Source organism: Streptomyces sp. NPDC001515 (assembly GCF_053597115.1).
In genome coordinates, this window is the sequence record NZ_JBSFHN010000009.1 from 130038 (window position 1) to 187384 (window position 57347).

47 protein-coding genes, 1 pseudogene and 1 CRISPR repeat array (1 of these 49 only partly in view) are annotated in these 57347 nt (G+C 72.9%); of the genes and pseudogenes, 20 read left to right on the forward strand and 28 right to left on the reverse strand.

The features are described from left to right. Positions 1-272 precede the first annotated feature (272 nt). The 7 genes from ACWCXC_RS12580 to ACWCXC_RS12610 all read right to left on the reverse strand — a co-directional run bounded on the left by ACWCXC_RS12580 (position 273) and on the right by ACWCXC_RS12610 (position 8315). Positions 273-1256, reverse strand: a complete 984-nt coding sequence (locus ACWCXC_RS12580; RefSeq protein WP_450680658.1) for an ABC transporter substrate-binding protein — start codon at positions 1254-1256, stop codon at positions 273-275. A 155-nt stretch (positions 1257-1411) separates the two neighbouring features. Beyond that, positions 1412-1771, reverse strand: a complete 360-nt coding sequence (locus ACWCXC_RS12585; protein ID WP_450680593.1) for a hypothetical protein — start codon at positions 1769-1771, stop codon at positions 1412-1414. Continuing rightward, the gene (locus ACWCXC_RS12590; RefSeq protein WP_450680592.1) at positions 1768-2406 is read right to left on the reverse strand and encodes a GNAT family N-acetyltransferase; all 639 of its coding nucleotides are present in this window, start codon (positions 2404-2406) and stop codon (positions 1768-1770) included. The genes ACWCXC_RS12585 and ACWCXC_RS12590 overlap by 4 nt, the downstream gene beginning before the upstream one ends. An 82-nt stretch (positions 2407-2488) precedes the next feature. Continuing rightward, the gene (locus tag ACWCXC_RS12595) at positions 2489-3655 is read right to left on the reverse strand and encodes an acyl-CoA dehydrogenase family protein (protein WP_450888511.1); all 1167 of its coding nucleotides are present in this window, start codon (positions 3653-3655) and stop codon (positions 2489-2491) included. A 7-nt stretch (positions 3656-3662) separates the two neighbouring features. Further along, on the reverse strand, positions 3663-4622 hold the full coding sequence (locus ACWCXC_RS12600) for a hydroxymethylglutaryl-CoA lyase (RefSeq protein ID WP_450680590.1): 960 nt from the start codon (positions 4620-4622) through the stop codon (positions 3663-3665). Then, entirely contained in the window at positions 4619-6694 is a 2076-nt protein-coding gene (locus tag ACWCXC_RS12605) for an ATP-binding protein (RefSeq protein ID WP_450888624.1), read from the reverse strand. The genes ACWCXC_RS12600 and ACWCXC_RS12605 overlap by 4 nt, the downstream gene beginning before the upstream one ends. 13 nt (positions 6695-6707) lie before the next feature. Beyond that, a complete protein-coding gene (locus ACWCXC_RS12610; RefSeq protein ID WP_450680589.1) occupies positions 6708-8315 on the reverse strand; it encodes a carboxyl transferase domain-containing protein in 1608 nt (535 codons plus the stop codon). Between the two features lie 131 nt (positions 8316-8446). Here ACWCXC_RS12610 and ACWCXC_RS12615 point away from each other — a divergent pair, with 131 nt between their 5' ends. After that, entirely contained in the window at positions 8447-9106 is a 660-nt protein-coding gene (locus tag ACWCXC_RS12615; protein WP_450680588.1) for an SACE_7040 family transcriptional regulator, read from the forward strand. Positions 9107-9169: 63 nt separating this feature from the next. Here the strand turns inward: ACWCXC_RS12615 and ACWCXC_RS12620 are convergent, their stop codons facing one another. Further along, on the reverse strand, positions 9170-12130 hold the full coding sequence (locus ACWCXC_RS12620) for an acyltransferase family protein (protein WP_450888514.1): 2961 nt from the start codon (positions 12128-12130) through the stop codon (positions 9170-9172). Between the two features lie 15 nt (positions 12131-12145). After that, positions 12146-13819: a glycosyltransferase family 2 protein gene (locus ACWCXC_RS12625; protein WP_450888516.1), complete on the reverse strand. Its 1674-nt coding sequence runs from the start codon at positions 13817-13819 to the stop codon at positions 12146-12148. A gap of 246 nt (positions 13820-14065) precedes the next feature. On the opposite strand from ACWCXC_RS12625, the gene ACWCXC_RS12630 reads away from it, so the two are divergent. Next, the gene (locus ACWCXC_RS12630; RefSeq protein WP_450680585.1) at positions 14066-14845 is read left to right on the forward strand and encodes a phosphatase; all 780 of its coding nucleotides are present in this window, start codon (positions 14066-14068) and stop codon (positions 14843-14845) included. A 23-nt stretch (positions 14846-14868) separates the two neighbouring features. Here the strand turns inward: ACWCXC_RS12630 and ACWCXC_RS12635 are convergent, their stop codons facing one another. From ACWCXC_RS12635 to ACWCXC_RS12650, 4 genes are all read right to left on the reverse strand, one after another. After that, positions 14869-15885, reverse strand: a complete 1017-nt coding sequence (locus ACWCXC_RS12635) for a cation diffusion facilitator family transporter (RefSeq protein WP_450888518.1) — start codon at positions 15883-15885, stop codon at positions 14869-14871. 38 nt (positions 15886-15923) lie between these two features. Continuing rightward, entirely contained in the window at positions 15924-16811 is an 888-nt protein-coding gene (tesB, locus tag ACWCXC_RS12640; RefSeq protein ID WP_450888520.1) for an acyl-CoA thioesterase II, read from the reverse strand. A 19-nt stretch (positions 16812-16830) separates the two neighbouring features. Continuing rightward, positions 16831-17988, reverse strand: a complete 1158-nt coding sequence (locus ACWCXC_RS12645) for an acyl-CoA dehydrogenase family protein (protein WP_450680582.1) — start codon at positions 17986-17988, stop codon at positions 16831-16833. Positions 17989-18383: 395 nt separating this feature from the next. Further along, positions 18384-20003 carry a PucR family transcriptional regulator ligand-binding domain-containing protein gene (locus tag ACWCXC_RS12650; protein WP_450888522.1) on the reverse strand — a complete coding sequence of 540 codons (1620 nt, stop codon included), beginning with the start codon at positions 20001-20003 and terminating at the stop codon, positions 18384-18386. Between the two features lie 111 nt (positions 20004-20114). Between ACWCXC_RS12650 and ACWCXC_RS12655 the strand changes: the two genes are divergently transcribed. From ACWCXC_RS12655 to ACWCXC_RS12690, 8 genes are all read left to right on the forward strand, one after another. Then, the gene (locus tag ACWCXC_RS12655) at positions 20115-20456 is read left to right on the forward strand and encodes a DUF5713 family protein (protein WP_450680580.1); all 342 of its coding nucleotides are present in this window, start codon (positions 20115-20117) and stop codon (positions 20454-20456) included. A 211-nt stretch (positions 20457-20667) separates the two neighbouring features. Continuing rightward, on the forward strand, positions 20668-21636 hold the full coding sequence (gene speB, locus ACWCXC_RS12660; RefSeq protein WP_450680579.1) for an agmatinase: 969 nt from the start codon (positions 20668-20670) through the stop codon (positions 21634-21636). After that, entirely contained in the window at positions 21633-23315 is a 1683-nt protein-coding gene (locus ACWCXC_RS12665) for a thiamine pyrophosphate-binding protein (protein ID WP_450888525.1), read from the forward strand. Before speB ends, ACWCXC_RS12665 begins: the two co-directional genes overlap by 4 nt. A 94-nt stretch (positions 23316-23409) precedes the next feature. Continuing rightward, a complete protein-coding gene (locus tag ACWCXC_RS12670) occupies positions 23410-24405 on the forward strand; it encodes a serine hydrolase (protein WP_450888527.1) in 996 nt (331 codons plus the stop codon). 118 nt (positions 24406-24523) lie between these two features. After that, positions 24524-28306, forward strand: coding sequence for an ABC transporter ATP-binding protein (locus tag ACWCXC_RS12675; protein WP_450888529.1), 3783 nt, complete (start codon positions 24524-24526; stop codon positions 28304-28306). A gap of 135 nt (positions 28307-28441) precedes the next feature. Continuing rightward, a complete protein-coding gene (locus tag ACWCXC_RS12680) occupies positions 28442-28861 on the forward strand; it encodes a hypothetical protein (RefSeq protein WP_450680575.1) in 420 nt (139 codons plus the stop codon). Positions 28862-28960: 99 nt separating this feature from the next. Further along, positions 28961-30436, forward strand: coding sequence for a S28 family serine protease (locus ACWCXC_RS12685; RefSeq protein ID WP_450888532.1), 1476 nt, complete (start codon positions 28961-28963; stop codon positions 30434-30436). Between the two features lie 172 nt (positions 30437-30608). Beyond that, the gene (locus ACWCXC_RS12690; protein ID WP_450888534.1) at positions 30609-31625 is read left to right on the forward strand and encodes an AraC family transcriptional regulator; all 1017 of its coding nucleotides are present in this window, start codon (positions 30609-30611) and stop codon (positions 31623-31625) included. Positions 31626-31957: 332 nt separating this feature from the next. Here the strand turns inward: ACWCXC_RS12690 and ACWCXC_RS12695 are convergent, their stop codons facing one another. Continuing rightward, the gene (locus tag ACWCXC_RS12695; RefSeq protein ID WP_450888536.1) at positions 31958-33808 is read right to left on the reverse strand and encodes a glycoside hydrolase family 3 protein; all 1851 of its coding nucleotides are present in this window, start codon (positions 33806-33808) and stop codon (positions 31958-31960) included. Between the two features lie 170 nt (positions 33809-33978). On the opposite strand from ACWCXC_RS12695, the gene ACWCXC_RS12700 reads away from it, so the two are divergent. After that, entirely contained in the window at positions 33979-34293 is a 315-nt protein-coding gene (locus ACWCXC_RS12700) for a hypothetical protein (protein ID WP_450888538.1), read from the forward strand. 62 nt (positions 34294-34355) lie between these two features. On the opposite strand, the gene ACWCXC_RS12705 is transcribed toward ACWCXC_RS12700, so the two are convergent. Continuing rightward, positions 34356-35279, reverse strand: coding sequence for a LysR family transcriptional regulator (locus tag ACWCXC_RS12705; protein ID WP_450680656.1), 924 nt, complete (start codon positions 35277-35279; stop codon positions 34356-34358). A 147-nt stretch (positions 35280-35426) separates the two neighbouring features. Between ACWCXC_RS12705 and ACWCXC_RS12710 the strand changes: the two genes are divergently transcribed. Next, complete coding sequence (locus ACWCXC_RS12710) at positions 35427-36362, forward strand: EamA family transporter (protein ID WP_450888540.1); 936 nt, start codon at positions 35427-35429, stop codon at positions 36360-36362. A gap of 119 nt (positions 36363-36481) precedes the next feature. Here ACWCXC_RS12710 and ACWCXC_RS12715 read toward each other — a convergent pair whose 3' ends face one another. Both ACWCXC_RS12715 and ACWCXC_RS12720 read right to left on the reverse strand, forming a co-directional pair. After that, positions 36482-37270 carry a sugar phosphate isomerase/epimerase family protein gene (locus ACWCXC_RS12715; protein ID WP_450888542.1) on the reverse strand — a complete coding sequence of 263 codons (789 nt, stop codon included), beginning with the start codon at positions 37268-37270 and terminating at the stop codon, positions 36482-36484. Between the two features lie 100 nt (positions 37271-37370). Further along, positions 37371-38543 carry a LacI family DNA-binding transcriptional regulator gene (locus ACWCXC_RS12720; RefSeq protein ID WP_450680567.1) on the reverse strand — a complete coding sequence of 391 codons (1173 nt, stop codon included), beginning with the start codon at positions 38541-38543 and terminating at the stop codon, positions 37371-37373. A gap of 133 nt (positions 38544-38676) precedes the next feature. Here ACWCXC_RS12720 and ACWCXC_RS12725 point away from each other — a divergent pair, with 133 nt between their 5' ends. From ACWCXC_RS12725 to ACWCXC_RS12735, 3 genes are read left to right on the forward strand one after another with little or no spacing between them, the layout of a single operon-like run. Continuing rightward, positions 38677-39828 (forward strand): Gfo/Idh/MocA family protein, encoded by a 1152-nt coding sequence (locus ACWCXC_RS12725; RefSeq protein ID WP_450680566.1) that lies wholly within the window; start codon positions 38677-38679, stop codon positions 39826-39828. A 37-nt stretch (positions 39829-39865) separates the two neighbouring features. Next, positions 39866-41011: a dihydrodipicolinate synthase family protein gene (locus ACWCXC_RS12730; protein ID WP_450888545.1), complete on the forward strand. Its 1146-nt coding sequence runs from the start codon at positions 39866-39868 to the stop codon at positions 41009-41011. Beyond that, a complete protein-coding gene (locus ACWCXC_RS12735; protein ID WP_450680564.1) occupies positions 41008-41835 on the forward strand; it encodes a sugar phosphate isomerase/epimerase family protein in 828 nt (275 codons plus the stop codon). Before ACWCXC_RS12730 ends, ACWCXC_RS12735 begins: the two co-directional genes overlap by 4 nt. A 203-nt stretch (positions 41836-42038) precedes the next feature. Here the strand turns inward: ACWCXC_RS12735 and ACWCXC_RS12740 are convergent, their stop codons facing one another. Then, positions 42039-42608: a hypothetical protein gene (locus tag ACWCXC_RS12740; protein ID WP_450680563.1), complete on the reverse strand. Its 570-nt coding sequence runs from the start codon at positions 42606-42608 to the stop codon at positions 42039-42041. 316 nt (positions 42609-42924) lie between these two features. Between ACWCXC_RS12740 and ACWCXC_RS12745 the strand changes: the two genes are divergently transcribed. Then, on the forward strand, positions 42925-44874 hold the full coding sequence (locus tag ACWCXC_RS12745; protein ID WP_450888548.1) for a serine/threonine-protein kinase: 1950 nt from the start codon (positions 42925-42927) through the stop codon (positions 44872-44874). Here ACWCXC_RS12745 and ACWCXC_RS12750 read toward each other — a convergent pair. Together ACWCXC_RS12750 and ACWCXC_RS12755 are read right to left on the reverse strand one after the other, a co-directional pair. Further along, positions 44859-45086, reverse strand: a complete 228-nt coding sequence (locus ACWCXC_RS12750) for a DUF397 domain-containing protein (protein ID WP_450888550.1) — start codon at positions 45084-45086, stop codon at positions 44859-44861. The genes ACWCXC_RS12745 and ACWCXC_RS12750 overlap by 16 nt on opposite strands. Beyond that, on the reverse strand, positions 45044-45898 hold the full coding sequence (locus ACWCXC_RS12755) for a helix-turn-helix domain-containing protein (RefSeq protein ID WP_450888552.1): 855 nt from the start codon (positions 45896-45898) through the stop codon (positions 45044-45046). Before ACWCXC_RS12755 ends, ACWCXC_RS12750 begins: the two co-directional genes overlap by 43 nt. Before the next feature lie 153 nt (positions 45899-46051). Between ACWCXC_RS12755 and ACWCXC_RS12760 the strand changes: the two genes are divergently transcribed. Then, entirely contained in the window at positions 46052-46378 is a 327-nt protein-coding gene (locus ACWCXC_RS12760) for a hypothetical protein (protein ID WP_450888554.1), read from the forward strand. Here ACWCXC_RS12760 and ACWCXC_RS12765 read toward each other — a convergent pair. Further along, positions 46364-46723, reverse strand: coding sequence for a winged helix-turn-helix transcriptional regulator (locus tag ACWCXC_RS12765; RefSeq protein WP_450888626.1), 360 nt, complete (start codon positions 46721-46723; stop codon positions 46364-46366). The genes ACWCXC_RS12760 and ACWCXC_RS12765 overlap by 15 nt on opposite strands. 146 nt (positions 46724-46869) lie before the next feature. On the opposite strand from ACWCXC_RS12765, the gene ACWCXC_RS12770 reads away from it, so the two are divergent. Next, positions 46870-47514: an NAD(P)-dependent oxidoreductase gene (locus tag ACWCXC_RS12770; RefSeq protein WP_450680557.1), complete on the forward strand. Its 645-nt coding sequence runs from the start codon at positions 46870-46872 to the stop codon at positions 47512-47514. A gap of 56 nt (positions 47515-47570) precedes the next feature. Here the strand turns inward: ACWCXC_RS12770 and ACWCXC_RS12775 are convergent. The 3 genes and pseudogenes from ACWCXC_RS12775 to ACWCXC_RS12785 form a co-directional block, all read right to left on the reverse strand. Then, positions 47571-47771: pseudogene (locus ACWCXC_RS12775) on the reverse strand (type II toxin-antitoxin system Phd/YefM family antitoxin); the annotation flags it as partial. A gap of 12 nt (positions 47772-47783) precedes the next feature. Beyond that, complete coding sequence (locus ACWCXC_RS12780) at positions 47784-48254, reverse strand: hypothetical protein (RefSeq protein ID WP_450888556.1); 471 nt, start codon at positions 48252-48254, stop codon at positions 47784-47786. Next, positions 48251-48550 (reverse strand): hypothetical protein, encoded by a 300-nt coding sequence (locus tag ACWCXC_RS12785; RefSeq protein WP_450888558.1) that lies wholly within the window; start codon positions 48548-48550, stop codon positions 48251-48253. The genes ACWCXC_RS12780 and ACWCXC_RS12785 overlap by 4 nt, the downstream gene beginning before the upstream one ends. A 107-nt stretch (positions 48551-48657) precedes the next feature. Between ACWCXC_RS12785 and recD2 the strand changes: the two genes are divergently transcribed. Beyond that, positions 48658-51012 carry an SF1B family DNA helicase RecD2 gene (recD2, locus tag ACWCXC_RS12790; RefSeq protein WP_450888560.1) on the forward strand — a complete coding sequence of 785 codons (2355 nt, stop codon included), beginning with the start codon at positions 48658-48660 and terminating at the stop codon, positions 51010-51012. 129 nt (positions 51013-51141) lie between these two features. Continuing rightward, positions 51142-52440 (forward strand): citrate synthase, encoded by a 1299-nt coding sequence (locus tag ACWCXC_RS12795; protein WP_383640265.1) that lies wholly within the window; start codon positions 51142-51144, stop codon positions 52438-52440. Positions 52441-52993: 553 nt separating this feature from the next. Here ACWCXC_RS12795 and ACWCXC_RS12800 read toward each other — a convergent pair. The 4 genes from ACWCXC_RS12800 to cas1e form a co-directional block, all read right to left on the reverse strand. Then, the gene (locus ACWCXC_RS12800; protein ID WP_450888628.1) at positions 52994-55351 is read right to left on the reverse strand and encodes a heavy metal translocating P-type ATPase; all 2358 of its coding nucleotides are present in this window, start codon (positions 55349-55351) and stop codon (positions 52994-52996) included. Positions 55352-55632: 281 nt separating this feature from the next. Beyond that, entirely contained in the window at positions 55633-55941 is a 309-nt protein-coding gene (locus ACWCXC_RS12805; RefSeq protein ID WP_450680553.1) for a heavy-metal-associated domain-containing protein, read from the reverse strand. 484 nt (positions 55942-56425) lie between these two features. Beyond that, positions 56426-56820: direct repeats of the CRISPR family, unit length 29 nt; unit sequence GGGACCACCCCCGCGTGCGCGGGGACCAC. Between the two features lie 101 nt (positions 56821-56921). Continuing rightward, a complete protein-coding gene (gene cas2e / locus ACWCXC_RS12810) occupies positions 56922-57296 on the reverse strand; it encodes a type I-E CRISPR-associated endoribonuclease Cas2e (RefSeq protein ID WP_450888562.1) in 375 nt (124 codons plus the stop codon). Then, positions 57293-57347: the final stretch of a type I-E CRISPR-associated endonuclease Cas1e gene (cas1e, locus tag ACWCXC_RS12815; RefSeq protein ID WP_450888564.1), read on the reverse strand. It continues 911 nt past the right edge of the window; 55 of the gene's 966 nt are visible here — the last part of the coding sequence; the start codon falls outside the window, past its right edge; the stop codon is at positions 57293-57295. Before cas1e ends, cas2e begins: the two co-directional genes overlap by 4 nt.

The window sequence follows — 57347 nt, forward strand, 5'->3', positions numbered from 1 at the left end:
GGGGCGGGGGGGGCCCAGCTCCGCGGTAGCCCCCTGCGGGTGGGGGGCGGGGGGGCTCGGCGGGTCCCCGGCCGCCCCTCGGGCTGTCCGGACCCCGACGCGTCATCCCGCGCGGAGGTGCGTCGGGCGGCCATGTTCACGGGGCCCGGACGCGGCCGGTCCGGGGTGCCCGGCGGCCGGTTCCGTCGCCGGGCCGGCCGTCGCGCACCCCGGACATCAACCGGAGGGTATGGTTCCGGACTTCGGTGTGCGGAGACCGGGGCGCCGGCGGCTCAGGCGACCTTCTTGGCGTCCTCGATGGCCTTGGCCAGGTCCTCCAGGATCGGCGCGCACTTGTCGTAGCTGTAGATCGGCTCGGTGGTACGGGGCACGACCTGGCCGGCCTTGACGGCGGGCAGCTGGGCCCAGGTCGGCTTGGATGTCAGGGCCGAGGGCTGGAGGGCCGAGGAGCGGTTGTCCATCATGATCACGTCGGCCTGGTACGTGTCGACGTTCTCCCAGCTCAGCTCCTCGAAGAAACCGGCCGCGTTCACCTTGGGCTCGACGAACTTCACGCCCAGCTCCTGGAAGTACAGGGTGTCGGCGGAGGTCTTGGCGAGCGAGACGTAGAACAGGTCCTGGCTGGCCGAGCCGATCATGACCCGGATCTCCGGCCTGGCCTTCGCGGCGGCGCGCAGCCGGGCCGCGGCCTTCTCGAAGCGGGCCTTGGCCTCGGTGACCGCCGTGGCCTTCACGTCCGCGCCGAGCGAGGCGGCCAGGTCCTCGTGGCGCTGGATCGCCTGGGGGATCGTGGTCTGCGCGGCCCACAGGGCGACGCTCGGGGCGAGCTTGAGGATCTTGTCCTTGGACGCGTCCGGCACGTACCAGAGCGCGTCCTTCTCCCACATCGCCGTGACGAGGAGGTCCGGGCCGAGGGCGGCGTACTTCTCGACGTTGAACTCGCCCCAGACGTTGCCGAGGATCTCGACCTCGTTCACGTCGAGGTCGCCGGCCTGGACGTCGGCCTTGCCGTCCTTGGTCTTCGTCGGCCCGAACACGGCCTTGACCTCGACGCCGTAGTCGTGGAGGGCGGCGGCCACTCCGGTGAAGGCGACGATGTTCTTCGGGACGGACGCCGCCTCGGCGGTCTGCCCGCGGTCGTCCCGGAAGCTCCAGGGCCCGGCACCGGCGCTCTTCGACCCCCCGGACCCGGAGTCCTTCGCGTCGCCGTCACCGCAGGCCGCGAGCACGGCGCCCAGACCGACGGCGCCGCCCATGGCCAGCAGGCCGCGACGGGTGGGACGGGAGACTCGGGAAGTGCGCATGACGGAGTCCGCTTTCGTACGAGCCGGAGGGCCGGCCGTTGACACGTTTGAGGGAAGGTTAGCCTAACCTCATAACCGCTCCGTGTCGGGTGCCCCGGCCGGCCTCGTCACCAGACGATGACGCCCCCGCCCACGTCCAGCGCCCGCTCGGCCGCCGCCCTGATGTTGGCCAGCCGCTCGGCCACGTAGTCCTCGTGATACCCGGCGTGCGCGGCCAGCGCCGCCGTGTGCGGACGCAGCAGCTCGCACTCCGCCAGGAACTCCTCGACCTCCTCCGGCTCCACGCACAGATTCGTCTCCGCCAGCCGCGGCAGGAACCGCGCCCCGAGCGCCCGCGCCGGCTCCGCCCCCCAGAGCGTGGTGCGGCTGTTCTCGAACCCGGCGAGCGTGAGCCCGTGTTCGGGATCCTCCAGGAAATGGTCCTTGCCGCTGCGGCCGCGTACGTAGGTGTGGACGAGGAGGCTCATCCGAACAGCTCCCGGCACTCGTCGAGCCCTTCGACCGACACCTCGACCGCACGAGCCTCCTCCCAGCGCGCCCGGTCCAGTCGCAGCCGCTGGAGCGTGACGCGTCCGCCCCGCAGCGAGGCGGTCTCCAGCCCGTCGGGGACGTAGCCGAGGCGACGCGAGACGCCCAGCGAGCGGGGGTTGTCCGTCATCGCGGCGGAGACCGCCGAGTCCGCGCCCAGTCCGGCGAAGGCGAGGTGGAGGGCGGCGGCCCGCATCTCGGTGCCGATGCCCCGCCCCTGGTGGGCGAGGCCCAGCCAGGACCCGGTGCTCACCTCGCGGACCGTCCCGAAGTCCCGGGCCGTCACATCCTGCCGCCCCACCACCCGGCCCTCGTGCAGCACCGCGAGGCTCAGGGTCCAGTCGGCCTCCTGCCATCCGGCGATCGTCCCCAGCACGTGCTGGAACACCGCCCGCCGCCGCGCCTCGGGCGTCCCGTCCGTCCAGGGCACGGTGAACGGCATGACGTCCGGGGCGTGCACCCCGTCCGCCGCGACGGAGGCCAGATCGCTCAGCAACGCGTCGTCGGGGAGCCGCAGTTCGAGGCGGGGCGTGCGGATGCGGAGCCCGTACAGGGGCCAGGCGGGAGGCGTCATGGACCGACTCTGCCGAGGCGGGGCGGGGGTGTCGAACGAATTGCGGGCGCCGGGCGGCCCGTAGCCCGCCCGGCCCCGGGGATCAGGCCGGCAGGCCCAGTTCGCGGGCGATCAGCATGCGCTGGACCTCGCTGGTGCCCTCGCCGATTTCGAGGATCTTGGAGTCGCGCCACATGCGGGCGACCGGGTACTCGTTCATGAAGCCGTAGCCGCCGTGGATCTGGGTGGCGTCGCGGGCGTTGTCGACGGCGACGGTGGAGGAGTAGAGCTTGGCGATGGCGGCCTCCTTCTTGAAGGGCTCGTCCGCGAGGAGGCGGGAGGCGGCGTCGCGCCAGCCGATGCGGGCCATGTGGGCGCGCGTCTCCATGTCGGCGATCTTGAACTGGATGGCCTGGTTGGTGCCGATGGGGCGGCCGAAGGCGTGGCGTTCGGCGGCGTACTTGACGGACTCGTCCACGCAGCCCTGCGCCAGGCCCGTCGAGAGCGCCGCGATGGCGATGCGGCCCTCGTCGAGGATGCGGAGGAACTGGGCGTAGCCCCGGCCCTCCTCGCCCAGGAGGTTCTCCAGGGGGACGCGGACGTCGCTGAAGGAGAGCTCGCGGGTGTCGGAGGCGTTCCAGCCGACCTTGGAGTACGGGGCGGCGACGGTGAAGCCGGGGGTGCCGGAGGGGACGATGATGGAGGAGATGAGCGGGGCGCCGTTCTCCTTGCGGCCGGTGACCGCCGTGACCGTGACCAGCTCGGTGATGTCGGTGCCGGAGTTGGTGATGAAGCACTTGGAGCCGTTGATGACCCACTCGCCGGCGGCCTCGTCGCGCACGGCCGTGGTCCGGGTGCCGCCCGCGTCGGAGCCGCCGTCCGGTTCGGTCAGGCCGAACGCGCCCAGTGCCTCGCCCGAGCAGAGCTTCGGCAGCCACCGCCGCTTCTGCTCCTCCGTGCCGAAGCGGAACACCGGCATCGCGCCGAGCGAGACCCCGGCCTCCAGGGTGATCGCCACCGAGGAGTCGACCCGGGCCAGCTCCTCCAGGGCGATGCCGAGGGCGAGGTAGTCGCCGCCCATCCCGCCGTACTCCTCCGGGAACGGCAGCCCGAACAGGCCCATGCGTCCCATCTCCCGCACGATCTCGTACGGGAACTCATGGCGCTCGTAGAAGTCGCCGATCTTCGGCGCGACGACGTCGTGGGCGAACTCCTCGACGGTGCGTCGCAGTTCCTCGTGCTCGGCGGTCAGCCGGTGGTCCAGGGACATCGGTGGATCACTGCTCCTCGTGGGACAGGGCGCGGACGGTGCGGGACGGGCTGGGTCGGCCCAGGTGGCCGGCGAGCCACACGCTGGTGGCGGTGAGCTCGCCGAGATCGACGCCGGTCTCGATGCCGAGGCCGTCGAGCATCCAGACCAGGTCCTCGGTGGCGAGGTTTCCGGTCGCGCTCTTCGCGTACGGGCAGCCGCCGAGGCCGCCCGCGGAGGCGTCCACGGTGGACACCCCGTGCCGGAGCGCGGCGAGGGTGTTGGACAGGGCCTGGCCGTACGTGTCGTGGAAGTGCACCGCGAGGACGTCGGTGGGCACCCCCGCCGCGTTCAGCGCGGACAGCAGGGCGCGGACGTGCCCGGGGGTGGCCACGCCGATCGTGTCGCCCAGCGACAGCTCGTCACAGCCCAGGTCGCGCAGGGACCTGGCGACCCGGACGACCTGGGGGACCGGGACCGGGCCCTCCCACGGGTCGCCGAAGCACATCGAGAGGTATCCGCGCACCCGCACCCCGTCCGCCTTGGCCCGGTCCACGACCGGCTCGAACATGGCCAGGGACTCGTCGACCGTGCGGTTCAGATTGCGGGAGGCGAAGGTCTCCGTCGCGGAGCCGAACACGGCTATCGACCGGGCACCGAGGGCCAGCGCCCGGTCGAGCCCGCGCTCGTTGGGCACCAGGACCGGAAGTTCCACGTCGCCCACGTCCGCGATGTCCCCGAGCATGGGGAACAGCCGCTCGGCGTCCGCCAGTTGGGGCACCCACTTCGGGTGGACGAAGCTCGTCGCCTCGATCGTGGTCAGTCCGGCGACCGCGAGACGGCGGATGAACTCCGCCTTCACCTCGGTCGGCACGACCGCCTTCTCGTTCTGGAGCCCGTCGCGGGCGCCGACCTCGTGGATCCGGACCCGGGCGGGCAGGCCCGGCTCCGCCACGGTCATGGGCAGGGTGCGGCCGGTGTCCGTCATGCGTCCTCCCCGGCGGCGGCCGGGACCACGACCGCCAGTACCTGGTCCATGGCCACCGTGGTCCCGGCGGTCACATCGAGTTCGGTGACGGTGCCGGCGTGCGGCGCGGAGATGACGTGCTCCATCTTCATCGCCTCCACCACCAGCAGGCTCTGCCCGGCCGCGACCTCGTCCCCGACGGCCACCTTCACCACCGTCACCGTCCCGGGCATGGGCGCGGCGAGCGTGTCGGCGCCGGAGCGGGCGGCACCGGTCAGCGAGGCCTCCACCGGATCGTGGTCCCGTACGTGCCAGGTGTCGCCGTCCCGGCCCAGCCAGTGGCCCTCCGGGGACTGCGCGTACGCGAACACATGGGTGACCCCGGCCAGTTCCAGCGTGATGCGGCCGCCGTCGACGGACAGGGTCCTGGCCGTCTCCGCGCCCCCGGGCAGCGGCCCCAGCGGGCCGCAGGAGCCCGAGGCCGGGGCCGGCGGGGCGGCGCCCTCGCCGACATGGCCGAAGGTCAGCTCCGCGCCCGCCCCGCACGGCCGCAGCCCCACCTGGACGGGGTCGTGGCCCGGGATGTGGAAGGAGCGCACCGTGCGCGCCGGGACACCGCCCATCCGCCAGCCGTCACCGGCCGAGAAGGGGTCGGCCCAGACGCCCGGGGCCGGGGTCCGGCCGGGGTGCTGCCGCAGCAGCGCCGCCGCCGCGTACACCTCCTCCGGTACGCCGTCCGGGACCAGGCCGTCCACCTCGCGCTCCACCAGGCCGGTGTCCAGCTCGCCCGCCGCCACGGCCGGGTGGCCCAGCAGCCGGCGCAGGAAACCCGCGTTGGTGGGGACGCCGAGGACGACGGTGTCCGCGAGGGCCGTCCGCAGCCGGCGCAGCGCCGTGGCCCGGTCGGGGCCGTACGCGATCACCTTGGACAGCATCGGGTCGTAGAGGCTGCCGACCTCGCCGCCCTCACCGAGCCCGGAGTCCGTGCGCACCCCGTCGCCCTGCGGTTCGCGCAGCGCGAGGACCGTGCCGCCGGAGGGCAGGAAGCCGCGGGCCGGGTCCTCGGCGCAGATCCGCGCCTCGACGGCGTGACCGGTGAGGGTGATGTCGCTCTGGGCGTACGGCAGCGGCTCGCCCGACGCGACCCGCAGTTGCCACTCCACCAGGTCCAGGCCGGTGATCAGCTCGGTCACCGGGTGCTCGACCTGGAGGCGGGTGTTCATCTCCATGAAGTAGTACGAGGACGGGTCGTTGCCCGGGACGATGAACTCCACCGTGCCCGCGCCGACATAGCCGCAGGAGCGGGCCGCCTGGACGGCCGCCTCGCCCATCGCCGCCCGGGTCTCCTCGTCCAGCAGGACGGACGGCGCCTCCTCGATGATCTTCTGGTGGCGGCGCTGGAGCGAGCATTCGCGCTCGCCCAGGTGCACCACGGTGCCGTGGCCGTCGGCCAGGACCTGGATCTCGATGTGGCGCGGCCGGTCGATCCACCGCTCCACGAGCAGGGTGTCGTCGCCGAAGGAGGCCCGCGCCTCGCGCCGGGCCGCCGCGATCTCGTCCGCGAGCAGCGCCGCGTCCCGGACCAGGCGCATGCCCTTGCCGCCTCCGCCCGCCGAGGGCTTCAGCAGCACCGGGACGCCGATCTCCCTTGCTGCGGCGGCCAGTTGGGCGTCGGTCAGCCCGCCGCCGGTGGAGCCCGGCACCACCGGGACACCGGCCGAGGCCACCGTCTCCTTGGCCCGGATCTTGTCGCCCATCAGCGCGATGGCGTCGGCGGGCGGGCCGATGAAGGCCAGGCCCGCCTCCGCGCACGCCCGCGCGAACGCCGCGTTCTCCGCGAGGAAGCCGTAGCCCGGGTGGACCGCCTGCGCGCCGGTGCGCAGCGCCGCCTCCAGCAGCCGCTCCACGCTCAGATAGCTCTCGGCGGCCGGCGCGGGGCCGATCCGGACCGCCGTGTCGGCCTCCCGTACGTGCCGGGCGTCGGCGTCGGCGTCGCTGAAGACGGCGACCGAGCGCACCCCCAGCGTGCGCAGCGTCCGGATCACCCGGACCGCGATCTCGCCCCGGTTGGCGACGAGCACCGTGTCGAACATCGTCATCTCTGCCTCACATCCGGAAGACGCCGAAGCCGGCGTCGCCCAAGGGCGCGTTGGCGCACGCGGTCAGGGCGAGCCCCAGCACCTGCCGGGTCTCCAGCGGGTCGATCACCCCGTCGTCCCAGAGCCGGGCCGTGGCGTAGTACGCGTTGCCCTGGGTCTCGTACTGCTCGCGGATCGGGGCCTTGAAGGCCTCCTCGTCCTCGGCGCTCCAGTCGTCGCCGAGCTGGTCGCGCTTGACGGTGGCGAGGACGGAGGCGGCCTGCTCGCCGCCCATGACGGAGATCTTCGCGTTGGGCCACATCCACAGGAAGCGGGGGCTGTAGGCCCGGCCGCACATCGAGTAGTTGCCCGCCCCGTAGGAGCCGCCGACCACCACGGTCAGCTTCGGGACCCGGGCGCAGGCGACGGCGGTGACCATCTTGGCGCCGTGCTTGGCGATGCCGCCGGCCTCGTAGTCCCGGCCGACCATGAAGCCGGAGATGTTCTGGAGGAAGACCAGCGGAATGCCGCGCTGGTCGCACAGCTCGATGAAGTGCGCGCCCTTCTGGGCGGACTCGGAGAACAGGATGCCGTTGTTGGCGACGATGCCGACCGGGTGGCCGTGGATGTGCGCGAAGCCGGTGACCAGCGTCGTCCCGTACTCCGCCTTGAACTCGGCGAACCGCGAGCCGTCCACCACCCGGGCGATCACCTCGCGCACGTCGTAGGGCGTGCGCGAGTCGACGGGCACCGCCCCGTACAGCCCGGCGGGGTCCACCTTCGGCTCGTCCACCGGGCGCACGGACCACGGCAGCGCGCCCCGCTCCGGGAGCGTGGAGACGATGGTCCGCACGATGCGCAGCGCGTGCGCGTCGTCCTCCGCGAGGTGGTCGGTGACGCCCGACGTACGGGAGTGGACCTCGCCGCCGCCCAGCTCCTCGGCGGTGACGACCTCGCCCGTGGCGGCCTTCACCAGCGGCGGGCCGCCGAGGAAGATCGTGCCCTGGTTGCGGACGATGACGGCCTCGTCGCTCATGGCGGGCACGTACGCCCCGCCGGCCGTGCAGGACCCCAGCACCGCCGCGATCTGCGGGATGCCGGCCCCCGACATCCGGGCCTGGTTGTAGAAGATCCGCCCGAAGTGCTCGCGGTCGGGGAACACCTCGTCCTGCATCGGCAGGAAGGCGCCGCCCGAGTCCACCAGGTACAGACAGGGGAGCCGGTTCTCCAGCGCCACCTCCTGGGCCCGCAGGTGCTTCTTCACGGTCATCGGGTAGTACGTGCCGCCCTTGACGGTCGCGTCGTTGGCGACGATCACGCACTCCCGGCCGCTGACCCGGCCGATCCCGGCGATCACCCCGGCGGCCGGTGCCGCGCCCCCGTACAGTCCCTCGGCGGCCAGCGGGGCCAGCTCCAGGAAGGGGGAGCCCGGGTCGAGCAGGGTGTCCACCCGCTCCCGGGGCAGCAGCTTGCCGCGCGCCACATGCCGGGCGCGGGCCCTCTCACCCCCGCCGAGCCTGGCCGTGGCGAGCCGCCTGCGCAGCTCGTCGGCGAGCGCGTGGTGTCCCGCCTCGTTGGCCTGCCAGGCCTCCGAGGCGGGATCCGCCGCACTCGCCAGCACCGGTGCCTGCTGCATCCTGTCGAGCCCCCTTGCCCGTACCGCGATGTGACCGGCCCCGGCCGCGAGCGGCGGCCGAGGCTGTTAGTGAGCGTTAACGTCGTTCTCAGGTTAACGACCGCTAACGCGCCTGTCTAGAATGACTCGTCATGAGCACCCATGCCGCCGCCCGCGTCGCGGCCCCCACCCGCCGCGAGCAGATCCTCAGGGAAGCGGCCCGCCTCTTCGCCGAGCGGGGCTTCCACGGAGTCGGCGTCGACGAGATAGGCGCCGCCGTCGGCATCAGCGGCCCCGGCCTCTACCGGCACTTCCCCGGCAAGGACGCGATGCTCGCCGAACTGCTCGTCGGCATCAGCGAGCGGCTGCTGGCCGGCGGACGGCTCCGGGTCTCCGAGGACGCCTCGGGCGACAGGTCCCCCGAGGCGCTGCTGGACGCGCTCATCGAGGGCCACATCGACTTCGCCCTCGACGACCGCCCCCTGATCACCCTGCACGACCGCGAGCTGGACCGCCTGCGGGACACCGACCGCAAGCGGGTCCGCCGGCTCCAGCGCGAGTACGTCGAGGTGTGGGTGGCCGCCGTCCGCGACCTCTACCCGGACCTCGCGGAGAACGAGGCGCGCGCGGCCGTCCACGCCGTGTTCGGCCTGCTCAACTCGACCCCGCACCTCGGACGCCCCGGCGCCCTGCCCGGCCGCGCCGCCACCGCCGCCCTGCTGCACCGCCTGGCCCGGGGCGCCTTCGCCGCGGCGGCGGAGCCGGGGACGCGACAGGACCCGTCCGGCGCAACGGAGCCGGACGGGTCCTGAGGGACTGCGGGCGGCGGCCTCCGGGAGGACACCGCGACCACGGGTCCGGGACACCCCCCGGTGTCAGCGGCCGGCGGCCTCCCGTGTGGACACCGCGACCCGGTCCACCCGCATCGCGTGCCCGCCCTCCGTGGCCGGTCCCGGGCCCGCGCCGTCGGCGGCCGGCAGCGCGCCGCCGATCGCCACGTTCAGGATCAGGAACTGCCCGCGCTTCAGCGCCCGGTCCCAGGTCGCCGCGTCCATGGCGGACGCCTTCACCCGGTGGTACACCCGCCCGTCCAGATACCAGCGCAGCTCCTCGGCGCCGGGCGCGGTGTCCAGCTCTACGGCGTACGTGTGGAACGCGCCCCGGCAGCCCGGGCACGCCTGCCGGGGCGAGGAGAGCCCCATCGGCTCCCGGCAGGGGCCGCCGTCGGACGTACCGCAGTGCAGGGTGCCGAAGACGGCGTCCCGGCCGTTGACCGACTCCATGACGTCGATCTCGCCGGTGCCGGGCCAGCCGGTGTAGCCGTCGCGCAGGCCGGCGCCCAGCGTCCAGAAGGCCGGCCAGTAGCCGCCGGCCGCCGCGCCCGTCACGTCCGGCAGGGCGATCGACGCCTCGATCCGCAGCACACCGCCGGGCGGGGGAGCGAAGTCGGAACGCCTCGACTCGATCCGGCCCGAATACCACCGTCCGTCACGGAGCGTCGGCACGATCTCCAGCGCTCCCCGGCCGTCCAGCCGGACGTTCTCCGTCGAGTCCGTCATCGTCTCGATCTCCCCGGTGCCCCACTGGGCGGCCGGGCAGCCGGGATAGCAGGTGCCCCGGTCGTACAGCCAGCGGGAGGCGGCGGGGCGGGCGCCCGCCGGGCCGTCGAACTCCTCGCGCAGCAGCTCCGTCCAGCCGCCCCGGCCCGGAGCGCCGGGCCCCGCGAGCAGCCGTTCGATCCTCGGGGCGAGGACCACGGCCGCCACATCGGTGAGATGGGCGTCGTCCCGGTAGAGCAGGATCCGGTCCAGGACCGCCGGGCAGACCGGCCCGGTGGCCGGGCAGAGCACCGCGTTCACCCCGACGGCCCGCACCCCCGGCAGTGTGCCGGCCGCCGCCCTTTCCGCCAGCGGATCGGCCCACCGGGCCTTCGCGCGGTCGAAGGCGCAGGCCCCCGGATCGTCGAGATGGCCCGAGACGCACGCGGGGACGTCCGTGCCCGGCACCGGGGTGTCCTCGATGTACACGATCGGCACCCCGAGCGCCCGCAGCGGCTTCAGCGTCTTCTCCCACGCCGTGAGCAGCAGGCGCCGGTCGTCCGTGTAGCGGTTGAGCGAGGAGATCACGATCATGCGGGGCTTCGGACCCTTGGCCAGCCGGGCCAGGCTGTCCGCCCGCCAGGTGTCGCACTCGTGGTACGTACGACCCAACTGCGGGTTCACCACGGTCAGCTCGGGCAGCGGGCAGCCCTGCTTGACCAGCTCCTGGAGCGCCCAGCCGCGCTTCGCCGCGAAGCTGAGGACGGGGGAGAACCACTGGCCGGCGTGCGAGTCGCCGAGCAGGACGATCCGGTCGGGGCTGTCCACCGCGCCGAACAGGCAGGGCGGGCTGCTCGTCACCGGCGGCGCCACCTCGCACGCCCCGTCCGGCGGGAAGCTCTTCCGCGCCTGGACCGGGCTCGGCACCACCGGGGAGTCCTTCGGCGGGGGCCCGGTCAGCAGCGAGGGCCCCTCGGCCGCGCCGAGCGGGAGCCCCTTCACGTCGACCGGCGCGGACGGGCCCAGCAGCCGCAGGGTCGTCGTGCCCACGACGAGCGCGAGAACCACCGGCACGACGACCGCGAACACGCCCAGCGACAGCCCCCTGCGCGGGAGTTCGGTGACCGTGCGGCTGTAGCGCAGGGGGCGTTCCACCCAGCGCATGGTCGCCAGCGCGGGCAGCACCGAGGCCAGGGTCAGGGCCACCCTGGCCGGCCACTCCAGGGTGCCGAAGCGGGCCTCGGCGAGCACGAGGACCGGCCAGTGCCAGAGGTACAGCGTGTAGGAGAGCCGGCCGACCGCGCGGGGCGCGCGCAGTCCCAGCACCCGCCCGACCCCGTAGCGGGCCTGTTCACGCGGGTGTCGGCCGGGTATCCCGGCCAGCACGACCGCGGCCGTGGCCAGGGTCGGGACGAGTGCCGCGCAGCCGGGGTACGGCGTGCCGGAGTCGTACCGCAGCACACACCACACCAGGGCCGCCGCGCCCGCCCAGCCGCCCAGCAGCCGCAGGGCCCGGGGCCCGCGCAGCAGATGCCACGGGAGCAGCGCCAGCAGCGCGCCGACGCCGAACTGCCAGACGCGCGACGGGGTTCCGAGGTACGCCAGGGAGACGGAGTCGTCCGTCCAGCGCAGCGAGAGGGCGAAGGAGGCGAGCGTCAGCACGGCGGTGACGGCGACGGCCACCGGTCGCAGGGCGCGTCCCCGGCGCGCGGCGCGGGCGGCGAGGACCGCGAGCGCGGCGAGCAGCGGGGCCCAGACGAGGTAGAACTGCTCCTCCACGGCCAGCGACCAGAAGTGCAGCAGCGGGCTCTCGTCCTGCCCGGCGGCCAGATAGTCCGTCCGCTGCTGTACGAAGCGCCAGTTGGCGACCGAGAGCGCCGCCGCGACGACGTCGTTCTCCAGCGCGGTGCGGCGCAGCGGTACGGTCAGCCAGGCCCCGGCCGCCGCGACGGCGACCAGCACCACGGAGGCCGAGGGCAGCAGCCGGCGGGCCCGGCGGGAGAAGAACTCGCCGAGCCGGATCCGGCCGGTGGTGACGGCCTCACGGACCAGCAGACCGGTGATCAGATAGCCGGAGACGACCAGGAAGACGTCCACGCCGACGAAGCCGCCGGCCAGGCCCGGTACGGAGGCGTGGAAGGCGAGGACCGCGAGGACGGCGAAGGCGCGCAGTCCCTCGATGTCGGGGCGGAAGGCGGACCTGCGGGTACCCGTGGCACCGGGTCCGGGTCCGCCGGAGGGCGGTCGGACGGCGGTGCTGCCTGCGGTCGGGCGACCGGAGGGGGCGAGGGTGGGCATGAGAACGGTGACCTTTCAGCTCAGCCAGGGCAGCATGGGGTCGACCCAGCCGGAAGCGAGCAGTGCGGTGAGGACGAGCGTGGCCGTCACGGCCAGGATTTCGGGCCAGCGCCGGGGCAGCACCGAGGGGCGCCGGGCGGGGCGGACCCGTGCGGGCCGGCCGGCGGACGCGGGGCGCAGCCCGGCCACCAGGTCCCGGATCAGCGGGACGTTGATCTGGAGCTGGACGAGCAGATAGAGGCCGAGTCCCCAGGTGGGCTCCCAGCCGCCGCGGGCCACCGCCAGGGCGAGGCCGGCTGCGGCGGCCCCCGTGGAGCAGACCAGCCAGACGAGCGAGACGAGGACCACCCGGTGCGCCATCGTGCCCGGCTTCCCGCCGGCCGCCCCAGTGGGCACCCAGGCCGCGCTGCGCCCGCGCAGGGTGTGCAGGAAGGCGGCCCCGGCGGCCACGCTCGTCAGGACGTTGGCCCGGATCACCTCGATCCGCCAGCGGGTGCGGCTGATGCGCGGCAGCAGCACGTGCCAGAGCCAGAGCGGCGCGAGCAGCGGCAGGACGTGCCAGGGCCGGATGTCGTCCGGGTACCAGAACATCATCACCAGCGGCGGCAGCGGGGCCGCGAAGGTGTTCACCACCGTCGTGAGGTAGCCGACGATGCCCTCGTAGAAGCAGAGCCGCATCCGCCAGGGAGCGCCCATCCGCTTCAGGACGGGCGTACCCATCAGATGGAGGTTGCCCATCGCCCAGCGGTACTGCTGGTTGAGGTACGAGGCGAGGTTGTCCGGCGAGGTGCCCTTGGCCACCAGCACCGGGACGTACAGGGTGCGGAACCCCTTCTCGTACAGGGCGAGCCCGGTGTACAGGTCCTCGCTGTGGTCGAGCCGGGCGAAGCCGCCGGCCAGATCGACCGCGCTGCGGCGGTAGACCGCGTTGCTGCCGCAGCAGATGGCGGCGTCGCTGGCGTCCCGGGACGGCTGGATCCAGCGGAAGAACCACTCCTGGGCCGATCCGGCGGCGCGCTGGATCCAGCTCATCGTCTCGTCGGTGTCGAAGCACTGCGGGCTCTGCACGATGCCGACGCCCGGGTCGGCCAGATACGGCACGAGATGGCGCAGGAAGTCGGGCCGGGGCGCGAAGTCGGCGTCCAGGATGGCGATGTGCTCGGCGCTGCTCAGGGTGAGCGCGTGGTTGAGGTTGCCCGCCTTCTTGAGGTGCCCCCGGTCGGGCCGGACGACGTAGCGGTAGCCGAACGTGCCCGCCAGCGCGGCCACTTCGGCGCGGTCGGCGTCGTCGAGCACCCAGACGGTCAGCTCGCCGGGCCAGTCCAGCCGGGCGACGGCGCGGTAGGCGTTCTCCAGGACGGCGAGCGGTTCGCCGCAGGTCGGCAGGTAGAGGTCGACGGAGGGCGGGTCGGTCGGATTCCAGGCGTGCACGAGGACTTCGTGCGAGCGCCGGGTCAGCCGGCGCTGGCGCAGGCTGTTCACCGAGGAGAGCGCGAGGGCGAGGACGTTCACCGAGAGCACCAGGAGGAAGGCCCAGAGGGCCGGGGTGCGCAGGGCGAAGGTGAGCATCGTCGCGGCGGTGAGGACGAACGCGAGGGAGGAGCTGATCAGGACCCAGCGGCGCTGCGGTCCGAAGTACCAGTACAGCTCCCGGTCGGACGGAGGTTGCGGCAGGTGATGAACGGTCATATAGCCCCCCACGGCTGTGCATGTCCCGGTATCGGGCGGCCCAGCCTAGTGCCAAAGGTATAGACCACTTGTTGCGACGCGGTGAACAGGACACGAGTTGGCGTGAAGTCGGTGGTCTGGACCTATTGCATGCGGCCGGTCGGGGTGGAACGAGAAGTTCCAGGTCACGGCCGGGTGAACGGTCCCGCAATATCCGGAGAGTCATTCGACCGGCACACCGCGCACACTCCACGGCACAATGGGCGCATGCCGATACCCAGCCGCGCCGCCCTCGTCGAACACCTGGTCCGCACCCGTATCGCCGGGGACGTCGCGACCCCGCGCGACAACAACCTCTCCCACTACCGCAGGCTCGCCAACGGCGACCGCCACTACTGGCTGGGTCTGGAGCTGGGCGACCGCTGGCGCGACGAGCAGGACGTGCTGGCCGTGATGGCCGAGCGGTGCGGTGTCAGCGACGACCCCGAGCACCGCTTCGGGCAGGACACCATCGACCCCGAGCTGACCGTGGACGCGCTGGAGCGGGCGGCGGCCCGGCTGCGGAAGGCCGCCGACGGCGGCGAACGGGTGCTCTTCGCCACCGGGCACCCGGGCGGCCTGCTGGACGTCCACCGGCAGACGGCGGCGGCGCTGCGGGCGGCCGGCTGCGAGATCGTCCGGATCCCCTCCGGGCTGATGGCGGACGAGGGCATGGTCTTCCAGTTCGCCGACGTCGCCGTGCAGGAACGGGGCGCCACCCTCTGGCACACCCACTCCCCGGCCCCGATGGCCGCGATCCTGGACGGCCTGGAGCGCGAGGGCCGCCCCGCCCCCGACCTGGTCGTCGCCGATCACGGCTGGGCCGGCTGCGCGGCCCAGCGGGGGCTGGACGCCATCGGCTACGCGGACTGCAACGACCCCGCGCTCTTCCTCGGCGAGGCCGAGGGCACCCTCCAGGTCGCCGTCCCGCTCGACGACCACGTACTGGACCCGCGCTTCTACGACCCCATGACGGACTACCTGCTGGGCGCCGCCGGACTGCTCTGAGCGGGCGGGCCGTCCGGGCGGGCTCAGGCCCCGGGCGGCCCGTCCCCGCCCGCCGCACGGGCCCGGCGCCGCTGCTCCAGACCCGGGGTCGGGTCCAAGTACACCCGCCGGACCGACGGATACCGCTCCCGCAGCTGCTCCTCCGCCTCCTCGCAGGCCCACTCGACCTGCTCGGCGCTGGCCACGTCCCGGAAGTCGATCTTCGCGGCGATCAGGACCTCGTCCGGTCCCTGGATGAGCGTGGTCAGCTCCAGTACGTCGATGATGTGCGGGACGGACAGCAGCTCCTCACGGATCCCGGCGCGCATCGACGCCGTCACCGGGCGGCCGATCAGCAACTGGGCGTTGGACCGGCCGAGCACCCAGGCGACGTGGACGAGCAGCAGCCCGATGAGGACGGAGGCGATGCCGTCCCAGACGCCGGAGCCGGTCAGCTGCCCGCCGAGCAGCCCGCCCGCCGCCAGCGCCAGTCCGACCAGGGCCGCCGAGTCCTCCATCACCACGGCCTTGACGGCGGTGTCCGGGGTCAGCCGGAAGTAGCGCCGGGCCGGGGTGTGCAGCCGGACCGCCTCCCGGCGCACCTGGCGCAGCCCGGTGCGCAGCGAGAAGCCCTCCAGCAGGAAGGCGACGGCGAGCACGACGTACGAGACGAGCGGATCGCCCAGCTCCTCGCCGGAGACCAGGGTGTGGACGCCGTCGTAGACGGAGAAGACCGCGCCGCCGACGAAGGTGGCGACGGAGGCGAGCATCGCCCAGATGTAGCGCTCAGGGCCGTAGCCGAGGGGGTGGTCCTCGTCGGCGGGTTTCGCACCGCGCTTCAGCGCGGTGAGGAGCAGGATCTCGGTGACCGTGTCGGCGACCGAGTGGGCCGCCTCGGCGAGCATCGCGCTCGATCCGCTGATCAGCCCGGCGACCGCCTTCGCCACGGCGATCCCGAGGTTGGCGGCCGCCGCGACGAGGACGGTGAACGTCGATTCCCCGCCGCCGCCCGGGGCCCTGGGCCCGGTATCCGTTTCCCCTCCGGGGCGTGCGTCGCTCATGGAGGGGAGTCTGCCCGAATCGGGCGGGTACGGCCCGTTCAGTCCGTCCGGGGGACGCGGACCACGCCCTCCTGGATGACGGTGATCGCCAGCCGGCCGTCCCGGGTCCAGATCCGGGCCTGGCCGAGACCGCGCCCGCCGGAGGCGGACGGCGACTCCTGGTCGTACAGCAGCCACTCGTCCGCGCGGAAGGGCCGGTGGAACCACATCGCGTGGTCCAGGCTCGCGCCCACCACGTCGCCCACCGCCCAGCCGCCGCGCCCGTGGGCGAGCAGCACCGAGTCGAGCAGGGTCATGTCGGAGACGTACGTCGCCATGCAGACGTGCAGCAGCGGGTCGTCCGCCAGCTTGCCGTTGGTGCGGAACCACACCTGCGAGCGCGGCTCGCGCACCTCGCCGACGGTGCCGAACGGCGGGGCGTCCCCATAGCGCAGATCGACGGCGGCCCGCGCCTCGATCAGCTTGTCGACGACCTCGGGGCCGCTGAACCGGTCGGCGTAGCGCGGCAGCAGCTCGGCGGCCGTGGGCAGCGTCTCCGGATCGGGGGCGGGCGGCATGTCCGCCTGGTGCTCCAGGCCGTCCTCGTACGTCTGGAAGGACGCGGAGAGGTGGAAGATCGGCTGGCCGTGCTGGACGGCGACGACCCGGCGGGTGGTGAAGGAGCGGCCGTCGCGGATCCGGTCGACGCTGTAGACGATCGGCGCCCCGGGGTCGCCCATCCGCAGGAAGTAGGAGTGCAGGGAGTGGGCGGTGCGGTCCCCGGGGACGGTGCGGCCCGCGGCGACGAGCGCCTGGGCCGCGACCTGTCCGCCGAAGACCCGGGGCACGATCGCCGAACGGCTGGCGCCCCGGAAGATGTCCTGCTCGATCCGCTCCAGATCGAGGAGATCCAGCAGATCGAGCAGGGGGTCGGGTGCTGAGCTCATGGAGGAGAACGTAGCCGCTCTACAGGCCCATGGACTTGGCGATGATCGACTTCATGACCTCGCTGGTGCCGCCGTAGATGCGGTTGACCCGGTTGTCCGCGTACAGGCGGGCGATCGGGTACTCGTTCATGAAGCCGTAGCCGCCGTGCAGCTGGAGGCAGCGGTCGATGACGCGGTGCGCGACCTCGGTGCAGAACAGCTTCGCGGAGGCGGCCTCGGCGGCGGTCAGCTCACCGGCGTCCAGTGCCTCCAGCGCGCGGTCGGCGACGGCCTGGGCCGCGTCCACCTCGGCCTGGCAGGCGGCCAGCTCGAACTTGGTGTTCTGGAAGGAGGCGACGGTCTTGCCGAAGACCGTGCGGTCCTGCACGTACTCCTTGGCGAAGCGGACGGCGGCCGCGGCCTGGGCGTACGCGCCGAAGGCGATGCCCCAGCGCTCGGAGGCCAGGTTGGTGCCGAGGTAGCCGAAGCCCTTGTTCTCCTCGCCCAGCAGGTCCTCGGCCGGGACCTTGACGTCCACGAAGGCCAGCTCGGCGGTGTCGGAGACCTTCAGACCCAGCTTGTCGAGCTTGCGGCCGACCGAGTAGCCCTCGGACTTGGTGTCCACGGCGAACAGCGAGATGCCGAAGCGGCGGTCGTCCTCGCGGGGCGCGGAGGTGCGGGCGCAGACGATGACCCGGTCGGCGTGCACACCGCCGGTGATGAAGGTCTTGGCGCCGTTGAGGACGTAGTGCGTGCCGTCCTCGGAGAGCTTGGCGGTGGTCTTCATGCCCGCGACGTCGGAGCCGGTGCCCGGCTCGGTCATCGCGAGGGCCCACATCTCCTCGCCGGTGGCGAACTTGGGGAGCCAGCGCTTCTTCTGCTCCTCGGTGGCGAGCATCTTGATGTACGGCAGGCCCAGCAGCGTGTGCACGCCGGAGCCGCCGAAGGACACGCCCGCGCGGGCGGTCTCCTCGTAGATGATCGCCTCGTACTTGTGCGAGTCGATGCCCGCGCCGTCGTACTCCTCGTCGACGTTGATGCCGAAGACGCCCAGCTCGCCCAGTTTCAGATAGAAGTCGCGCGGGGCCTGGCCGGCCGCGAACCAGTCGTCGTAGACCGGGACGACCTCGGCCGCGATGAAGGCGCGGATGGTCTCCCGGAACGCCTCGTGGTCCTCGTTGAATACCGTACGGCGCACGGGGTGCCTCCCTGGTCGGCTTCGCTGGGCTCGGCTAAGCGCTTGCTCAGCCTTGGTGAGAAGTTACCCGGGGGTCACCGGGGCTGTCCAGGGTGATGCTCGGCACGTGGCGGGGTGCCGTGATGCCCCCTACGCCAATAGCGCGGCACCGGCGAAGGGCACAAGAGCGCCTCTTCGGCCGCTCCCCCCGGAGGGAGCGGCCCGTCCGCCCCTACGGGGTGGGTAGGCGGGGGCCGCGCGTACCCGGAGGCGGCCGGGTGGCCGAGCGGACGCCGTCCTCGTCGGACGCGGGTCCCGCGCGTAGCCGGAGGCGGCCGGCGAAGCCCCGCCGGCCCGGACCGGAAGCGGGACCGGAACGGGAACGGAAGCGGGACCGGAACCGGAAGGGAATTGGCTCAAAGGGATCCCCGGCCGGCGTCCCTCCCCAGGGCGAACCACAGCTCCGTCCGGACGTCCATGTCGTCCAGATCCACGTCGAGGAGGGCCGCGCAGCGCGCCACGCGCTGGCGGACCGTGTTGCGGTGGACGCCGAGGGCGGTGGCCGTCCGGTCCCAGCCGCCGTGCAGGCTCAGCCAGCAGCGCAGGGTCTCGGCGAGCACGGGGGTGAGGGGGGCGAGCAGGGCGCGGGCGTGCGCGTCGGCGGCCCCGGGGTCGACCAGCCCGGCGAGCCCCCGCCCGGTCTCCGCGCCCTGCCGCACCAGCGGCGCCCGAATGGCCCGCGCCCGCCCCAGCGCACGGGCGGCCTGCGCGTCGGCCTCCGCCAGCGCGCCGGCCGGCACGGGCGCCGAGACACCGAGCGTCCAGCCGGTCTGGGCGGCGAGGGCGCCGCCACCGGGGACGAGCACCTTGACCACACCGCCCGACGCGTCCGTGGCCGTGCCGGTGTCTGTGCCCGTGCCTGTGCTGGTGCCTGTGCCCGTGGCGGCGTCCGTGCCGGTGGCCGGCCCCGTGCCCGTGGCCGGAGCGCTCTCCGTTCCGGTGGTCGTGTCCCCGTTCCTGGCCGCGCCGCCGTCCCCGCCGGCGTCCACCAGCGCCGAGCCCAGCGCCGCGCCCAGCGCGCCCGCCGCGAGCGGGTCGGCCGGCCGGCCGCCGCTCCGGAGCGCGTGCACCACCGTCCAGGGCCCGTCCCCGCCGAGCAGGGCGGCGGCGTCGGCGGGCTCCGCGCCGAGCAGGAGCCGTACGAGCGCGGCCGAGCGACGGGCCGCGTCGGTGCTCTGGTGCGGGGCCGCGAGCAGGGAGAGGAGGACGACCGCGACCCCGGCGAGGCCGTGGTCGCCCGTCTCCCGGCCGCCGGTCGCCACCGCCAGGACGAGCCCGTGTCCGCCGCCCAGCGCGTACGCGGACAGCCGCGCCCCGTCCGCCGTGTCGGTGGCCGTCGCGGGCGCGCCCCGGTCCGCCGGGGCGACCACGTCCGCGAGGCGGGCCAGGGCGGCGCGGACCGAGGGGGCGGGGAGGCGGCCCGCCGTGTGCAGCTCCCGGCCGCCGGCGCCGAACAGGACCGCGTATCCGGGCAGCTGGACGGAGAGCTGGTGCAGCACCGCAGGCACCGGGTCCGGCCGGGCCGCCGCCGTCGCCAGCGCCTGCTGGGCCCGCGCCACCCGGCGCAGCTCCCGCAGCCGGGCCTCGGCCATCAGCCGCCACACCGCCCGCGCGATCGCGGTGAACGGGGTCCCCGGTCCCACCTCCACCAGCGGCAGCCCGTGGCGCTCGCAGGCCGCGACCAGCTCCGGCGGCACCGCCTCGTGCACGGGCCGCACCCCGAAGCCGAGCGCCGCCGCCCCTGCCTCCACCAGCCGGGCCACATAGCGGTCGGGGTCCGTGAGCAGCACCCCGGCGGTCAGCAGCAGCTCCCCGCCGAGCAGATACGGATACGGGTCGGTCATCTCCGAGGTGTGCACCCACAGCAGCTCGGCGTCGGCCGGCCCCGCGATCCGGCGCAGCCCCAGCTCCTCCAGGGCGAGCAGCGCGGACAGGGCGACGGGCGGGGTGGGCGGTCCGGCCGGGGTGTCGGGCATGGATGGTTCGTCCATTCGGTGCGGCGGTGCTGTGGGAAACGTACACGCGAGGGCGGTGTCAGTGGCGTCGTGCAGCATCGGGAGGGAACAGAGACGAAAGGGAATCCCGCCGTGCCCGTCACCAACGAACAGCTCGCACAGCACGCCTTCCTGGCCGCGTTGTACGACGACGACTACTTTCCGAACCACCTCCTGGACAAGGGCCGGGCGATCCTGGTCCGGCTGTGCGAGCGGATCGAGGCCGAGCGCCCCGCCGGGCTCCCGGAGCTGTACGCGCTGAGCGCGGAGGCGACCGAGGAGTTCAACGAGCTGGACGAGGAGCTGCAGGAGGCGGACAGCGAGATCGAGACCGTCGCCCGCGACGAGATCGCCGGGGACTTCGGGCGCATAGCCCAGGCCTATGGATTCGTGGACGCGGACGTGGAGGAGATGATCGCGACGCGGGACTGGTAGGACGCGCGGGACGGTTCCTCCTGGCTGTGCGAACCGTCCCGGACGACCGGCTCCTGTGGAGGAAACGTACACTTCAGGACGGTCCTTCGGCCGCCTAGCGTCGTACGCGGCCGTGCCCCTGTCCCAGCGGGCGCGGTCGATCCGGCACACTCACAGGGGCCCGCCCGCCGGACCGGTCCGGGCCCGCGCGTCAGCGAAGGAAGGCACCACCATGAGCAGCGACGACACCCCGCGCGGCCCCGTCGACTCCTCCCGGATCCCGCGCTACGCGGGGCCCGCGACCTTCGCGCGGCTGCCCCGGCTGGACGAGGTCGGCACGGCGGACGTCGCCGTCGTCGGAGTGCCCTTCGACGCGGGCGTCTCCTACCGGCCCGGCGCCCGCTTCGGCGGCAACGCGATCCGGGAGGCGTCGCGGCTGCTCCGTCCGTACAACCCGGCCCAGGACGCCTCGCCCTTCGCCCTCGCCCAGGTCGCCGACGCCGGGGACATCGCGGCCAACCCCTTCGACATCAACGAGGCCGTCGAGACGATCGAGGGCGCCGCCGACGAACTCCTCGCCACCGGGGCCCGACTGATGACGCTCGGCGGCGACCACACCATCGCGCTGCCGCTGCTGCGGTCCGTCGCCAGGAAGCACGGCCCCGTCGCGCTGCTCCACTTCGACGCCCATCTGGACACCTGGGACACCTACTTCGGCGCCGCGTACACCCACGGCACCCCGTTCCGCCGCGCTGTCGAGGAGGGCATCCTCGACACCTCCGCGCTCTCCCACGTCGGCACCCGGGGCCCGCTCTACGGCAAGCAGGACCTCACCGACGACGCCAGGATGGGCTTCGGGATCGTCACCTCCGCCGACGTGATGCGCCGGGGCGTCGACGAGATCACCGACCAGCTCCGCCAGCGCATCGGGGACCGGCCGCTGTACATCTCCATCGACATCGACGTGCTCGACCCGGCGCACGCCCCGGGCACCGGCACCCCCGAGGCTGGCGGCCTCACCTCCCGCGAGCTGCTGGAGATCGTGCGCGGACTCGCCTCCTGCCATCTGGTCTCCGCCGACCTGGTCGAGGTCGCCCCGGCGTACGACCACGCGGAGATCACCTCCGTCGCCGCCTCGCACACCGCCTACGAACTGACCACGATCATGACCCGCCAGATCGCGGAGGCCAGGACGCAGTGAGCCACGACCACGACGAGCGGCCCCCGCTCACCCCCGAGCAGATCGAGGCCGCGCTGAACCCGCCGCCCGGACGCACCGGCGGCGACCTCGTGATCGAGACCCTCCAGGGGCTCGGCGCGACCACCGTCTTCGGGCTGCCCGGACAGCACGCGCTGGGGATCTTCGACGCGCTGCGCCGCTCGTCGCTGGAGTACGTCGGGCTGCGCGTCGAGAACAACGCGGGCTTCGCCGCCGACGCCTACGGGCGGGTGACCGGCGAGGCCGCCCCGCTGCTGCTGTCCACCGGACCGGGCGCGCTCACCTCGCTCGCCGCCCTCCAGGAGGCGGCGGCCGCCTCCGCGCCGGTGCTCGCGATCTCCAGCCAGGTCCCGGCGGCCGGCCTGGGCGGCGGACGCCACGGCTATCTGCACGAACTGCGCGACCAGCAGGCATCGTTCCGCGACATCGTGAAGTCCGTGCACCTCGTGCGCACCGCCTCGCAGATCCCGTCCGCGATCGCCGCCGCCTGGGAGTCCGCGCTGACGGCCCCGCACGGCCCGGTCTGGGTCGAGATCCCCGAGGACGTGCTCTCCGCCGAGACCGTGCTGCCCGTGGTCAGCGCCATGGACGCCACCCCGCGCGACATGCACGCCCGGCCCGAACTGATCGCCGTCGCCGCCCGGCTGCTCTCCGAGGCCCGACGCCCCGCGATCGTCGCGGGCGGAGGCGTCGTGCGCTCCGACGCCTCCGGCAAGCTGCGCGCCCTCGCCGAACGGCTCGACGCCCCCGTCGTCACCACCTACGGCGGCAAGGGCGCCTTCCCCTGGAACCACCCGCTCTCGCTCCGGTCCTGGATCGAGGACCGGCACACCACCGACTTCCTGGAGGACGCCGACGTCCTGCTCGTCATCGGCTCCGGCCTCGGCGAACTCTCCTCTAACTACTACACCTTCGCCCCGCGCGGCCGGATCGTGCAGATCGAGGCCGACGCCGGGAAGCTGGAGGCCAACCACCCCGCCCTCGGCATCCACGCCGACGCCCGCGACGCGCTCGCCGATCTCCTCGACGCCGTCGCCCCGCGCACCGACCCCACCGCCCCCGCCCGCGTCGCGGAGCTGCTGGACCGGGTCCGTGCGCGCATCGACGCCCAGGGCCGGACCCTGGAACAGCACCTCCTCGCGGAGATCCGCCGGGCCCTGCCCGACGCGTCCCCCAGCTTCTGGGACATGACGATCCTGTCCTACTGGGCCTGGGCCGCCTTCGACGCCCGCCGCCCGAACACCATGCACTCCGCCCAGGGCTCCGGTGGCCTCGGCTACGCCTTCCCCGGCGCGCTCGGCGCCGCCACCGCCGACCCCACCACCCCCGTCCTCGCGGTCTCCGGCGACGGCGGCGCGATGTACTCCCTGGCGGAGCTGGCCACCGCCCGCCAGTACGACCTGCCGGTCACCTGGCTCATTGTGGACGACGGCGGCTACGGCATCCTGCGCGCGTACATGGACGCGTCCTTCGGCGCCACCACCGGGACCGAGCTGGCCCGCCCGGACTTCGTCGCGCTGGCAGAGTCCTTCGGCGTCCCCGCCGTCCGCACGAGCCCCGACACCCTCGGCGACGACCTGGCCGCCGCGCTCGCCCGGCCCGGCCCCTCGGTCGTCGTCCTCCCCGCCGTCCTGGAGATGTTCGCGCCCACGCATCGGTGACCCGTACAACTTTCGGGCCGTCCAGGAGTCAACTCTGTGGGGCATGCCGGGGGGCGTGCCCGCAGGACCACTCAGGGGACGGGACCGCACACAGATGAAGACACCGCACATACCCCGGCGTGCCCGCGCCGGGCTCGCCGCCGGGCTCGCCGTCGGGGTGATCGCGCCCGTGGCGGCCGGGGCCGCGCCCGCGACGGCCGCCACCTCCACCGTCAGCTGCACCTCCGCCACCTCCGGACTCGCCGCCCGGCTGACGAAGGACATCACCGCCGCGCTCAAGGGACGCACGTCGACCACCGCCGTGGCGCTCCACGACCGCACCACCAAGACCACCTGCACGCTGCGTGCCACCTCGGCGTACGACTCCGCCAGCGTCGTGAAGGCCACCGTGCTGGCCACGCTGCTCTGGGACAACGCCAAGCGGGGGCGGAAGCTCACCCAGCGCGAGTCCGACCTCAGCACCGCCATGATCACCAAGTCGGACAACGACGCCACCACCGCGCTGTGGAAGCAGCTCGGCGCCGCCAAGGTCAGCGCCTTCCTCAAGGCCGCCGGGATGACCCGCACCGTGCCCGGCTCCGGCGGCTACTGGGGCCTCACCCAGATCAACGCCCAGGACGAGCAGCGGCTGCTGACCCTGCTCACCGAGAAGAACTCCGTCCTCACCGACAGCGCCCGCTCCTACGAGCTGGGCCTGATGGCCAAGGTCGTCCCCTCGCAGCGCTGGGGCACCCCCGCCGGGGCCCCGTCCTCGGTCTCGGTCCACGTCAAGAACGGCTGGCTGCAACGCGCCACCCACGGCTGGCGGGTCCACAGCATCGGCACCTTCAAGGGCAACGGCCACGACTACGTCCTCACGGTCCTCACCCAGGACAACGCCACGATGACCTACGGCGTCGACACCATCCAGGCCGTCGCCAGGGCCGTGCACAAGGACATCAACGGGGCCGCCCCGCCAAAGCGCGTCCTGCACTCCATGCCCGTCCGCGTCATCCGCCCGGCCGGCGCCCCCGCCGACACCCTCCAGGAAGCGATCCCGCCGGTCCCGGAGGCCCCCGCCGGCCGGATGCTCACCGTCACACCGAAGTAGCGCGGGGACCGGCCGGTGGTCCTACGACCAACGGCCGGTCTTTTGTTAACGGGGGATGAAATCCGCAGCCCGCCGCGTTGGTGCCTTCCGGTAGAGCAGGACGATCGGGAGGCACCGGGTGACGGACGCAGGAGCGCAGGAGAGCGGGCCGCAGCCGCGCGGCTGGGCGCGGAGGCTGAGCGGCTACGCGTGGCGCTACCGGCGCAACGTACTGCTGGCGCTCGGCTCCTCGCTCGCCGGAATGGCCGTGATGGCCCTCGTCCCGCTCGTCACCAAGGTGATCATCGACGATGTGGTCGTCGGCCACACCCGCTCCCTGGCGGTCTGGACCGGACTGCTGCTCGTCGCCGCCGTCCTCGTCTACGTCTCCACCTACATCCGCCGCTACTACGGCGGCCGGCTCGCCCTGGACGTCCAGCACGACCTGCGGACCGAGATGTACGGGACGATCACCCGGCTCGACGGCCGCCGCCAGGACGAACTCTCCACGGGCCAGGTCGTCGGCCGCGCCACCAGCGACCTCCAGCTGATCCAGAGCCTCCTGTTCATGCTCCCGATGACCATCGGGAACGTGCTGCTCTTCCTGATCTCCCTGGTCGTCATGGCCTGGCTGTCACCGCCGCTGACCCTGGTCGCGGTCGCCGTCGCCCCCGCCCTCTGGTACATCGCCCGCCGCTCCCGCGCCCGGCTCTTCCCCGCCACCTGGTACGCCCAGTCGCAGGCCGCCGCCGTCGCCGGGGTCGTCGACGGGGCCGTCTCCGGCGTCCGCGTCGTCAAGGGCTTCGGCCAGGAGGACCAGGAGACCGGCAAGCTGCGCACGGTCAGCCGCCGGCTCTTCGCCGGCCGGCTGCGCACCATCCGGCTGAACTCCCGCTACACCCCCGCCCTCCAGGCCGTCCCCGCCCTCGGCCAGGTCGCGATGCTGGCCCTCGGCGGCTGGCTCGCCACCCGGGGCGAGATCACCCTCGGCACCTTCGTCGCCTTCTCCACCTACCTCGCCCAGCTCGTCGGCCCGGTCCGGATGCTCGCCATGGTCCTCACCGTCGGCCAGCAGGCCCGCGCCGGGGTGGAACGCGTCCTGGAGCTGATCGACACCGAACCGGCGATCGAGGACGGCACCGAACGGCTGCCGGCCGGCGTCCCCGTCGGCGTCGAGTTCGACGACGTGCGCTTCGGCTACGGCCCGCAGGACGGCGAGGACCCCGGACGGACCGGCGGCGGGGCCCCCGCCCGCCCGGTCCTCGACGGCTTCTCGCTGACCATCGAACCCGGCGAGACCGTCGCCCTGGTCGGCGCGTCCGGCAGCGGCAAGTCCACCGTCTCGCTGCTCGTGCCCCGCTTCTACGACGTCTCGCGCGGCGCCGTCCGCGTCGGCGGCCACGACGTCCGCGATCTGACCTGGGACTCGCTGCGGGCCGCCATCGGACTCGTACCGGAGGACAGCTTCCTGTTCTCCGACACCATCCGCGCCAACATCGCCTACGGGCAGCCCGACGCCACCGACGAGCAGATCCGCCGCGCCGCCCGCTCCGCCCAGGCCGACCGCTTCATCGCGGAGCTGCCCGACGGCTACGACACCGTCGTCGGCGAGCACGGCCTCACCCTCTCCGGCGGCCAACGCCAGCGCGTCGCCCTCGCCCGCGCCATCCTCACCGACCCCCGGCTGCTCCTCCTGGACGACGCCACCTCCGCGGTCGACGCCCGCGTCGAGCACGAGATCCACGACGCCCTGCGCCAGGTCATGGCCGGCCGCACCACGCTGCTGATCGCCCACCGCCGCTCCACGCTCGGCCTCGCGGACCGCATCGCCGTCCTGGAGGACGGCCGGCTCGCCGACATCGGCACCCACGAGGAACTGGAACGCCGCTCCCCGCTCTACCGCCGGCTGCTCACCGACCCCGACGAGCTGGGCGGCACCTCGCCCGGACACCGCCCGGTGGCCGGTGGTGAGGACCCGGCCGGGGACCGGGCGCTCCAGGAGGAGATCGACGCCCAGTTCGACGCCGAGCGCGGCATCACGCCCGCGCTGTGGGTCCGCAAGGAGGAGGAGCGCGAGACGGCCGCGGCCGGGATGCCGGCCACACCGGAACTGCTCGCCCAGGTCGAGGCCCTGCCCCCGGCGACCGACACCCCGGCCGTCGACGAGGCCCGCGCGGTGCGCACCGAGGACTCCTACGGGCTGCGCCGGCTGCTGCACGGCTTCGGGCTGCCGCTGCTGGTGAGCCTGCTCCTGGTGGCCACCGACGCCGGGGCCGGGCTGCTGCTGCCGGTGCTGATCCGGGACGGCATCGACGAGGGCGTCACCCAGCTCGCGCTGGGCGCGGTCTGGTCCGCCTCCGCGCTCGCCCTCGTCGTCGTCCTCGTGCAGTGGGCGGCCCAGATCGGTGAGACCCGGATGACCGGCCGCACCGGCGAGCGGGTGCTGTACGCGCTGCGGCTGAAGATCTTCGCGCAGCTCCAGCGCCTCGGCCTGGACTACTACGAGCGCGAGCTGACCGGCCGCATCATGACCCGGATGACCACGGACGTGGACGCGCTGTCCACGTTCCTCCAGACCGGTCTGGTCACGGCGTTCGTCTCGGTGGTCACCTTCCTCGGCATCATGGCCGCGCTGCTGGTCCTCGACGTGGAGCTGGCCCTGGTCGTCTTCGCGACCCTGCCCGTCCTCGTCATCGGCACGGTCCTGTTCCGCCGCCGCAGCGTCAAGGCGTACGAACTGGCCCGCGAGCGCATCGGCGCGGTCAACGCCGACCTCCAGGAGTCGGTCTCCGGGCTCCGGATCGTCCAGGCGTTCCGCCGCGAGCGGGACGGGGCCGCGCGGTTCGCCGACCGCAGCGACCACTACCGCGAGGCCCGGGTGCGCGGCCAGTGGCTGATCTCGGTCTACTTCCCGTTCGTCCAGCTGCTGTCCTCGGTGGCCGCCGCCGCCGTGCTGATCGTCGGCGCCGGACGGGTCGACGACGGCACGCTGACCGCCGGCGCCCTGGTGGCGTATCTGCTCTACATCGACCTGTTCTTCGCCCCGGTCCAGCAGCTCTCCCAGGTCTTCGACGGCTACCAGCAGGCCGCCGTCTCGCTCGGCCGCATCCAGGAACTGCTGCGCGAACCCGCCTCCACCACCGACCGCGCGGACGCCCGGGACGTGCCCTCGCTGCGCGGCGAGATCGCCTTCGAGGACGTGTCCTTCGCGTACGGGGGCGAGGAGCCCGCGCTGAGCGGTGTGGACCTGCGCATCCCGGCCGGGCAGACGGTCGCCTTCGTCGGGGAGACCGGTGCGGGCAAGTCGACCCTGGTCAAGCTCGTCGCCCGGTTCTACGACCCGACCGGCGGCCGGATCACGGCCGACGGCACCGATCTGCGCGACCTCGGCCTGACCGCGTACCGGCACCGGCTCGGCGTGGTCCCCCAGGAGGCGTACCTCTTCCCGGGCACGGTCCGGGACGCCATCGCCTACGGGCGGCCGGAGGCCACCGACGCCGAGGTGGAGGCGGCGGCCCGCGCGGTCGGCGCGCACGACATGATCGCCACCCTGGAGGGCGGCTACCTCCACGAGGTGGCCGAGCGGGGCCGCAATCTGTCGGCCGGCCAGCGCCAGCTGGTCGCCCTGGCCCGCGCCGAGCTGGTCGACCCCGACATCCTGCTGCTCGACGAGGCGACCGCCTCCCTCGACCTGGCCAGCGAGGCCCTGGTCAACCAGGCCACCGACCGGCTCGCCGGCCGCCGCACCACCCTGGTCGTCGCCCACCGGCTCACCACCGCCGCCCGCGCCGACCGGGTCGTGGTGATGGACCACGGCCGGGTCGTGGAGGACGGGACGCACGACGAGCTGCTCGCCCGGGACGGGCGATACGCCGTGCTGTGGCGCACCTTCATCGGGGAGGACGAGCCCGCGGGCGTCTGAACCGCCGGCCGCCGCGCGACCCGGGCGGCCCCGGTGCAACCTCCGGACGGGTGGTGCGCGTCGTAGGCAGATGGACGTGTGTGCGCTCAGGTGTCGGGCAGGAGCGCTGGTGTTCGACGGAGCGATGGGGCTGCTGTGATCAGAGGGACCGTGAGGAAGGGCCGGCGCGTACGGGGGAGCGGGGGCCCGAGCCGGCTGCTGGCCCTGGCCCTGACGACCGCGCTGGGCCTCGTGGCCGGCGGGGTGGAGGCGTCCGGGGCCGCCGCCGCGTCGGTCTGCGCCGGGCGGCCCGCCAAGACGGTCCGGTTCGCGACGGGGGAGCTGCGCGTCTACCGGACCCGCGCCTACGCCTGCGCCACGGCGGTCGCCGCGAAGCCCGGGGCGCGCCGGTCCATGGCCGTACGCATCCAGCCGCGCGGCGGCCACCCGGTCACCGACAGCGGCTCGTTCACCCGGCAGGCCGGTCCGGTGACCGTGCACGCGCTCAACCGGTGCGTACGGGTCTCGGGCACGATCGCGGGCAAGTCCGGCAGTACGCCGTGGATTCTCTGCTGACCGGGTGACCTGCCCGCATGCCTCCGCGCCGGGGTCTGGTGGTAGCGCTGCCGCCCCGCTAGGTTCACGTCGAACTGCTGTGAATCATGGGGAGGGTGCATGCGTAAGGCGTTCAGAGGGATCCTGTCGCTCGCGGTGCTGATCGGCACGGTCGGCGCGACGGGAGCCTCGGCCGGGGCGGCCACCGCCGCGGAACCGGCCGCGAACGGAGCCGCCGTGACGGACCGCGCGGCCGGCACGGACATCAAGGACCGCATCCTGGCGATCCCGGGAATGAGCCTCATCGAGGAGAAGCCCTACGCCGGATACCGCTACTTCGTCCTCAACTACACCCAGCCGGTCGACCACCGGAACCCGGCCAAGGGGACGTTCCAGCAGCGCGTCACCCTGCTGCACAAGGACACCTCCCGGCCGACCGTCTTCTACACCAGCGGCTACAACGTCTCCACCAACCCCAGCCGCTCGGAGCCGACCCGGATCGTCGACGGCAACCAGGTCTCCCTGGAGTATCGGTTCTTCACCCCGTCGCGCCCCGCCCCGGCCGACTGGTCCAAGCTCGACATCTGGCAGGCCGCCAGCGACCAGCACCGCGTGTTCACCGCGCTGAAGGCGATCTACACCAAGAACTGGCTGGCCACCGGCGGTTCGAAGGGCGGCATGACCGCCACCTACTTCGAGCGCTTCTACCCGAAGGACATGGACGGCGTCGTCGCGTACGTCGCGCCCAACGACGTGGTCAACAAGGAGGACTCGGCGTACGACCGGTTCTTCGCCACTGTCGGCACCAAGGAGTGCCGCGACCGGCTCCAGGGCGTCCAGCGCGAGGCCCTGGTCCGCCGCGAGCCGCTGGAGGAGAAGTACGCGCGGTACGCCGCCGACAACGGCTTCACCTTCACCACCGTCGGCACCCTCGACAAGGCCTACGAGGCCGTCGTCATGGACTACGTCTGGGCCTACTGGCAGTACAGCCTGCTCTCCGACTGCGACACGATCCCGGCCGACGCGAAGAACGCCACCGACCAGGAGATCTGGGACTCGGTCGACGGGATCTCCGGCTTCTCCGCCTACACCGACCAGGGCCTGACGCAGTACACCCCGTACTACTACCAGGCGGGCACCCAGCTCGGTTCGCCCGACATCAAGCAGCCCTGGCTGGGCACGCTCAGCCGCTACGGCTACCAGCCGCCGCGCAATTTCGTCCCCCGCTCCATCCCGATGAAGTTCCAGCCCTCGGCGATGCGGGACGTCGACACCTGGGTCCGCAACCACGCCGAGAACATGCTGTACGTCTACGGCGAGAACGACCCGTGGGGCGCCGAGCGCTTCCGTCCGGGCCACCGGGCCCGCGACAGCTACGTCTTCACCGTCCCCGGCGGCAACCACGGCTCGAACGTCGCCGGGCTGCCCGCCGAGCAGAACGCCACGGCCACCGCGGCGATCCTGCGCTGGGCGGGCGTCGCCCCGGCCGCCGTCCAGGCGGACCCGGCGAACGCCAAGCCGCTCGCGAAGTTCGACGCCCGGCTCGACAAGAAGGATCTGACGACCGATCACCGGCTCGGCGTCCGACGCCCGTAGCGCATCCGACCGCCGGCGGACGCTCCCCGCGTCCGCCGGCGTGTCCGCCCACCACCCCCGTGAACAAGCCATCGTGGCCAGGATCGATCATAGGAAGGTGACAGCGCAGAACGGGAAGCCCGCACGTGCCGGGGGCGTTGACCCGACAGGCACGGCGGGAGGAGGAGGCGCCATGTTCCGCACCGCGGACATGCGGGCCGCGAGGGGACTGGAGACGTGGAGACGTCTGATCGGGGAGTCCCGCGCCTGTGACGTGAGCGCGGAACGCGCCGACGCCTTCCGGGCCAGTGTGCGCAGTCTGAGAATGGGCCGGGTCACGCTGCTGCGCTCGTCGTTCTCCGGCGTACGGATCGCCAACGGACCGGCGATGGCCCGCCCGCAGGACCCCGGCATGTACCACCTGACACTGATCCTCAAGGGCGGGCTGGCCCTGACCCGCGGATCGGAGCCGACCCAGACCTTCCTGCCGGGCGACCTCCACGTGCTCGACGACTCGGTCTCCGTGGAACTCGGGACGTACGGCGCCCGGAGCGTCCCCGCGCACGAACGGTCCGTCGAGGCCATCGGCCTGGACCTGCCGATGTCCCTGCTGCCCTGGTCCCCCGAGCAGTTGCGGGAGGTGCAGGGGCGCGGCTTCTCCGCCGAGGACGGCACCGGCGCGATCCTCGGGGATTTCCTGCTGTCGGTGGACCGCCGCGCCGCCTCGCTGGGACCGGCGGAGGCCGCCCGGCTGAGCACGGCCGCGGTGGGCCTGGTCGCGGCCTGGCTGGCCCCGAGGGTGGAGGCGGCGGACGAACCCCCGCAGGAGGCGCGGCTGCGCGAACTGATGGAGAGCATCCGGGCGTTCATCGAGCGCAATCTCCACGACCCCCGGCTGACCCCGGCCGTGGTCGCCGAGGCGCACCACATCTCCCTCAGCTACCTCCACCGCGTCTTCGGCCGGCGCTCGAACGGCGAGACGGTCGCCGCCTGGATCCGCGCCCAGCGGCTGGAGCGGGCCCGCCTCGATCTGGAGGACCCGGCCCTGCGCTCCCTGCCCGTCCACGCCGTCGCCGCCCGCTGGGGCATCCCCCGCCCCTCCGATTTCAGCCGGGCGTTCCGCGCGGCCCACGGGGTCTCGCCCCAGGAACACCGGATGCGCCGGCTGAACGGCGCGGACGCCCCGCAGGAGCGCTCCGGAGCCGCCTGACCGGCGGGTATGCGCAATGCGTCGTCGGGTTCTGAGCGATGCGTCCACCGGATCGCGCCAACCGGCCGGAAACCGGTTGCCCGTTGGTAGGTTGCGGTGGTCCCCCTCGGGGAGGGACGGGGACCACCGGGGGAACGGGGGAACCGGGGGAGGGCCGGACGTGCCGACGGGGGACGGCGCGACCGGGAACCGGGCGGGCGGTCGCACACGCGGCCGCCCGCCCGGTCGTTCCCCGGCTTCCGTACGGAACGAGCCCGTGACCCTCCTATGAGGGAGCCCGCGCCCGCCCCGTCCGGGAGGCGGTGTCCCTCCCGGACGGGACCCGTGCCCGGCTAGTACGAGAGGCCGTACCCGACCGGGAACAGCACCGTCGACGGGTCGTCGGCCCGCTGCACCGGCACCGGGAGCTTCCCCTGCGGCCTCGCCCGTCCGGCGATCACCCGGGCCGCCGCGCGCAGTTCGACATCGGTCCAGGAGTACGCGGCGAGGTTGGCGGCGTACCCGGTCCCCTCCAACTGGGCGATGTCGTACGGGTTGCGGATCGCGATCGTGATGACGGGAACCCCGGTCGCGGACAGCTCGCGCACCAGGGTGCGCTGCGAGCTGGCGGCCGTGACGTTGTACGTCCCCACCACCACCGCGTCCTTGCCGGCCGCGGCGGCCACCGCCGCGTCGATGGACGCCCGGCTCGGCGCGGTGCCGGTGGACAGCGCCGTGGCCGTGTGACCCAGCTCGTTGAACGCCTGGGCCAGCGTGGTCGTCGGCGGGCCCGTCGTCCCCGAGGGCGAGGCCGGGTCGGCGCCCACGACGAGCAGGTTCTTGTGCGAGCGGCGCGACAGCGGCAGCACCGCGCCCGGGTTGGCCAGCAGGGTCGTGGTCCGCTCGGCGATCCGGTCGGCGGCGGCGAGGTGCGCCGGGGTGCCGACCGTGCGGTCCACGCCCCGCGCGCTGACGTACGGGTCGTCGAACAGTCCCAGCTTCGCCTTCAGCCGCAGGATGCGCAGGATCGATTCATCGAGGCGGGCCTCGCTGACCTCACCGCTCTTGACGGCCGCCAGCAGCGCGTTCCAGGACACGTCCAGGCGCGGCGGGTTGAGCAGCTGGTCGACGCCCGCCTGGAGCGCGAGCACCGGCACCCGGTCGTCGCCGTACTTGGTCCGCACGCCCTCCATGCCCAGTGAGTCGGTGACCACGACGCCGTCGTAGCCCAGCTCCTCGCGGAGGATGCCGGTGAGGATCGGCTTCGACAGCGTCGCCGGGTCCTCGGCCGGGTCGAGCGCGGGCACCACGATGTGCGCGGTCATGATCGAGTCGATGCCCGCGGCGATGGCCGCCTTGAACGGCGGTGCGTCCAGCTCGGCCCACTGCGCCCGGGTGTGGCCGATCACCGGAAGGCCGGTGTGGCTGTCGGTGCTGGTGTCCCCGTGGCCCGGGAAGTGCTTGGCCGTGGAGGCGATCCCGGCGCTCTGGTACCCCTTCACCTGCGCGGCGACCATCCCCGCCACGGACTGCGGGTCGGAGCCGAACGACCGGACGCCGATCACCGGGTTCGCCGGGTTGACGTTGACGTCCGCGTCCGGGGCGTAGTTCTGCCGGATGCCGATGGCGGCCAGCTCCGCCCCCGCGATCTGCCCGGCCCGGCGCGCGTCGGACCGCGATCCGCCCGCGCCCAGCGCCATCGCGCCCGGCATCAGCGTGGCCGGCTCGCCGACCCGGCAGACGATCCCGTGCTCCTGGTCGGTGGAGATGAGCAGCGGCACCGGGTTCGGTCCGGCGAGCCCCGCCCGCTGGATGCCGTTGGACAGTTCGGCGATCTGCTGCGGATCGCGGGTGTTGTGCGCCCAGGCGAAGTAGATGATGCCGCCCACGTGGTACTTGGCGATCATCTCCGCCGCGTTGCGCACCCCGATCTCCGCGAGGTTGGCGTCGACGTCCGCCTGGTCCGGGTCGGTGGCGGAGTGCCCGTAGACCCGCATGACGAAGAGCTGGCCGACCTTCTCCTCCAGGCTCATCCGGGAGATGAGCCGCTTCAGCCGCCGGGTGGTGGCGGCGGAGGTGTGGCTGGTGGGCGCGGACTTCTGGGCGGCGAGGGCCCCGGGGGCGGTCGCCATGCCCGCGGCCGCCGCGACGGCGGTGGCCGCGGTGGCGGTGAGAAGGGTCCGTCGGGAGGTGCGGTCGTGCACGTGAGCTCCTTCGGCCGTACTCGGTGACGAGGGGGTGGTGAAAGAAACTTCCAAGGAGCACGGATATCCAGAAAATAACTTCCGGTCAAGAGTGCGAGCCGTTTCCGCGCGTCCGGTACGGGGCCCGGAACTCCTGGCGGAGCGCCGGTTGTTTGCACTAGCGTACGAATATGGCCGGTGCCGATCCGATGGATGCCTTGGAGGCGGCGCTCGACGCGTACGCGTCGCACGCGGCCGGGCGGCCGGTCGGAGGCCGGGAACCCCAGGAGGGCGAAAAGCCGCTCCTGCCCCCGGCGGTGCGCGAACTGGCGGATGCCTGGGGGATGGACGGTCGCAAGCCGCCCCGGCACCCGGTGGAGCGGGAGGACGTCGCCCCCTGGGCCGCGGACCTCGCGGAGCGGTACGTGCTGCGCGGGTACGCCGCCGCAAACGCCCAGCGCTTCCTGGACCTCTGTCCCTGGGCGGCCTCAGGGGGCCTGGAGTGATCCGACGGGACCGCGCCGACCCGTCACGCCTCCTGGGGCGGGGGCAGGCTTGAGGAGACCCGTCACGCCGTCCCGGCCGGGCGCAGGCCCACCCCGGCGCCCCGGTCCTGGAGCGCGGCGACCGCCGCCGTGATCGCCGGGCGGCGGGCCGCCTCGGTGCGCCACAGGGCGTAGAGGCGGCGCTGCGGGACGGGGTCCATGCGGACGGCCACTACGCCCTCCGGGAGGGGGCCGCGTCCCAGCCGGGGGATCATGGCGACGCCGAGACCGGCGGCCAGGAGGGCGAGCTGCGTGTGGTTCTCCTCGGCCTGGTGGCGGATGTCCGGTTCGTACCCGGCGGCCCGCAGCGTCCGTACGAGCCAGTCGTGGCAGACCGTGCCGGGGGGCTGGCAGATCCACCGCTCCCGCGCCAGCTCCTCGCGCCGCACCCCGTCCCGGCCCGCCAGCCGGTGACCGGCCGGGACGAGCAGATCGCACAGGTCGTCACCGATCACCGCCTGCGCCACGCCCTCCGGCGCGGGCAGCGGCGCGATGTCCCAGTCGTGCGCCACGGCGAGGTCGATCACGCCCTTGGCCACCAGGTCCACCGAGAGGTGCGGATCGACCTCGGTCAGCCGGACGTCCAGGTCCGGATGGGCCCGTGCCAGCTCCGCGAGCACCCCGGGCAGCAGCCCGCGCGCCGCCGAGGCGAACGCCCCGATCGACAGCCGCCCCGTCGGCACCCCCCGGCGCTCCTCCAGCGTGGTCTCGGCCTGCTCCACGATGGCCAGCAACCGCTGCGCGGTGGCGGCGAGATGGACCGCCTCCTCGGTCAGCGCCACCCCCCGGCCGCGCCGCTCCAGCAGGGTGGTCCGGGTCTCCCGCTCCAGCTTGGTGATCTGCTGGGAGACGGCCGACGGGGTGTAGCCGAGGGCCGCGGCGGCCCCCGCGACCGAGCCGTGGACGGAGACGGCATGCAGGGCGCGCAGCCGGGCGAGATCGAGCACCTGGGCCTCCGGGGTCCCGCCGCGCCGGACCGGGGGCGGTCCGGCGCGGCGATGCATGAGAAACACTCAATTCATTAGGAACGCTCAATTCCACCATGAAGGAATCCGTGCTGGTGCTACACGGTCGGGCCGGGCGATGCTCGGGGCATGCGTCCTCTCCACATCGCCCTGGCCGCGCTCGTGGCCGCCCTCTGGGGTGTCAACTTCGTCGTCATCGAGGTCGGCCTCGACCACTTCCCGCCGCTGCTCTTCTCCGCCCTGCGCTTCCTGGTCGCGGCCCTGCCCGCGGTCTTCTTCGTCGGCCGGCCCACGGTGGCGTGGAAGTGGATCGTGGGCGTCGGACTGGCCCTCGGCGTGGCCAAGTTCGGGCTGCTGTTCATCGGCATGGACCGGGGGATGGGCGCCGGGCTCTCCTCGCTCGTGCTCCAGGGCCAGGCCGTCTTCACCGCCCTGTTCGCCGCCGTCGCGCTGGGCGAGCGCCCCGGCCGGGTGAAACTGACCGGCATGGCGGTGGCCGTGGCCGGGATCGGGGTCGCCGCCGTCGACGAGGGGGCGAGCGGGCCCGTGCTCGCCTTCGTCCTGGTGATCGCCGCCGCGGCCTGCTGGGGCGTGTCGAACGTGCTGACCCGCAGGGCCGCCCCGGCCGACTCCCTCAACTTCATGGTCTGGGTCTCGACCGTGCCCGTCCTGCCGCTGCTCGGCCTCTCCCTCCTCTTCGAGGGCTGGGGCCGCGACCGGGCGGCGCTGGCCGCGCTCGACTGGAGCGGCGTCGGCATCATCGTGTACGTCGCCTGGATCGTCACGGTCTTCGGCTTCGGCGCCTGGGGCTTCCTGCTCAGCCGCTACCCGGCCTCCTCCGTCGCCCCGTTCACCCTCCTCGTCCCGGTCTTCGGCATGTCCTCCGCCGCCCTGCTCCTCGGTGAGCCGGTGAGCCCGTTGCGCTGGTGCGCGGCGGCCCTCCTGGTCGGTGGCGTGGCCCTCACCTCGCTCCCCGGGACGCGGCGGACGGCGACCCCGGCACCGAAGCCAGCACCGAAGCCGGCACCGAAGCCGGAGCCGGCACAGGAGCCGGTGGAGGCGTGACGGACGGGGCCGGGAGCCCGTTACGCGGGGCGCCTGCCCCCCCCCGAGAAGGCAGCCGTGCACGGGCCGCCGGGCCCCCCGAGGAGGCGGCCGTACGCGGTGAGCCCCGCCCCGGCCCCCTACCGCGCCCCCGCCACCAGCCCCAGCAGATGGTCCCGCCCGGCGCCCAGCAGCTCCGGCAGCTCCGCCGCCCCCGGGTGCCAGCGCTTCTCGTACTCCCAGCAGACCCAGCCGTCCGAGACCGGCGTGGCCAGACAGTCCGCCAGCGGCAGCACCCCCGCGCCGAGCGCCACCGGGGTGGTGTCCTCGGCCGAGGCGATGTCCTTGACCTGGACGTATCCCAGGTACGGGGCGAGCGCAGCGTGGCTGGCCGCCGGGTCCTCACCCGCGAGCCAGGTGTGCATGACGTCCCAGAGCGCGCCGACGGCGTCATGGCCCACCGCCTCGGCCACCCGGGCCGCGTCGGCCCCCGCGCGGTGCGAGTCGTGGGTCTCCAGCAGCAGGCGCACCCCCAGCTCCGCCGCGTACGGCGCGGCGGCGGCGAGCCGGCGGACGGCGGTCGCGTCGGCGGTGGCCGGGTCCTGACCGCCGCCGCCCGGGAAGACCCGGACGTGAGGCGCGCCGAGGTCGTGGGCCAGCCGGGCCAGGGCCGCGATCTCCTCCAGCACGGGGACGTCCTCGCCCTCGGCGGCGACCCGCGCATACCCCGCCACCGTCAGGATCTCGACCCCGCCCCGGGTGAACTCGGCCACCGCGGCGGCCCGTTCGTCCGCCGTGCTCCCCGGGTGCACCGCCTCCTCGGGGTGGGCGCGCAGCTCCACCCCCTGGTAGCCGTGCCCGGCGGCGAGCCGGACGACGTCGGCGATGGGCAGCCCCGGCACCCCGAGGGTGGAGAAAGCGAGCTTCACGTGCGTGTTCCTTCCGTCGGTAGGGGCGGCAGCCTAGAAGCCGATTCCTGGGCACCGCTCAGGGGCACCGCCCAGGGGTGGACACCGCCCCGCGCCCGCCTCACCGCCGGGGCGCCGCCGTCGACCCCCGGACCATCAGTTCGGCCGCGATCGTCGCGATGCCGCCCGGCGGCGGGGCCTCCTTGCCGGTGGCGAGGCGGCCCGCCCGCGCGCCCGCCTCGACGAGGGGCAGGCGCACGGTCGTCAGGGCGGGGACGGCGTCCACGGAGAACGGGAGGTCGTCGAAGCCCGCCACCGAGACGTCCTCCGGGATGCGCAGGCCCTGGTCGCGGATGGCCGCCGCCGCGCCGAGCGCCACGGTGTCGTTGGCGGCGACGACGGCGGTGATCTCGGGTTCGCGGCGCAGGAGTTCGACGGTGGCCTCGTAGCCGGAACGCCGGTCGTACGAACCGTGCACGGTCAGCCGGTCCTCGTCCGGGCCCGCCGGATGGCCGTCCCCGGCCGTGCCGTCCCCGTACCGCCGCACCGCGGGGCCGTCCCCGGCCGAGCCGTCGCCGCCGGGCCCGGTGACCGCCGAGCCGTCCCCGTAGAGCCCGGCCGCCGCCAGGGCCTCCCGGTGGCCCTCCAGGCGGTGGCGGGTGGTGGTGCGCTCGACGGGGCCCGCGACATAGCCGATCGTGCGGTGGCCCAGCGAGAGCAGATGCTCCGTGAGGCGCCGGCCGCCGCCCCGGTTGTCGAAGGCCAGCGCGGCCAGCACCGAGGAGTTGTCGGCCAGCGGCGGGCGCCCGCACAGGACGACCCGGGTCCCCGCGTCCGCGAGCTTCGCCAGCTTCGCGGAAACGGCGGCCTGGTGGGCCGGGTCCTCGACCGCGCCGCCGGTGAGGACGACGGCGGCGGCGCGCTGGCGCTGGAGCAGGGTCAGATAGGTCAGTTCGCGCTCCGGGGTGCCCCCGGTGTTGCAGACGATGGCCAGCTTCTCGCCGCCCGCCCGGCCCGAACCGTCGCCCGGACCTCCGATCTCCGTCTGGGCCGCGCCCGCCATGATCCCGAAGAACGGGTCGGCGATGTCGTTGACCAGGATGCCGATCAGGTCCGAGGTGGACGCGGCCAGCGAACTGGCGGGTCCGTTGAGCACGTAGTCCAGATCGTCCACCGCCCGCAGCACCCGCTCCCTGGTGGACGCGGCCACCGGGTAGTTGCCGTTCAGCACGCGGGAGACGGTGGCGGGGGACACCCGGGCGCGGGCCGCCACGTCCGCCAGGGTGACTGTCATCGCATTCCTCCGAGGAGTGGTGAGGGGGCGGGGCCGGACCGATCAGCGCGCCCCCTCTTGTCCGGGCCGCTGTCGGCAGGCTAGCGTCATACCGCATAGAAAGCGCTTGCTACGGCTGTATGGAGGAACTTTCGTGACACGCAGGACAGTGCGCATCGCCATGAACGGCGTCACGGGGCGCATGGGTTACCGGCAGCACCTGCTGCGCTCGGTCCTCGCGATCCGCGAGCAGGGGGGCCTCGATCTCGGCGACGGCAACGTGCTGTGGCCCGAGCCGGTCCTCGTCGGCCGCCGCGCCCACGCGCTGGAGGAACTGGCCGCCCGGCACGGGCTGACCGAGTGGTCGACCGACCTGGACGCGGTCCTCGCCGACGACACCGTCGACATCTACTTCGACGCCCAGGTGACCTCGGCCCGGGTCGAGGCGATCAAGAAGGCCGTCGCGGCCGGCAAGCACATCTACACCGAGAAGCCGACCGCCACCGACGTCGAGGGCGCCCTGGAGCTGGCCCGCCTCGCCCGGGACGCCGGCGTCAAGCACGGCGTCGTCCAGGACAAGATCTTCCTGCCGGGCCTGCTGAAGCTGAAGCGGCTGATCGACGGCGGCTTCTTCGGCGAGATCCTGTCCGTCCGGGGCGAGTTCGGCTACTGGGTCTTCGAGGGAGACTGGCAGGAGGCCCAGCGCCCCTCGTGGAACTACCGCGCGGAGGACGGCGGCGGCATCGTCGTGGACATGTTCCCGCACTGGGAGTACGTGCTCCACGAGCTGTTCGGCCGGGTCACCACCGTCCAGGCGCACGTCCAGACGCACATCCCCGAGCGCCGCGACGAGCACGGCAAGCCGTACGCCGCGACGGCCGACGACGCCGCCTACGGGATCTTCCAGCTGGAGGGCGGCGCGGTCGCCCAGATCAACTCCTCCTGGGCGGTGCGGGTCAACCGCGACGAGCTGGTCGAGTTCCAGGTCGACGGCACCCACGGCTCCGCCGTCGCGGGCCTGCGCAACTGCCGCGTCCAGCACCGCTCGGCGACCCCCAAGCCGGTCTGGAACCCGGACCTCCCGGTCACCGAGTCCTTCCGCGACCAGTGGCAGGAGGTCCCCGACAACGCGGCCTTCGACAACGGCTTCAAGGCCCAGTGGGAGCTGTTCCTGCGCCACGTCGTGCTCGACGAGCCCTACACCTGGGACCTGATGGCGGGCGCCCGGGGCGTCCAGCTCGCGGAGCTGGGCCTGAAGTCCCACGCGGAGGGCCGCCGCCTGGACGTCCCCGAGCTGTCGCTGTGACCGGCCGCCTTCCGCTCGGACCCCTGGAGCTCTCGCCGTGACCATCCACCTCCCGCAGGGCCCGTACGAGCCCCGCACCACCCCGCTCGACCTGGCCCCCGGCGGGGCGCCGCTCGCCTCCCGGACGGTCTTCTCCGCCGCCCATGTCGTGGCCGATCCGTACGCCGACGTCTGCCCCGACTCGCCGGCCGCCGTCGACTGGGGCGCCACCCTGGCCTTCCGCCGCCACCTCTGGTCGCACGGCCTGGGCGTCGCGGAGGCCATGGACACCGCCCAGCGTGGCATGGGCCTGGACTGGGCCGGTGCCGCCGAGCTGATCCGCCGCTCGGCCGCCGAGGCCAGGGCCGTCGGCGGCCGGATCGCCTGCGGCGTCGGCACCGACCAGCTCCCGGCCGGACCGGCCACGCTCGCGGAGGTCCGCGCCGCGTACGAGGAGCAGTTGGCACACGTCGAGGAGAGCGGGGCCCAGGCCATCCTGATGGCCTCCCGCGCCCTCGCCGCCGTCGCGCGCGGCCCGCAGGACTATCTGGAGACGTACGCCCACCTGCTGCGCCAGGCGTCCGAACCGGTCGTCCTGCACTGGCTCGGCCCGATGTTCGACCCCGCGCTGGAGGGGTACTGGGGCTCCGCCGACCTGGACGCGGCCACCGACACCTTCCTCCAGGTCATCGCCGAGCACCCCGACAAGGTGGACGGCATCAAGATGTCGCTGCTGGACGCGGAGCGCGAGATCGACGTCCGCCGCCGGCTGCCCTCCGGGGTCCGCTGCTACACGGGCGACGACTTCAACTACCCGGAGCTGATCGCGGGCGACGACCGGGGCTTCAGCCACGCGCTGCTCGGCATCTTCGACCCGCTGGGCCCGCTGGCCGCGCACGCGGTGCGGGTCCTGGACACCGGGGACACCAAGGCGTTCCGCGAACTCCTCGATCCCACGGTCGAGTTGTCGCGCCACCTGTTCCAGGCGCCGACCCGCTACTACAAGACGGGCGTGGTGTTCCTGGCCTGGCTGGCCGGCCACCAGGACCACTTCACGATGGTCGGGGGCCTCCAGTCGGCCCGTTCGCTGCCGCACCTGGCGACGGCGTACGAACTCGCCGACCGACTGGGCCTGTTCCCCGATCCGGAGCTGGCCGAGTCCCGCATGCGCGCCCTCCTCGCGGTGAACGGGGGCGTCCGATGAGCGACGGCCGTCTCTCGATCAACCAGGAGACCATCAAGCAGTGGTCGCTGCCGGAGCTGGCCGAGGGCTGTGCGAAGGCGGGGATCGACAAGGTCGGCCTGTGGCGGGCCCCGGTGCGGGAGTACGGCGTCGAGCGCACCGCCGCCCTCCTCGCCGACCACGGCCTGTCCGTCACCAGCCTGTGCCGGGGCGGCTTCCTGACCGCCGCCGACCCGGCCGCGCGCGCCACCGCCCTGGACGACAACCGCGCCGCGATCGACGAGGCGGCGGGCGTCGGCACGGACACCCTGGTCCTCGTCTCCGGCGGCCTTCCCGAGGGCGACAAGGACCTGTACGCGGCCCGCGAGCGCATCGCGGACGCGCTTGCCGAACTGGCCCCCTACGCGGCCGAGCGCGGGGTGCGCCTGGCCATCGAGCCGCTGCACCCGATGTTCGCCTCGGACCGCTGCGTGGTCTCGACGCTCTCCCAGGCCCTGGACCTCGCGGAGCGCTTCCCGGCCGACCGGGTGGGCGTGGTCGTGGACACCTACCACCTGTGGTGGGACGACCAGGCCCCCGCCCAGATCGCGCGGGCCGGTGCGGGCGGACGCATCCACTCCTTCCAGCTCGCGGACTGGATCACCCCGCTCCCGGCGGGCGTCCTGCTCGGACGCGGCCAGCTCGGCGACGGCAGCGTGGACTTCCGCTTCTTCCGCCGGGCGGTGGAGGCGGCGGGCTTCGACGGCCCCATCGAGGTGGAGATCTTCAACGAGGACCTGTGGGCGCGTGACGGCGCGGAGGTCCTGGCGGAGGTGGCGGCCCGGTACGCCGAGCACGCCTGCTGACAGCGGTTCCCGCCCCGGGGACCGGCCGCGCGGTCGGGTCGCGGTTCCCCGGGGGCCCGGCTGTGCGGTCCGGGTCCCGGGGGGAGGGGGCTGCCACGGCCCTGACGTCAGGTCCGGGCCGTGGCGGCGCCCCGTCCCGTCAGGTCCGGGCTGTGACGGCGCCCCGTCCCGTCAGGTCCGGGCTGTGACGGCCCCCGCCCGGACTACATTCCGGCGACGGAGCCGCAGGTGATGCTGCCCTCGACGGTGATCTCGTCGCCCTTCATCTCGGCCGGCCCGAGCTTCAGCCCGGCGACGGTGACCTCCCAGGTGCTGCCGTTCTTCTTGCTGGTGATGCCGGGCGCGGAGGTGGCCAGATAGGTCGTGCCGTCCTGCGTGACCAGCGTGGTCATCGCCTTTCCGTCGCTCAGGACGGCGGTGAAGGACGGCTTGGCCGGGTCGGAACTCCCGGAGTTGTCGGGTGCGTTGACGGCGGCCAGCTTTCCGGCCAGCACCGCGCAGGTCACCTCCGCGATGGATGCCTCGCCGCTGGCGCCCCCGCTGTACGTGAGGCGCGCGGAGCCCTTGCTCGACCCCGTCTCACCGACATCGGAACCGGAGTCCTTCGCATCGTCCTGCCCGGCCTCGGCCGGGGCGCTGGCAGCGCCCTTGCCCGCACCGTCGGACGCGGCGTCCTTTCCGGAGCCCCCGTCGTCCGACGAGCAGCCGGTCAGGGTGAAGGCGGCCGCGGCGAGCGCGACGAGGGGGAGGGGGAGGACACGGGAGCGGAACACACGCAGCACCTTTCGGGGGGCTTCACGGAACGCACACCGTACAGGCGCACGACGCGCGGACGACAGCGCTCCAGGCCCCGGCACCGAGCGGCACCCCGCCCGCACAGCGGTCGCCGCCGGGCGTCAACGGCCGCCCCGCGTACGTGTAACAGCCCGGCATCAGCCGGACGGAGACGGCCCGAAGTGGTTCCACCCGGTGAGCCATGTGCACCAGACTGATCGCCTGTTGCATCAAGTCGCCTGTGAATCAGTCACGTTCGGGCGACGGCTGCTCTTCGGTGGTGCGGAGGGCCGGACTTACGGGGAGCGCTCGACCATGACCAGCGTGCACGACGGCGGCAACGGGGACGCCGGGGGCAACGGGGGCAGCCGGGACGCCGGAGACTCCGGGGGCGAGATCGGCGGCATCAAGCCCCTCACCTCCGCCGATCCGGTCCGCATCGGCCCCTATCTGCTGCTCGGCCGGCTCGGCGCGGGCGGCATGGGCCGGGTCTACCTCGCCCGCTCCGAGGGCGGCCGGACGGTGGCGGTGAAGGTCGTCCACGCGGAACACGTGGCCGATCCGCAGTTCCGCGCCCGCTTCCGGCGGGAGGTCGACGCGGCCCGCCGGGTCGGCGCCCGGTTCACGGCACCCGTCCTGGACGCCGCGCCCGACGAGGAGTTCCCCTGGGTGGCCACCGGGTACGTCCCCGGGCTCTCCCTCGAACAGATCGTCCGGGGCCACGGCCCGCTCCCGCCCGCCACCGTCCTCGCCCTGGCCGACGGACTGCTGCGCGCGCTGGGTGACATCCACGCGGCGGGCATCGTCCACCGCGACCTCAAGCCGTCGAACGTCATGGTCACGGTCGACGGCCCGAAGGTCATCGACTTCGGGATCGCCCGCGCCGTCGAGACGGCCGTCGAGTCCCTGACCAGTACGGGCATGGTGATCGGCACCCCCGGTTTCATGGCCCCGGAGCAGATCCGGGGGCAGGAGGCTGGCCCGGCCAGCGACGTCTTCACCCTCGGCTGCGTCCTCACGTACGCGGCCACCGGACGCCTTCCCTTCGCCAACGGGGTCAGCAATCAGCACGCCGTGATGTACCAGATCGTCGAGGCCGAGCCCGAACTCGACGGCATCGACGACCCCGCCCTGCGCACCCTCATCACCCGCCTCCTGACGAAGTCCGCCACCGCCCGCCCCACGGTGGACGCCCTGCTGGCCGGCCTGGAACCCGCCGCCGGCACCCCCGCCTGGCTCCCCGCCGAGGTCGTCGGCCACCTCGCCCGCCAGTCCGCCCGCCTCCTCGACGCCGAGGCCGCGCCCGTACGCGAGGAGACCGACCGGGGCACGCTGCCGCTGGGCCGCCCGGGACGGACCCCGACGGAGGCGCCGCCCGCCGCCCCGGACCCGGCCCCCGTGCCGGAGCCGGTCCCGGCGCGGCCGGCCGCCTCCACCCACCCGGACCCGCCGAAGCCGAAGCCCGCCGCCGAGAAGCGCCGCCGCCGCTTGTTCGTGGCCCTCCCCGTGATCATCGTCCTGGGCGGAGGCGGCGGCACCCTGGCCGTCCTCCAGCCCTTCAGCCACGACACGGACACCGGAGCCCACACCTCCCCGCCCTCCGCCACGGCGAGCGTCACCCCCGGCACCCCGTCCTCACCCCCGCCGGCCACCGGCACCGCCTCCCCGAAGGGCGACAAGAGCCCCCAGGCCGACCGGACCAAGGAGGGCGCCGAGGACGGCAAGGACACCACCGACACCACCACCCCCGACGGCGGCGGCACCCCCTCCCGAGGGACGACGTCCGGCGGCGGAGGCACCACCGGCTCCACCACGACCACAGGCGGCGGCGGTACCGGCGGCACCAGCGGCGGCACCACCAAGCCCGGCACCACCACGACCACCGGCGGCAGCGGTTCGGGCTCCGGCTCCACGGACGGCGGCTCCGGCGGCGGCAGCAGCAGCACCGTCCCCGCGTCCTTCGTCGGCACCTGGAAGTACGGCGAGACCTACAACATCAACCAGCCCGCCACCGTCGTCATCTCCTCCAACGGCACGGTCCGCCTCTCGGAGATCTCCTTCACCGACTGCGTCTACGTCGGCCGCGTCGTCTCCCGGGCCAACGGCGGCAGCCGCATCAACGTCAGCTCCGCCGACCTCGCGAGCGGCACCCCCGGCCCCTGCTCGTCCACCATCGAAGCGTCCTACTTCACCCTCAACGGCAGCGGCATCCAGCACAACGTCGGCCCCGCCGCCGGGGACGGGTACTTCTACAAGCGGGGCTGACGGGTGTCCTTGATCGCGCTGACGAACGACGTCCACCCTGCGGCGGAGAACACGATGACCGGCCCGGCGGCGGCCTTGCTGTCGCGGACGGGGACGACGGGGTGGCCTGCGGCGACCTCCAGGCATTCGCCGTTGTTTCCGCCGCTGTAGCTGGACTTGAACCAGCCGGTCAGCGCGGTGCTGTCGACGATGACGTCCCCGGCGTTGAGCATGATTCGTGTTCCTTCGCGATAGCCCTGACCAGTGCTACCGATTCGTCGAGCGAAGCGGCGTTGCTGAGGGCGAGGTTATAGGACGTGTGGCAGGCAGCAACTGTTGCCGGATCATCCATCAGGTTTCCGGTATGAAGGCCCTCCGCGTAGGCAAGGGGGGCGCCGTCCGCGAAGGTCAGGAGGTAGACCATGCCTTCCAGGAGTGCGTGCGCCCCGGCCACGAGGGGCAGTACATGCATCCGCAGGCGTCCGGCCTCCGTCATGTCAGCGATCTTGTGCAGTTGCTCCGCCATCACCGCTGGTCCACCGATCCGCCGCCTGAGAGCGGCCTCATCGAGCAGAACCCAGGCCGTTGGGACATGCGGCCGGTCAAGGATGAGGCCTCGTCGCCCGCGACTGACTACGAACTCGTCAAGCTCTTCTGCGGTGTAGTTCGGCCGATACGCCTTGAACACCGCCCGTGAATACGCGCTGGTCTGGAGCAATCCCGGAACGAGCGCGGCACCGTACAGGCGGATCTCCGTCGCCTCGGACTCCAAGTCCGCGACGGTCGCGAAGTATCGCGCGAACACCGTGTCCAGGTCCTCCAGCCACCTGACAAAGAACCCGTCAGTCCCCAACGCCCGGTCAATCCGCTGTGCGTCATCCGGTTTGGGGAGCCGCCGCCCCGCCTCCCAGTGGCTGATCAACGTGGGCGAGCAGACCACCTGCTCGCTCAGAACCTCCTGCGTCAGCCCGGCCGCGATGCGGCGCAGCCGCAACTCCTCGCCGTACTTCTGCCGAGGGCTGCGCGGCGTTCGCTTCGTTCCCATGGTGCCCAACTCCCCGTTCCGACGGGTCCTGACGCCCGTGCTGTCATCCCCGCCCCCCTGGCAGCGTAGCGACGGCCGACCGCACTCTGTGAGGGAATCACTACAGAAAGCTGTGCCCCCGCTGCGGGGGCCGAACGGGAAGCGGGCGAGGGCATGACGTACGAGAGCCAGGAGATGAGGCTGCTGCCGTGGGAGGGGCAGGACGGGAAGCCGTGCTACGTGCTCGGGGACGGTGACGGGTACGTGTCGCGGATGGCCGACGGGGTGGAGAGCGTGCAGCTCGGGATGGCGGGGGAGCTGCTGCGGCATGCGGCGGACCTGCTGGCGGACCGGAAGGTCACGGAGGCGGAACTGCACTTCCTGGCGTGCCGGTTGAAGGAGTCGCTGGCGGATGTGAAGCGGGTCGCGGAGAGCCGGGGGTCGCGGCTGGGGGGTGGGGCCGTGGTGCCGGACGGGGCGGGGGCGTCAGTGGAGGGCTGAACCGGCGGCGGCGTCCTCGTACGCCTCGCGGGCGCCCTCGACCTCGGGGAGGTGCGCGGCGGCCCAGGCGCAGCAGGCGGCCATGGGGGCGAGGAGGGAGCGGCCGAGCGGGGTGAGGTCGTAGTCGACGCGGGGCGGGGTGCCGGGGCCGACGGTACGGGTGAGGAGGCCGTCCCGCTCCATCGAACGCAGCGTCTCCGTCAGCACCTTGGGCGTGATGCCGCGCAGGGGGACCGCGAGTTCGGAGAAGCGGCGGGGGCCGTCCTCCAGGCAGCGGACGATCTTCGCGGTCCATTTGCCGCCGAGGCGGAACGGCGATTCGGTGTGGTCGCAGCCGGTGAACATCTCGGCGTCCAGGGGTTCGCTCACACCGTCGAGCGTACGGAACCGCCCTGGTGGACGCCACTATCGTTGCCGAAACCATGGGGTGCCGTCTTACCGTCGCGCCATCGGCCCGCGGGGATCGCGGGCCCTGGTGGAGGGGGTACCCCATGAGCAGGATCGTGGTGTTCGGAGCGGGCGGGCGCGCGGGGCGGCGGGCGGTCGCGGAGGCCGTGGGTCGCGGGCACCGGGTGACGGCGGTGGTACGGGACCCGGCCGCGTATCCGGGGCTCGCCGGGGACGGGGTGGACGTGGTCGCCGGGGACGTCACCGACGCGGAGAGCGTGGCGGCGGTGGCGGCCGGGCACGACGCGGCGGTGCACGCGGCGGGCCGGGTGGACGTGCCGTCGACGGAGTTCTTCGCGGGCGCGGCGCACGCGCTGCTGGCCGGGCTCGAGCGGGCGGGCGTGGCCCGGCTGGTGCTGGTCGGGATCGGGACGACGCTGGAGGCGGCGCCGGGCGTCATGCTGCACGACACCCCGGGCTTCCCGGCGGACGCCCGTACCTTCTCCCTCGGCCACGCGGCCGAACTGGACGTCCTGCGCGCCTCCGGTACGGACATCGACTGGCTGGTCCTCGCCCCGCCGCCCGTCGTCCTGGACGACGAGGCGGAGCGCACCGGCCACTACCGGACGGGCGGCCATGAACTGCTCCCGGACGCCGAGTCCTTCTCGTACGCGGATCTCGCCGTCGCCCTGATCGACGAGGCCGAAACCCCGAAGCACAGCCGCAGCCTGACGGCGGTCGCGGGCTGAGCGTGCCGTGCCGTGCGGCGCGGTCAGTTGTAGTGGGTACCGGGCCGCCCTGAGTTCTATTCGCCGTCCTCGGCATCCTCGCCGTCCGGCAGGGCCACCGGTTCGTGGTGCTCCGTCCGGCCTCCTTCGACCTCTGCGAGGGACTCCAGGAGCCGACGGGCATTGGCCGGCGAGCGCACCAGGTAGATCGTCTCCTGCCAGGAGGCGACGTCCTGCTCCGACATGAGCACCGCATTTCCCTTGCGACAAGTGATGTGGGCGCTCATCCGTCAGACGGCCACGGCCGACACGCCGGCTCCCGGCACCGTGGCGGCGTACGCCTCGATGTCGGCGGGGTCGGAGGTCAGAACGGTGCCGCCGCCGTGAGCGGCTGCGACGAAGACGGCCAGGGCGTCCACCGGGTCGGGACGTTTCTTGGGGGGCAGCGAGGCCGCGCCGATCATGTCACCCACGGTCTTCCAGTGGTCCACGGTCATTCCGCCCGCACAGGCAAGGCAGCGGGTCACTTGATCCGTCGGCGGGCGGTTCCGGGCGGCGGGATACACGACCGTGTCGGCGAGGAGGCGCTTCCACGCGTACGCGGTCTTCGGGCTCGTCCGCCATGCCTGAGCGAGAGCGGAGCCGGGGATCAGCGGCTGATGGCCACCCGCCGTCATGAAGCCTTTGTGCAGGACATGCGCCCGCCGGTCCTGATCCACCAGCGCCAGGAGCATGTCCGTGTCGTAGACGACCACGCTCACGCGGCGGCCTCGTCACGCGGGGTCCGGCCGAGAATCGCCTCGATCTCCGCCCGCTCCTCATCGGTCGGCTCGACCTCGTCCCCTGCCCACGTGCCCGTGCCCGCCTGTCGCTCGGCCTGAGCCCTGGCCTCTTCGAACGACTTGAATACTCGTCGGACACGGTCCTGCCGGTCCATCTGCTCCTGCACGGCGATCGAGAGGTAGGTGGATACGTCGAGACCGGCGTCCGCGGCATGCTCCTTGACGCGGTTGCGCAGGTCGCCCGACATGCTGACGGAGAAGCGTTCCGTTGCCATGGCACGACCGTAACACCAGGTGTTACGGTCGTGCCGCAGGTTCAGCCGGCCGAGCGCCCTCCCAGATCGCCCCCTGCGCTGTCACCCCGGCCCGATACCGTCGCCCCATGTCCACCGCGTCCACCACGCCGCCCGCTTCCTCCGCCTCCCCCTCCGCCACCTCCCCGCACCTCGCCGTCCTCGAAGGCGTGCTCGAACGGATCACGTACGCCAACGAGGAGAACGGCTACACGGTCGCGCGGGTCGACACCGGGCGGGGGAGCGGGGATCTGCTGACCGTGGTGGGGTCGCTGCTGGGGGCGCAGCCGGGGGAGTCGCTGCGGATGGAGGGGCGGTGGGGCTCGCATCCGCAGTACGGGAAGCAGTTCACCGTCGAGAACTACACGACGATTCTCCCGGCCACCATCCAGGGCATCCGCCGCTACCTCGGCTCCGGGCTGATCAAGGGCATCGGGCCGGTCATGGCGGACCGGATCACCACGCACTTCGGGGTGGACACCCTCGACATCATCGAGCGGGAGCCGAAGCGGCTGGTGGAGGTTCCGGGGCTGGGGCCGAAGCGGACGAAGATGATCGCCGTCGCCTGGGAGGAGCAGAAGGCGATCAAGGAGGTGATGGTCTTCCTCCAGAGCGTCGGGGTGTCGACGTCGATCGCGGTCCGCATCTACAAGAAGTACGAGGACGCCTCGATCTCCGTCGTGAAGAACCAGCCCTACCGGCTGGCGGCCGACGTCTGGGGCATCGGCTTCCTGACCGCCGACCGGATCGCCCAGGCCGTCGGGATTCCGCACGACAGCCCGGAGCGGGTCAAGGCGGGCCTGCAGTACGCGCTGTCGCAGTCCAGTGACCAGGGGCACTGCTTCCTGCCCGAGGAGCGGCTGATCGCGGACGGGGTGAAGCTGCTCCAGGTGGACACCGGACTCGTCATCGAGTGCCTGGCGGAGCTGGCGGAGGACCCGGAGGGGGTGGTCCGGGAGAAGGTGCCCTCGCCGGAGGGCGGCGAGCCGGTGACGGCGGTGTATCTGGTGCCGTTCCACCGGGCCGAGATCTCGCTCGCCGCTCAGGTGCGGCGGCTGCTGCGGACGCCGGAGGAGCGGCTGCCGGCCTTCGCGGACGTGGACTGGACCCGGGCGCTGCGGTGGCTCGCGGGGCGGACCGGGGCCGATCTGGCGCCGGAGCAGGAGGCCGCGGTGCGGCTCGCGCTCACCCGGAAGGTGGCGGTGCTGACCGGCGGACCCGGCTGCGGGAAGTCGTTCACGGTCCGCTCGATCGTGGAGCTGGCCCGCGCCAAACAGGCGAAGGTGGTGCTGGCCGCCCCCACCGGGCGGGCGGCCAAGCGGCTCTCCGAACTGACCGGGGCCGAGGCGTCCACCGTGCACCGGCTGCTGGAGCTGAAGCCGGGCGGCGACGCCGCGTACGACCGGGACCGGCCGCTCGACGCGGACCTCGTCGTCGTGGACGAGGCGTCCATGCTCGATCTGCTGCTCGCCAACAAACTCGTCAAGGCCGTGGCACCCGGTGCCCATCTGCTGCTCGTCGGGGACGTGGACCAACTGCCGTCCGTCGGCGCGGGCGAGGTGCTGCGCGATCTGCTCGCCGAGGGCGGGCCGGTCCCCTCGGTCCGGCTGACCACCATCTTCCGCCAGGCCCAGCAGTCCGGCGTGGTCACCAACGCCCACCGGATCAATGCGGGCAAAACACCTCTTACCGAGGGGCTTAAGGACTTCTTCCTCTTCGTCGCGGACGAGACGGAGGACGCCGGGGTGCTCGCCGTGGACGTCGCGGCCCGCCGGATTCCGGCCAAGTTCGGGCTCGACCCGCGCCGCGACGTGCAGGTCCTCGCGCCGATGCACCGGGGGCCGGCCGGGGCCGGTCATCTCAACGGGCTGCTCCAGCAGGCCATCACCCCCGGCCGCCCCGGGCTCCCCGAGAAGCGGTTCGGCGGCCGGGTCTTCCGCGTCGGTGACAAGGTCACCCAGATCCGCAACAACTACGACAAGGGCGAGAACGGCGTCTTCAACGGGACGGTCGGCGTCGTCACCGCCCTCGACCAGGACGAACAGCGGCTGACGGTCCTCACCGACGAGGACGAGGAGATCGGCTACGACTTCGACGAGCTGGACGAACTGTCCCACGCGTACGCCATGACGATCCACCGCTCCCAGGGCAGCGAGTACCCGGCGGTCGTCGTTCCGGTCACCAAGAGTGCCTGGATGATGCTCCAGCGCAACCTGCTCTACACGGCCGTCACCCGGGCCAAGAAGCTCGTCGTCCTGGTCGGCTCGCGGCAGGCGATCGGCCAGGCCGTCCGCACGGTTTCCGCAGGCAGACGCTGTAGCGCGCTCGATTTCCGGCTGCGCGGGGGGCCGGAAGGAGGACTCTCGGTAAAAATGATCGATCAAATCGGTGGGAAACATCACGGAGGTCTTCCGCAACCGCAGTCAAGGGGGCAGGATGAATAAGTTCGCGGCACTCAGTGCCGCGAGTAGGTCCAATGGACGACCCCGAGTGCACTCTCCTGAGCCAAATGGGGGAGGGTGGAGACAGTCAGGGAACCTCGAAGAAGAGGCACTACGTCGGTGAGGGATGACGTGAGCGAGCACACCAACAACGCTGTAGTACTCCGGTACGGCGATGGCGAGTACACCTACCCGGTGATCGACAGCACCGTCGGCGACAAGGGCTTCGACATCGGGAAGCTCCGGGCGAACACCGGCCTGGTGACGCTGGACAGCGGCTACGGCAACACCGCTGCCTATAAATCGGCCATCACCTACCTGGACGGCGAGCAGGGCATCCTGCGCTACCGCGGGTACCCGATCGAGCAGCTCGCCGAGCGTTCGACGTTCCTCGAAGTGGCGTACACGCTCATCAACGGCGAGCTTCCCAAGGTCGACGAGCTGGCGACCTTCAAGAACGAGATCACCCAGCACACGCTGCTGCACGAGGACGTCAAGCGCTTCTTCGACGGCTTCCCGCGCGACGCCCACCCGATGGCCATGCTGTCCTCGGTCGTCAGCGCGCTGTCCACGTTCTACCAGGACAGCCACAACCCGTTCGACGAGGAGCAGCGCCACCTCTCCACGATCCGGCTGCTCGCCAAGCTCCCGACGATCGCCGCGTACGCGTACAAGAAGTCGATCGGTCACCCGTTCGTCTACCCGCGCAACGACCTCGGCTACGTCGAGAACTTCCTGCGGATGACCTTCTCGGTCCCCGCCCAGGAGTACGAGCTGGACCCGGTCGTCGTCTCCGCCCTGGACAAGCTGCTCATCCTGCACGCGGACCACGAGCAGAACTGTTCGACCTCCACCGTGCGTCTGGTCGGCTCCTCGCAGGCCAACATGTTCGCCTCCATCTCCGCCGGCATCTCGGCGCTGTGGGGCCCCCTGCACGGCGGCGCCAACCAGTCCGTGCTGGAGATGCTGGAAGGCATCCAGGCCAACGGCGGCGATGTCGACTCCTTCATCCGCAAGGTGAAGAACAAGGAGGACGGCGTCCGCCTGATGGGCTTCGGCCACCGGGTGTACAAGTCCTTCGACCCCCGTGCCAAGATCATCAAGGCCGCGGCCCACGATGTGCTGTCCGCCCTCGGCAAGTCCGACGAGCTGCTGGACATCGCGCTCAAGCTGGAGGAGCACGCGCTCTCCGACGAGTACTTCGTCTCGCGCAACCTCTACCCGAACGTGGACTTCTACACGGGCCTCATCTACCGCGCGATGGGCTTCCCGACCGAGATGTTCACCGTGCTCTTCGCCCTCGGCCGCCTCCCGGGCTGGATCGCCCAGTGGCACGAGATGATCAAGGAGCCGGGTTCCCGCATCGGCCGCCCGCGCCAGATCTACACCGGCGAGGTCCTGCGCGACTTCGTCCCGGTCGAGGCCCGCTGAGCCTCGTAGCACCACCCCCGGCCCCACCGGCCGGCCGCCTTCGCCCCTGACCACCGCGCTTCCGTACAGAGCGCGGTGTCCGGGGCGATTTGCTTGTCCGGCGGCCTCGCCGGGTTGCCTAGCCGGGCGGGCGGGCCCCGGAGGCATACGGGCGGGGGAGCGCTCCCGAGGAAAGAGAGAAGCGCCCCGCCATCGATCCCCCCACGGGCCGACAGCGAGGCGCTTCCCATGTCCCGGAGCGGATTCCCCCCACGGGATCCGGCCGGGCGTTCGTCGGGAGCCGAAGCTCCTGGGTGTTCCTCGGTGCTGCTGTTGTGCGTACTGCGTACTGCGCTGTTCCTCGTGCTACTGCGGTCTGCCGGGGTACGTACGTACGGGAGGGCCGCTCAAAGCTCCCCGGTGCACGTGCCCCGGCCAACGCTTGCCAGGAGCGTCCCCCAAGACCCTCCTCCGGACGTCCCCCAAGACATCCTTTCGGCATCGCACTCTTAGACTCGCGAACCCACCGAATGGTTACCCCGAAACCGGTGTGATCTGGGTCTCATTGTGGACGTTACGTGAAGGACCGCAGGCGCAGGCTGTTGGTCACGACGAGGACCGATGAGAAGGCCATCGCCGCTCCCGCAATCATAGGGTTGAGCAGCCCAAATGCCGCAAGGGGTAGGGCGGCGAGGTTATAGGCGAATGCCCAGAAAAGGTTGCCTCTGATGGTGCTCAGGGTGCGCCGGGAGAGTCGGATCGCCTCACCCGTCACCTTGAGATCTCCACGAACCAGGGTCAGATCGCTCGCCTGGATCGCGGCGTCGGTGCCGGTGCCCATGGCCAGGCCCAGGTCGGCGGTGGCGAGCGCCGCCGCGTCGTTCACCCCGTCCCCGACCATGGCCACCGAGCGGCCCTCGGCCTGGAGATCCCGGATGACGTGGGCCTTCTCCTCGGGCAGGACCTCGGCGCGGATGCGGTCGATGCCGACCTGGGCGGCGACGGACTCGGCGACCGCCTGGTTGTCCCCGGTCAGCAGGATCGGCGTGAGCCCCAGGGCGCGCAGTTCGGCGACGGCCGCCGCGCTGGACTCCTTGACCGCGTCCGCGACCGCGACGATCCCGCGCGCCTCGCCGTCCCAGGCGACCGCGACCGCCGTACGCCCCTGCGCCTCGGCGTCCTCCAGGGCGGCGGCGAGCGGGCCCGGCAGGGCGATCGCGGCGTCGCTGAGCAGCCGGGGGCGGCCGACGAGGACGGCGTGGCCCTCGACGATGCCCCGCACGCCAAGACCGGGGACGTTCGTGAAGTCCTCGGGGGTGGGGAGCGGGGCCCCGGTGCGTTCGACGGCTCCGGTGGCGACGGCTTGGGCGATGGGGTGTTCGGAGGCGTGTTCGAGGGCTCCGGCGAGGCGGAGGACGTCGGTTTCGGTGGTGCCGGGGGTGGTGTGGACGGTCTGGAGGGTCATGCGGCCGGTGGTGACGGTGCCGGTCTTGTCGAGGACGATGGTGTCGACGCGCCGGGTGGTCTCCAGGACTTCGGGGCCCTTGATGAGGATGCCGAGCTGGGCGCCGCGTCCGGTGCCGACCATGAGGGCGGTCGGGGTGGCGAGGCCCAGAGCACACGGGCAGGCGATGATCAGGACGGCCACGGCCGCGGTGAACGCGGCCGTCACGTCGTCCGTGACCAGCAACCACACGACCAGCGTCACCAGGGCGATCAGCAGGACCACGGGGACGAAGACCGCCGAGATCCGGTCGGCCAGCCGCTGCGCGGACGCCTTGCCGTTCTGCGCGTCCTCCACGAGCTTGGCCATCCGGGCGAGCTGGGTGTCGGCGCCGACCCGGGTCGCCTCCACGACGAGCCGGCCCGAGACGTTCACCGTGGCGCCGGTGACCGAGTCGCCCGCCGCCACGTCCACCGGCACGGACTCGCCGGTCAGCATCGACGTGTCCACCGCCGAACTGCCCTCCACGACCGTGCCGTCCGTGGCGATCTTCTCGCCGGGGCGGACGACGAAGCGGTCGCCCACGACGAGCCGGCCGACCGGCACGCGGACCTCCGCCCCGTCGCGCAGGACCACCACGTCCCGGGCGCCCAGGCGCATCAGGGCCCGCAGTGCGGCCCCGGCCTTCCGCTTGGACCGGGCCTCCAGATAGCGGCCCAGCAGGAGGAAGGTGATGACGCCCGCCGCGACCTCCAGATAGATGGTGGAGGCCCCGTCCGTGCGGGAGACGGTGATGTCGAATCCGTGCCGCATCCCCGGCATCCCGGCGTCCCCGAGGAACAGCGCCCACAGTGACCAGCCGAACGCGGCGAGCGTCCCGACCGACACCAGCGTGTCCATCGTGGCTGCGCCGTGCCGCAGATTGGTCCAGGTCGCCCGGTGGAACGGCAGTCCGCCCCAGACCACGACGGGCGCGGCCAGCGTGAGCGAGAGCCACTGCCAGAAGTCGAACTGGAGCGCCGGGATCATCGCGAGCGCCACGACGGGCGCCGCCAGCACCGCCGACACGACCAGCCGCTGCCGCAGCGCGTCCGTGGCGGGGTCGGGCTCCTGGGACGACGCGGACGCCTCGGGCGCCTCGGAAGGCATGGACGGCCTGGACCCCCTGGACGGCGTGGGCCCGTCGGACGGCTTGGACGGCTTGGATCCCAGGGACTTTTCGGATGGCTTCGGCGTGCCGGTCTCTCCGGGCAGCTCCGGGCTCGTGTCGGGTACGGGTACGGGTACGGGCTCGGGCTCCGGGGCCCGGCGCGGCACCGGCCGTGCCGTGTACCCCGTCCGCTCGACGGTCGCGATCAGATCGTCGAGTGCCGTCCCCGGCCCGTAGGCGACCTTGGCCTTCTCGGTCGCGTAATTGACGGTGGCGGTGACCCCGTCCATCCGGTTCAGCTTCTTCTCGACCCGGGCGGCGCAGGACGCGCAGGTCATCCCGCCGATCGTCAGCTCGGCCTGGGAGGGCTGTGAGTCGTCCGAGGGCTGTGAGGCGTTCAAGGGCTGCGAGGACGGTGGGCCCTCCGGCCCCCGGGGGCCGTCCGCCGCCGGAACCTGGACCTTTGGTGCGCTGTGCATGTCCGAACTCCTGAAACGCCGACCGGGCCGTGCCCTCCCAGTATCTGCTGGTCGGCCCGGCCCGGCGGCGTGGGGTGGTGCGGTGACGCGGTGGGTGCGGTGCTGTGGTGACGCGCGGCCGTACGGGACCGGCCCGGCGCTCAGGCCCGGCCGGTCAGCTCGTACCCCGCCTCGTCCACGGCGGCACGCACGGCCTCGTCGTCGAGCGCGGCCTCGGAGACCACGGTCACCTGCCCGGTCGACGCCACGGCCTTCACGGAAGTGACACCCTTGATGGCGGAGATCTCCTCGGAGACCGCGCCCTCGCAGTGCCCGCAGGTCATGCCGGTCACCTGGTAGACCGTGGTCACCCCGCCCGACGCGGCCTCCGCGCTCGCCTCGCCGTGGCAGGAACCGCTGGGCGAGCAGCAGGAGCCGGTCGCCTGGGGGAGCTGGGTCTCGGCGGTCATCGTGTTCTCCTCTTCGACAAGCACGGTTGGGGTGGGACGGCAGGGGCCCCTGAGGACTCCGGTGAAGGCGGTGCGCCCTCACACCCACGACTATATACCCCTAGGGGGTATGAATGCGAGGGGGTGTGCGTGCACCGCGTTGCGCGAGGCGGCTGGGGCGCGGCCATTCCGCGATGCGGCGGGGTGGAGTGCCTGACGTGAGTGGGCGGTACTACGGCGCGGAGCGCGAGGGGGCGGCTCGCCGGGGCCCCTGCGTGCGCGGGGAACGCGGACTGCACGGTGCCCAGCCATCCGTCGCGGACGGACCCACCCCTGCGTGCGCAGGGAACACATCCTGCTCACGTCGGATACGTGCATGGAGCTGGGACCACCCCCGCGTGCGCGGGGACCACGCCGGTCCCGTCCTTGAACATGCCGACCATGAGGGACCACCCCCGCGTGGCGGGGACCAGACCTGGACCTTGGCGCGGCCACGGGCGTCGACGGGACCACCCCCGCGTGCGCGGGGACCACCTCAGCACATCCCCGACATAGGCGTCCGAGTGGGGACCACCCCCGCGTGCGCGGGGACCACCCGAGCGTGCGCAGCTGCTCGGCGGCGGCCTGGGGACCACCCCCGCGTGCGCGGGGACCACAACGTGGTACCGGTGAGGCTGAGTCCGGTCACGGGACCACCCCCGCGTGCGCGGGGACCACATCCCCGGGGATGTGCGACATGGTGAGGGCGAGGGACCACCCCCGCGTGCGCGGGGACCACAACGGCTGGCACGCGCACTACCACGTGCTGTTGGGACCACCCCCGCGTGCGCGGGGACCACTACCCGTGGTCAGCGAGGTTGTACACCGCCACGGGACCACCCCCGCGTGCGCGGGGACCACAGGAGCCGACCTGCGGTTTTATCTCGCGGGATCGCGGATTTTACCCACTTTGCCAAACTCCGACCTATCGGTCATACACCTTCCTACGCCCTCTTCCTTCCTTACTTCCCGAACCGTCGCCGCTTCGCCGCGCTGCTCCACCCCTGCTTCGGTTGCTGCTTCGGCACCCCGGATGCGCCAGCGGGCCCTGGGCTGGAGCCCGGGTGTGTGGGGCGGTGGAGGAGGGTGATGCCTTCGTGGTCGGTGGGGTGCCAGGAGTGGTCGTGGGTGAGGAAGGTGAAGCCTTGTTCGTTGTCGGTGGTGTGGGCGAGGAGGGCGCGGCCCTGGCCCGAGTAGGTGCGTACCTCTTCCCAGAGGATGTCCCGGACCCTCGTGGAAGGGGAGCCGATGAAGACGCCGGGGGAGATTTCCAGAAGCCAACGGGTGAGGAACCCGCGGAGGCCGGCCGGGCAGTTGGTGAGGACGATGACGGTCACCAGATCGGCTCGTCCCCGTAGTTGCGGCCGGACGGCATGAGGTGGCCGCTG

Bases quoted from the DNA above. Each gene is read 5' to 3' on its own strand.
- ACWCXC_RS12580 (WP_450680658.1), bottom strand. From the start codon at position 1,256: ATGGGCGGCGCCGTCGGTCTGGGCGCCGTGCTCGCGGCCTGCGGTGAC.
- ACWCXC_RS12585 (WP_450680593.1), bottom strand. From the start codon at position 1,771: ATGAGCCTCCTCGTCCACACCTACGTACGCGGCCGCAGCGGCAAGGAC.
- ACWCXC_RS12590 (WP_450680592.1), bottom strand. From the start codon at position 2,406: ATGACGCCTCCCGCCTGGCCCCTGTACGGGCTCCGCATCCGCACGCCC.
- ACWCXC_RS12595 (WP_450888511.1), bottom strand. From the start codon at position 3,655: ATGTCCCTGGACCACCGGCTGACCGCCGAGCACGAGGAACTGCGACGC.
- ACWCXC_RS12600 (WP_450680590.1), bottom strand. From the start codon at position 4,622: ATGACGGACACCGGCCGCACCCTGCCCATGACCGTGGCGGAGCCGGGC.
- ACWCXC_RS12605 (WP_450888624.1), bottom strand. From the start codon at position 6,694: ATGTTCGACACGGTGCTCGTCGCCAACCGGGGCGAGATCGCGGTCCGG.
- ACWCXC_RS12610 (WP_450680589.1), bottom strand. From the start codon at position 8,315: ATGCAGCAGGCACCGGTGCTGGCGAGTGCGGCGGATCCCGCCTCGGAG.
- ACWCXC_RS12615 (WP_450680588.1), top strand. From the start codon at position 8,447: ATGAGCACCCATGCCGCCGCCCGCGTCGCGGCCCCCACCCGCCGCGAG.
- ACWCXC_RS12620 (WP_450888514.1), bottom strand. From the start codon at position 12,130: ATGCCCACCCTCGCCCCCTCCGGTCGCCCGACCGCAGGCAGCACCGCC.
- ACWCXC_RS12625 (WP_450888516.1), bottom strand. From the start codon at position 13,819: ATGACCGTTCATCACCTGCCGCAACCTCCGTCCGACCGGGAGCTGTAC.
- ACWCXC_RS12630 (WP_450680585.1), top strand. From the start codon at position 14,066: ATGCCGATACCCAGCCGCGCCGCCCTCGTCGAACACCTGGTCCGCACC.
- ACWCXC_RS12635 (WP_450888518.1), bottom strand. From the start codon at position 15,885: ATGAGCGACGCACGCCCCGGAGGGGAAACGGATACCGGGCCCAGGGCC.
- tesB (WP_450888520.1), bottom strand. From the start codon at position 16,811: ATGAGCTCAGCACCCGACCCCCTGCTCGATCTGCTGGATCTCCTCGAT.
- ACWCXC_RS12650 (WP_450888522.1), bottom strand. From the start codon at position 20,003: ATGCCCGACACCCCGGCCGGACCGCCCACCCCGCCCGTCGCCCTGTCC.
- speB (WP_450680579.1), top strand. From the start codon at position 20,668: ATGAGCAGCGACGACACCCCGCGCGGCCCCGTCGACTCCTCCCGGATC.
- ACWCXC_RS12670 (WP_450888527.1), top strand. From the start codon at position 23,410: ATGAAGACACCGCACATACCCCGGCGTGCCCGCGCCGGGCTCGCCGCC.
- ACWCXC_RS12685 (WP_450888532.1), top strand. From the start codon at position 28,961: ATGCGTAAGGCGTTCAGAGGGATCCTGTCGCTCGCGGTGCTGATCGGC.
- ACWCXC_RS12690 (WP_450888534.1), top strand. From the start codon at position 30,609: ATGTTCCGCACCGCGGACATGCGGGCCGCGAGGGGACTGGAGACGTGG.
- ACWCXC_RS12700 (WP_450888538.1), top strand. From the start codon at position 33,979: ATGGCCGGTGCCGATCCGATGGATGCCTTGGAGGCGGCGCTCGACGCG.
- ACWCXC_RS12710 (WP_450888540.1), top strand. From the start codon at position 35,427: ATGCGTCCTCTCCACATCGCCCTGGCCGCGCTCGTGGCCGCCCTCTGG.
- ACWCXC_RS12720 (WP_450680567.1), bottom strand. From the start codon at position 38,543: ATGACAGTCACCCTGGCGGACGTGGCGGCCCGCGCCCGGGTGTCCCCC.
- ACWCXC_RS12735 (WP_450680564.1), top strand. From the start codon at position 41,008: ATGAGCGACGGCCGTCTCTCGATCAACCAGGAGACCATCAAGCAGTGG.
- ACWCXC_RS12745 (WP_450888548.1), top strand. From the start codon at position 42,925: ATGACCAGCGTGCACGACGGCGGCAACGGGGACGCCGGGGGCAACGGG.
- ACWCXC_RS12750 (WP_450888550.1), bottom strand. From the start codon at position 45,086: ATGCTCAACGCCGGGGACGTCATCGTCGACAGCACCGCGCTGACCGGC.
- ACWCXC_RS12755 (WP_450888552.1), bottom strand. From the start codon at position 45,898: ATGGGAACGAAGCGAACGCCGCGCAGCCCTCGGCAGAAGTACGGCGAG.
- ACWCXC_RS12760 (WP_450888554.1), top strand. From the start codon at position 46,052: ATGACGTACGAGAGCCAGGAGATGAGGCTGCTGCCGTGGGAGGGGCAG.
- ACWCXC_RS12765 (WP_450888626.1), bottom strand. From the start codon at position 46,723: ATGTTCACCGGCTGCGACCACACCGAATCGCCGTTCCGCCTCGGCGGC.
- ACWCXC_RS12770 (WP_450680557.1), top strand. From the start codon at position 46,870: ATGAGCAGGATCGTGGTGTTCGGAGCGGGCGGGCGCGCGGGGCGGCGG.
- ACWCXC_RS12785 (WP_450888558.1), bottom strand. From the start codon at position 48,550: ATGGCAACGGAACGCTTCTCCGTCAGCATGTCGGGCGACCTGCGCAAC.
- recD2 (WP_450888560.1), top strand. From the start codon at position 48,658: ATGTCCACCGCGTCCACCACGCCGCCCGCTTCCTCCGCCTCCCCCTCC.
- ACWCXC_RS12800 (WP_450888628.1), bottom strand. From the start codon at position 55,351: ATGACCTGCGCGTCCTGCGCCGCCCGGGTCGAGAAGAAGCTGAACCGG.
- ACWCXC_RS12805 (WP_450680553.1), bottom strand. From the start codon at position 55,941: ATGACCGCCGAGACCCAGCTCCCCCAGGCGACCGGCTCCTGCTGCTCG.